53 protein-coding genes (1 of these 53 cut by a window edge) are annotated in these 55,805 nt (G+C 59.9%); 23 read left to right on the top strand and 30 right to left on the bottom strand.

All coding sequences use genetic code 11. The annotated features are described in order from the left end of the window. The 6 genes from F8N21_RS03580 to aspA all read right to left on the bottom strand — a co-directional run. On the bottom strand, positions 1 to 650 hold the 5' portion of the coding sequence (locus F8N21_RS03580) for a polyamine ABC transporter substrate-binding protein (RefSeq protein WP_150640806.1). 451 nt of this gene lie to the left of the window's left edge; 650 of the gene's 1,101 nt are visible here — the first part of the coding sequence; its start codon is at positions 648 to 650; its stop codon lies beyond the left edge, outside the window. Next, positions 647 to 1,693 carry a histone deacetylase family protein gene (locus F8N21_RS03575; protein WP_150640805.1) on the bottom strand — a complete coding sequence of 349 codons (1,047 nt, stop codon included), beginning with the start codon at positions 1,691 to 1,693 and terminating at the stop codon, positions 647 to 649. The genes F8N21_RS03580 and F8N21_RS03575 overlap by 4 nt, the downstream gene beginning before the upstream one ends. 270 nt (positions 1,694 to 1,963) lie before the next feature. Beyond that, complete coding sequence (locus F8N21_RS03570; protein ID WP_150640804.1) at positions 1,964 to 2,956, bottom strand: AraC family transcriptional regulator; 993 nt, start codon at positions 2,954 to 2,956, stop codon at positions 1,964 to 1,966. An 85-nt stretch (positions 2,957 to 3,041) separates the two neighbouring features. After that, on the bottom strand, positions 3,042 to 4,046 hold the full coding sequence (locus tag F8N21_RS03565; RefSeq protein ID WP_150640803.1) for an asparaginase: 1,005 nt from the start codon (positions 4,044 to 4,046) through the stop codon (positions 3,042 to 3,044). Positions 4,047 to 4,143: 97 nt separating this feature from the next. Then, positions 4,144 to 5,595, bottom strand: a complete 1,452-nt coding sequence (locus F8N21_RS03560) for an alanine/glycine:cation symporter family protein (RefSeq protein WP_150640802.1) — start codon at positions 5,593 to 5,595, stop codon at positions 4,144 to 4,146. 503 nt (positions 5,596 to 6,098) lie between these two features. After that, positions 6,099 to 7,523 (bottom strand): aspartate ammonia-lyase, encoded by a 1,425-nt coding sequence (gene aspA, locus F8N21_RS03555; protein ID WP_150640801.1) that lies wholly within the window; start codon positions 7,521 to 7,523, stop codon positions 6,099 to 6,101. A gap of 180 nt (positions 7,524 to 7,703) precedes the next feature. Between aspA and F8N21_RS03550 the strand changes: the two genes are divergently transcribed. From F8N21_RS03550 to F8N21_RS03530, 5 genes are all read left to right on the top strand, one after another. Continuing rightward, complete coding sequence (locus F8N21_RS03550; RefSeq protein WP_150640800.1) at positions 7,704 to 8,612, top strand: LysR substrate-binding domain-containing protein; 909 nt, start codon at positions 7,704 to 7,706, stop codon at positions 8,610 to 8,612. A 340-nt stretch (positions 8,613 to 8,952) separates the two neighbouring features. After that, positions 8,953 to 9,444, top strand: a complete 492-nt coding sequence (gene purE, locus F8N21_RS03545; protein ID WP_150640799.1) for a 5-(carboxyamino)imidazole ribonucleotide mutase — start codon at positions 8,953 to 8,955, stop codon at positions 9,442 to 9,444. Positions 9,445 to 9,455: 11 nt separating this feature from the next. Continuing rightward, the gene (locus tag F8N21_RS03540) at positions 9,456 to 10,538 is read left to right on the top strand and encodes a 5-(carboxyamino)imidazole ribonucleotide synthase (protein ID WP_150640798.1); all 1,083 of its coding nucleotides are present in this window, start codon (positions 9,456 to 9,458) and stop codon (positions 10,536 to 10,538) included. Between the two features lie 106 nt (positions 10,539 to 10,644). Next, positions 10,645 to 10,890, top strand: a complete 246-nt coding sequence (locus tag F8N21_RS03535) for a GlsB/YeaQ/YmgE family stress response membrane protein (RefSeq protein WP_150640797.1) — start codon at positions 10,645 to 10,647, stop codon at positions 10,888 to 10,890. Positions 10,891 to 11,021: 131 nt separating this feature from the next. After that, positions 11,022 to 11,558 carry a DUF3299 domain-containing protein gene (locus F8N21_RS03530; protein ID WP_150640796.1) on the top strand — a complete coding sequence of 179 codons (537 nt, stop codon included), beginning with the start codon at positions 11,022 to 11,024 and terminating at the stop codon, positions 11,556 to 11,558. A gap of 162 nt (positions 11,559 to 11,720) precedes the next feature. On the opposite strand, the gene F8N21_RS03525 is transcribed toward F8N21_RS03530, so the two are convergent. Further along, entirely contained in the window at positions 11,721 to 12,620 is a 900-nt protein-coding gene (locus F8N21_RS03525; protein WP_150640795.1) for a D-hexose-6-phosphate mutarotase, read from the bottom strand. Positions 12,621 to 12,676: 56 nt separating this feature from the next. Continuing rightward, positions 12,677 to 13,078 (bottom strand): acyl-CoA thioesterase, encoded by a 402-nt coding sequence (locus F8N21_RS03520; RefSeq protein ID WP_150640794.1) that lies wholly within the window; start codon positions 13,076 to 13,078, stop codon positions 12,677 to 12,679. A gap of 365 nt (positions 13,079 to 13,443) precedes the next feature. On the opposite strand from F8N21_RS03520, the gene F8N21_RS03515 reads away from it, so the two are divergent. The 8 genes from F8N21_RS03515 to F8N21_RS03480 all read left to right on the top strand — a co-directional run bounded on the left by F8N21_RS03515 (position 13,444) and on the right by F8N21_RS03480 (position 24,262). Continuing rightward, the gene (locus F8N21_RS03515; protein ID WP_150640793.1) at positions 13,444 to 14,742 is read left to right on the top strand and encodes an MFS transporter; all 1,299 of its coding nucleotides are present in this window, start codon (positions 13,444 to 13,446) and stop codon (positions 14,740 to 14,742) included. Between the two features lie 326 nt (positions 14,743 to 15,068). Next, positions 15,069 to 16,067: a phosphate ABC transporter substrate-binding protein PstS gene (locus F8N21_RS03510; RefSeq protein ID WP_150640792.1), complete on the top strand. Its 999-nt coding sequence runs from the start codon at positions 15,069 to 15,071 to the stop codon at positions 16,065 to 16,067. Positions 16,068 to 16,552: 485 nt separating this feature from the next. After that, positions 16,553 to 18,586, top strand: a complete 2,034-nt coding sequence (locus tag F8N21_RS03505) for an ABC transporter permease subunit (protein WP_191624179.1) — start codon at positions 16,553 to 16,555, stop codon at positions 18,584 to 18,586. A 15-nt stretch (positions 18,587 to 18,601) separates the two neighbouring features. Continuing rightward, positions 18,602 to 20,272, top strand: coding sequence for a phosphate ABC transporter permease PstA (pstA, locus tag F8N21_RS03500; RefSeq protein ID WP_150640790.1), 1,671 nt, complete (start codon positions 18,602 to 18,604; stop codon positions 20,270 to 20,272). A gap of 180 nt (positions 20,273 to 20,452) precedes the next feature. Then, positions 20,453 to 21,286: a phosphate ABC transporter ATP-binding protein PstB gene (gene pstB / locus F8N21_RS03495; protein ID WP_150640789.1), complete on the top strand. Its 834-nt coding sequence runs from the start codon at positions 20,453 to 20,455 to the stop codon at positions 21,284 to 21,286. Positions 21,287 to 21,397: 111 nt separating this feature from the next. Then, positions 21,398 to 22,159, top strand: a complete 762-nt coding sequence (phoU, locus tag F8N21_RS03490; protein ID WP_150640788.1) for a phosphate signaling complex protein PhoU — start codon at positions 21,398 to 21,400, stop codon at positions 22,157 to 22,159. A 165-nt stretch (positions 22,160 to 22,324) separates the two neighbouring features. Further along, the gene (locus F8N21_RS03485; RefSeq protein WP_150640787.1) at positions 22,325 to 23,230 is read left to right on the top strand and encodes a response regulator; all 906 of its coding nucleotides are present in this window, start codon (positions 22,325 to 22,327) and stop codon (positions 23,228 to 23,230) included. Positions 23,231 to 23,365: 135 nt separating this feature from the next. Next, positions 23,366 to 24,262 (top strand): peptidoglycan DD-metalloendopeptidase family protein, encoded by an 897-nt coding sequence (locus tag F8N21_RS03480; protein WP_150640786.1) that lies wholly within the window; start codon positions 23,366 to 23,368, stop codon positions 24,260 to 24,262. A 208-nt stretch (positions 24,263 to 24,470) separates the two neighbouring features. On the opposite strand, the gene F8N21_RS03470 is transcribed toward F8N21_RS03480, so the two are convergent. From F8N21_RS03470 to phoB, 3 genes are all read right to left on the bottom strand, one after another. After that, positions 24,471 to 25,811, bottom strand: coding sequence for a hemolysin family protein (locus F8N21_RS03470; protein ID WP_150640785.1), 1,341 nt, complete (start codon positions 25,809 to 25,811; stop codon positions 24,471 to 24,473). Between the two features lie 125 nt (positions 25,812 to 25,936). After that, positions 25,937 to 27,223: a phosphate regulon sensor histidine kinase PhoR gene (phoR, locus tag F8N21_RS03465; protein ID WP_263597292.1), complete on the bottom strand. Its 1,287-nt coding sequence runs from the start codon at positions 27,221 to 27,223 to the stop codon at positions 25,937 to 25,939. An 81-nt stretch (positions 27,224 to 27,304) separates the two neighbouring features. Further along, on the bottom strand, positions 27,305 to 27,994 hold the full coding sequence (gene phoB / locus F8N21_RS03460) for a phosphate regulon transcriptional regulator PhoB (protein WP_150640783.1): 690 nt from the start codon (positions 27,992 to 27,994) through the stop codon (positions 27,305 to 27,307). A 151-nt stretch (positions 27,995 to 28,145) separates the two neighbouring features. Between phoB and F8N21_RS03455 the strand changes: the two genes are divergently transcribed. Next, on the top strand, positions 28,146 to 28,532 hold the full coding sequence (locus tag F8N21_RS03455; RefSeq protein ID WP_150640782.1) for a hypothetical protein: 387 nt from the start codon (positions 28,146 to 28,148) through the stop codon (positions 28,530 to 28,532). A gap of 137 nt (positions 28,533 to 28,669) precedes the next feature. On the opposite strand, the gene ubiA is transcribed toward F8N21_RS03455, so the two are convergent. Together ubiA and F8N21_RS03445 are read right to left on the bottom strand one after the other, a co-directional pair. Next, positions 28,670 to 29,560 carry a 4-hydroxybenzoate octaprenyltransferase gene (gene ubiA, locus F8N21_RS03450; protein ID WP_150640781.1) on the bottom strand — a complete coding sequence of 297 codons (891 nt, stop codon included), beginning with the start codon at positions 29,558 to 29,560 and terminating at the stop codon, positions 28,670 to 28,672. Continuing rightward, a complete protein-coding gene (locus F8N21_RS03445) occupies positions 29,560 to 30,123 on the bottom strand; it encodes a chorismate--pyruvate lyase family protein (RefSeq protein ID WP_150640780.1) in 564 nt (187 codons plus the stop codon). The genes ubiA and F8N21_RS03445 overlap by 1 nt, the downstream gene beginning before the upstream one ends. A 215-nt stretch (positions 30,124 to 30,338) precedes the next feature. Here F8N21_RS03445 and F8N21_RS03440 point away from each other — a divergent pair, with 215 nt between their 5' ends. The 4 genes from F8N21_RS03440 (at position 30,339) to F8N21_RS03425 (ending at position 33,037) form a co-directional block, all read left to right on the top strand. After that, entirely contained in the window at positions 30,339 to 30,506 is a 168-nt protein-coding gene (locus F8N21_RS03440) for a rubredoxin (protein WP_150640779.1), read from the top strand. A gap of 36 nt (positions 30,507 to 30,542) precedes the next feature. Then, on the top strand, positions 30,543 to 31,691 hold the full coding sequence (locus tag F8N21_RS03435) for an NAD(P)/FAD-dependent oxidoreductase (RefSeq protein WP_150640778.1): 1,149 nt from the start codon (positions 30,543 to 30,545) through the stop codon (positions 31,689 to 31,691). Positions 31,692 to 31,879: 188 nt separating this feature from the next. Continuing rightward, the gene (locus F8N21_RS03430; protein ID WP_003195589.1) at positions 31,880 to 32,155 is read left to right on the top strand and encodes an HU family DNA-binding protein; all 276 of its coding nucleotides are present in this window, start codon (positions 31,880 to 31,882) and stop codon (positions 32,153 to 32,155) included. A gap of 597 nt (positions 32,156 to 32,752) precedes the next feature. Then, on the top strand, positions 32,753 to 33,037 hold the full coding sequence (locus F8N21_RS03425) for a fructose-bisphosphate aldolase (RefSeq protein ID WP_150640777.1): 285 nt from the start codon (positions 32,753 to 32,755) through the stop codon (positions 33,035 to 33,037). A gap of 206 nt (positions 33,038 to 33,243) precedes the next feature. Here the strand turns inward: F8N21_RS03425 and ptuB are convergent, their stop codons facing one another. The 4 genes from ptuB to F8N21_RS03405 form a co-directional block, all read right to left on the bottom strand. Beyond that, positions 33,244 to 33,762, bottom strand: coding sequence for a retron Ec78 anti-phage system effector HNH endonuclease PtuB (gene ptuB / locus F8N21_RS03420; RefSeq protein WP_224788154.1), 519 nt, complete (start codon positions 33,760 to 33,762; stop codon positions 33,244 to 33,246). A gap of 3 nt (positions 33,763 to 33,765) precedes the next feature. Further along, positions 33,766 to 35,208 (bottom strand): AAA family ATPase, encoded by a 1,443-nt coding sequence (locus F8N21_RS03415; protein ID WP_150640776.1) that lies wholly within the window; start codon positions 35,206 to 35,208, stop codon positions 33,766 to 33,768. A 311-nt stretch (positions 35,209 to 35,519) separates the two neighbouring features. Further along, positions 35,520 to 37,247 carry a gamma-glutamyltransferase gene (ggt, locus tag F8N21_RS03410; protein WP_150640775.1) on the bottom strand — a complete coding sequence of 576 codons (1,728 nt, stop codon included), beginning with the start codon at positions 37,245 to 37,247 and terminating at the stop codon, positions 35,520 to 35,522. Positions 37,248 to 37,370: 123 nt separating this feature from the next. After that, complete coding sequence (locus F8N21_RS03405) at positions 37,371 to 38,537, bottom strand: hypothetical protein (RefSeq protein ID WP_191624174.1); 1,167 nt, start codon at positions 38,535 to 38,537, stop codon at positions 37,371 to 37,373. Between the two features lie 248 nt (positions 38,538 to 38,785). On the opposite strand from F8N21_RS03405, the gene F8N21_RS03400 reads away from it, so the two are divergent. Then, positions 38,786 to 39,064: a DUF3303 domain-containing protein gene (locus F8N21_RS03400; RefSeq protein WP_150640774.1), complete on the top strand. Its 279-nt coding sequence runs from the start codon at positions 38,786 to 38,788 to the stop codon at positions 39,062 to 39,064. A gap of 139 nt (positions 39,065 to 39,203) precedes the next feature. Next, positions 39,204 to 39,689 carry an adenosine-specific kinase gene (locus F8N21_RS03395; RefSeq protein ID WP_150640773.1) on the top strand — a complete coding sequence of 162 codons (486 nt, stop codon included), beginning with the start codon at positions 39,204 to 39,206 and terminating at the stop codon, positions 39,687 to 39,689. A gap of 45 nt (positions 39,690 to 39,734) precedes the next feature. On the opposite strand, the gene F8N21_RS03390 is transcribed toward F8N21_RS03395, so the two are convergent. After that, the gene (locus tag F8N21_RS03390) at positions 39,735 to 40,520 is read right to left on the bottom strand and encodes a sulfite exporter TauE/SafE family protein (protein ID WP_150640772.1); all 786 of its coding nucleotides are present in this window, start codon (positions 40,518 to 40,520) and stop codon (positions 39,735 to 39,737) included. Positions 40,521 to 40,904: 384 nt separating this feature from the next. Between F8N21_RS03390 and F8N21_RS03385 the strand changes: the two genes are divergently transcribed. Continuing rightward, complete coding sequence (locus F8N21_RS03385; RefSeq protein ID WP_150640771.1) at positions 40,905 to 41,285, top strand: helicase; 381 nt, start codon at positions 40,905 to 40,907, stop codon at positions 41,283 to 41,285. Positions 41,286 to 41,417: 132 nt separating this feature from the next. Here the strand turns inward: F8N21_RS03385 and F8N21_RS03380 are convergent, their stop codons facing one another. The 6 genes from F8N21_RS03380 to exbB form a co-directional block, all read right to left on the bottom strand. Beyond that, positions 41,418 to 42,818: an aminoacyl-tRNA deacylase and HDOD domain-containing protein gene (locus tag F8N21_RS03380; RefSeq protein WP_150640770.1), complete on the bottom strand. Its 1,401-nt coding sequence runs from the start codon at positions 42,816 to 42,818 to the stop codon at positions 41,418 to 41,420. A 78-nt stretch (positions 42,819 to 42,896) separates the two neighbouring features. Next, complete coding sequence (recG, locus tag F8N21_RS03375) at positions 42,897 to 44,972, bottom strand: ATP-dependent DNA helicase RecG (protein WP_150640769.1); 2,076 nt, start codon at positions 44,970 to 44,972, stop codon at positions 42,897 to 42,899. 9 nt (positions 44,973 to 44,981) lie between these two features. Further along, a complete protein-coding gene (locus F8N21_RS03370; RefSeq protein ID WP_150640768.1) occupies positions 44,982 to 45,899 on the bottom strand; it encodes a hydrogen peroxide-inducible genes activator in 918 nt (305 codons plus the stop codon). Positions 45,900 to 46,202: 303 nt separating this feature from the next. Continuing rightward, positions 46,203 to 46,955, bottom strand: a complete 753-nt coding sequence (locus F8N21_RS03365; protein ID WP_150640767.1) for an energy transducer TonB — start codon at positions 46,953 to 46,955, stop codon at positions 46,203 to 46,205. Then, positions 46,952 to 47,380, bottom strand: coding sequence for a TonB system transport protein ExbD (gene exbD, locus F8N21_RS03360; RefSeq protein ID WP_150640766.1), 429 nt, complete (start codon positions 47,378 to 47,380; stop codon positions 46,952 to 46,954). The genes F8N21_RS03365 and exbD overlap by 4 nt, the downstream gene beginning before the upstream one ends. 6 nt (positions 47,381 to 47,386) lie before the next feature. After that, a complete protein-coding gene (gene exbB / locus F8N21_RS03355) occupies positions 47,387 to 48,370 on the bottom strand; it encodes a tonB-system energizer ExbB (RefSeq protein WP_150640765.1) in 984 nt (327 codons plus the stop codon). Between the two features lie 189 nt (positions 48,371 to 48,559). On the opposite strand from exbB, the gene F8N21_RS03350 reads away from it, so the two are divergent. Then, complete coding sequence (locus F8N21_RS03350) at positions 48,560 to 49,417, top strand: SDR family oxidoreductase (protein WP_150640764.1); 858 nt, start codon at positions 48,560 to 48,562, stop codon at positions 49,415 to 49,417. Between the two features lie 74 nt (positions 49,418 to 49,491). Here the strand turns inward: F8N21_RS03350 and F8N21_RS03345 are convergent, their stop codons facing one another. The 6 genes from F8N21_RS03345 to F8N21_RS03320 all read right to left on the bottom strand — a co-directional run bounded on the left by F8N21_RS03345 (position 49,492) and on the right by F8N21_RS03320 (position 54,791). Next, positions 49,492 to 50,232: a hypothetical protein gene (locus F8N21_RS03345; RefSeq protein WP_150640763.1), complete on the bottom strand. Its 741-nt coding sequence runs from the start codon at positions 50,230 to 50,232 to the stop codon at positions 49,492 to 49,494. 64 nt (positions 50,233 to 50,296) lie between these two features. Continuing rightward, positions 50,297 to 50,677 carry a RidA family protein gene (locus F8N21_RS03340; protein ID WP_003229509.1) on the bottom strand — a complete coding sequence of 127 codons (381 nt, stop codon included), beginning with the start codon at positions 50,675 to 50,677 and terminating at the stop codon, positions 50,297 to 50,299. A 24-nt stretch (positions 50,678 to 50,701) separates the two neighbouring features. Next, positions 50,702 to 52,807 (bottom strand): bifunctional GTP diphosphokinase/guanosine-3',5'-bis pyrophosphate 3'-pyrophosphohydrolase, encoded by a 2,106-nt coding sequence (gene spoT / locus F8N21_RS03335; RefSeq protein WP_150640762.1) that lies wholly within the window; start codon positions 52,805 to 52,807, stop codon positions 50,702 to 50,704. A gap of 57 nt (positions 52,808 to 52,864) precedes the next feature. Then, positions 52,865 to 53,128, bottom strand: coding sequence for a DNA-directed RNA polymerase subunit omega (gene rpoZ / locus F8N21_RS03330; protein WP_150640823.1), 264 nt, complete (start codon positions 53,126 to 53,128; stop codon positions 52,865 to 52,867). A gap of 166 nt (positions 53,129 to 53,294) precedes the next feature. Beyond that, entirely contained in the window at positions 53,295 to 53,915 is a 621-nt protein-coding gene (gene gmk / locus F8N21_RS03325) for a guanylate kinase (protein ID WP_150640761.1), read from the bottom strand. 12 nt (positions 53,916 to 53,927) lie between these two features. After that, the gene (locus tag F8N21_RS03320; protein WP_150640760.1) at positions 53,928 to 54,791 is read right to left on the bottom strand and encodes a YicC/YloC family endoribonuclease; all 864 of its coding nucleotides are present in this window, start codon (positions 54,789 to 54,791) and stop codon (positions 53,928 to 53,930) included. 280 nt (positions 54,792 to 55,071) lie between these two features. Between F8N21_RS03320 and rph the strand changes: the two genes are divergently transcribed. Next, the gene (rph, locus tag F8N21_RS03315) at positions 55,072 to 55,794 is read left to right on the top strand and encodes a ribonuclease PH (protein WP_150640759.1); all 723 of its coding nucleotides are present in this window, start codon (positions 55,072 to 55,074) and stop codon (positions 55,792 to 55,794) included. The last annotated feature ends 11 nt before the right edge of the window (positions 55,795 to 55,805 follow it).

The following is a 55,805-nucleotide window of genomic DNA, read 5'->3' as shown; positions in this document are numbered from 1 at the left end:
ATGTACGGACGGATCTTCATCAGCAGCGCTTCAGCCTTGGCGTAGTCCGCAGGCTTTTTGCTGTTGGGGTCCAGGCCGAGGTGTTGCAGGGCCAGCGGCAGAATCTCCGACGGCGAGTCGAGCAGGGCGACACCGCACTGCTTGAGCTTGCTGATGTTCTCTTCCTTGAAGATCAAGTCCCAGCTGTCCACCGGTGCGTTGTCGCCCAGGGCAGCCTTGACCTTGTCCGGGTTGAAGCCGATCAGGATGGTTCCATACATATACGGCACGGCGAATTTGTTGCCTGGATCGTTGGTTTCGAGCAGTTTCATCAGCTTGGGGTCGAGGTGGTTCCAGTTTGGCAATTTGCTGCGGTCCAGCGGCTGGAACACGCCGGCTTCGATCTGCTTGGCCAGAAACACGTTGGACGGTACCACCACGTCATAGCCGGAGTTGCCGGTGAGCAGCTTGGCCTCAAGGGCTTCGTTGGTGTCGAAGATGTCGTAGACCAGTTTCACCTGGGTATTCTCGGCCTTGAAATCTTCCAGGGCCTTGGGGGTGATGTAGTCGAACCAGTTGTAGACCCGCAACGTGCGCTCTTCAGCCTGTACCACGCCGCTGAACAGGGTGGCGCACAGCGCTGTGGCGATAAAACCCTTGAGACTGTTCATTGCGCCGATTCCTCATTGGTGCTCTGGAAACCTTCGAGAACATTCACCGCGTTGATGCCGATTTCCTCTACTGCGTAACCGCCTTCCATCACGAACAGTGTTGGCTTGCCCAGACGCGCAATGCGTTCGCCCATGCTCAGGTAATCCGGGCTGTCGAGTTTGAACTGGGAGATCGGGTCGTCCTTGAAGGTGTCGACACCGAGGGAAACCACCACGACATCGGCTCCGTAGCGTTCGATTTCTTTGCAGGCCAGTTCCAGTGCCGCGCTCCAGTTGTTCCAGCCTGAGCCTGCGGCCAGAGGGTAGTTGAAGTTGAATCCTTCGCCAGCGCCTTCGCCGCGCTCTTCTTCGTAACCGAGGAAAAAGGGAAACTCGGCTTCCGGGTGGCCGTGGATCGAGGCGAACAACACGTCGCTACGTTCGTAAAAAATCGATTGAGTGCCGTTGCCATGGTGATAGTCGACGTCGAGGATCGCGACCTTCTTATGGCCTTGATCGAGGAATGCCTGGGCGGCAATGGCGGCGTTGTTCAGGTAGCAATAACCCCCCATCAAGTCTCCGGCAGCGTGGTGTCCCGGAGGTCGGCACAGGGCGAAGGCACTGCGGGCGCCGCGCTGGATCACGGCCTGGGCGGTGAGTGCAACTTGCGCTGCGCTATAGGCCGCTTGCCAGGTACCGGCGGTGATCGGTGCGCCGCCATCGAAGCTGTAGTAGCCGAGCTGGCCATGCAGACTTTTCGGCATGACCGAGCGCAGGGTCCGCGCCGGCCAGGTGTAGGGCAGCAAGTCGCCCTCGCGACCGAACTCGGTCCAGCGCTGCCAGGCGCTTTTGAAGAACTCCAGATAATCGCGGCTGTGGATGCGCTCAATGGGCTCGAGCCCGAAATCCTGCGGTGCTTCCACCGGGCCCAGACTGCGGTCTTTGACCCGCTGCAGAACGTGATCGGCCCGCGAGGGCATTTCGAAGCAGGGCATCAGTTGCCCATCCATCAATTCACAGCGGCCGTGGTGCAGGTGGTGGTCATCCGAGTAAATCGTCAGCATTTCTTATTCTCCGCAGGCTGATTCGGTTAAATACCAGTCTTGCGGCGCAGAGTGTTTGAGAGAACGGCAGGAGTGGCCAAAAGGGGATCGATATGGCCAAAGTATTTGTCCGTAAATCGCCCCTGAACGAAGCGAGTGTGCCTCTGGATGGAGCGCGGGAGGCCAGAAAAGATCGCAGCCTGCGGCAGCTCCTACGCGACCGGATACACCCGCGAATTTGTAGGGCTACGCGAATCCCCGTATGAACTGCCGCAGGCTGCGATCTTTGCTTCAGGGCCGGAACTGGCTAGGCGCCACGCCGCTCCAGCGCACGAAGGCATGGCGGAAACTCGCTGTTTCGCTGAATCCCAAGGCTTCGGCGATCTGGTAAATCGGTAGCTGGTCCTCGCACAGCATTTGTTTGGCCCGCTCGAAACGCAGTTCGTCGAGCAGCTCCTGATAGCTGCAACCAAGAACCTTGAGGTGCCGCCGCAGGGTGCGCGCGGAACAGTTCATTTGCTCGGCCAAACCCTCAAGCCCCGGAGCCGCGTTGAGTTGCGCGGCGAGTAGTTTGCGGATTCGCCCGAGCCAGGCCTGACGCCCGGTGAACTCGATGTTCTGCTTGCGACAGCGCTCGGCCATGGCTTGATGGGTGATGGCGTCGGCCAGCGGTAGCGGCTGGTCGAGCCAGCGTTTGTCGAAGGCGAAGGCATTGGTCGCGGCATCGAACTGCAAGGGGCAGTCGAAGCGCTCGGTGTAGCGCATCTGGTAGTCCGGCGCAGGATATTCGAAGCGGGCACCGAGCAATGGCAACGGCTGACCCAGCAGGTCGTCGCAGATGACTTTCATCGAGACCAGGCAGAACTCGATGTTGAACAGTGCCAGTGCCGGATTCTCCCGATAGTCGCCGGCCGTGAGCCAGATACGTTCGCCATCCTCCTCCAGGCTCAGCTCGAAAAGTGTTCCCAGCAGCGCCGGATAGCGTAGCGCCAGGCGCAAAGCGTCACCTAAGGTGGCACTCGTGAGCAGGGCATAACCGAGCATGCCATAGGACGAAACGTGCATCCGCCGGCCCAGTTCCAGGCCGATATCGCGTTTGAGGGCGACGGCATTGGCGCAGACCTGCATCTCCTGGTTGGTGGTGATGCGCGTGTCCGCCCGGCTCAGATCCGCCGCGCTGATGCCGCTGCCGGCCAACAGTGCTTCGCTGGAAAGACCTTCGTCCTTGAAGGTCCTGAGCACCAATGAGACGGCGTTGAGGGTGGTGAGATGGGAGTGGAGCATGTTCGGTTCCAGCGTGGGGATGCTGGAGTCGAGCAAGTTATGTGCCGTTGGTTGTGGGGCGTGGATCTAAAGCCTGGCCCAAGACTCAACTCAACTCACCACACAAATCCAACTCAACCAACCGCCGAACCTCAGCCGTCTCAAGCCCGGCACCGAGCAGCGCATGCAACTTGCCGAACGCCGCCTCGCGAGTCATGCCGCCACCGGACAACACGCCAACATCACGCAAACGGCTACCCGCTTCGTAGACGTCCAGCGCCACGCCGCCTTCATGGCACTGAGTGATTGCCACGACCACCAGGCCTTTGTCCCGCGCCCGTTGCAGGCTGGCGAGGAACTCGGGGTTGTCACTCGGCCCGGTGCCGCTACCGAAACATTCAAGCACCAGTCCCTGAATGCCGCTACTGAGCAAAGCATCGAGTTGCTCTGCATCAATGCCGGGGAACAATGGCAGTACGCCGACTTTTGCCAGCTGCTTGCTTTGATGGTAATTCAGCTCGGCCGGAAGCGAAGGCGCCATGGCTGCGCCACCTTGACGCTGCAGACGGGCAAACGGATGACGACCAAAGCTGCGGATTTTCGCGCAACGGGTCGGCTCCAGCAGCTCGCCGTGGAAGTACAAATGCACGCCAGGCGCCAGGCCCTGACCCAGCGCAACCAACGCGCCGCCGAGGTTTTCCCAGGCATCGCTGTCAGTCACACCGGCCGGCAACATCGAGCCGGTAAACACCACTCGCGCATGCAGACCCAGCAGCTGGAAGCTCATGGCCGCGGCGCTGTAAGCGAGGGTGTCAGTACCGTGGAGGATCAGCACGCTGTCGCAGCCCTGGACGTCGACGGCGTCGATGACTGCTTCACGCAGGCGCTGCCAATAGGCAGGGGTCATGTTGGCGCTGTCGATCAGCGGGGCCATTTCGCGGAAGCGCCAGTGCGGCACCACCAGATCTGGCTGGCTGTGCAGGTAATCGCGCATCCGTGCTTCGAAACCGGACGCCGGCGCCAGGCCGTGGGCACTGGCTTGCATGCCGATGGTGCCGCCGGTGTAGAGCACCATGACGTGTTGCGCTGCGGGATAAGTTTCGGGGTTCATGTGGGAATCTCCTGGACGAGTACACCGTACGGGCGAGCATGACGCTGACCGCGCGGTGTGTCACGTCGGGCGCAACGGATTGCGCCCGGTTTGGCAATCAGCGTTGCGCTGCGCTCACGACTGCAGGTGTGGCCTCGATTTGAGTGACCGCTGCTGGCGGATTGGCCGGCCAGGCTTTCAGGTCCAGATCCAGGTCCGGGAACTTGCTGGAATCGAACACTGGGGTCTTGATGCCCGCGGCGCGCTGGTCGTCATAGTCACGCAGAATGCGCATGCCGACCTTGAACAGGAGGAACAGGGCGATCAGGTTGACGAAGGCCAGCAGGGTCATGGTGATGTCGGCAAAGGCGAACACCGTGCCGAGGTTTTCGATCGCACCCCAGAAGATCAGCACCAGTACCAGCGCGCGGTAACCGATCAGCACCTTGCGGTTATCGCCGATCAAAAAGCGCAGGTTGCTCTCGCCCAGGTAGTAGTTGTAGAGAATCGAGGTGAACACAAACAACGCCAGCGCGACGCTGATGAACATCCGGCCCCAGTCGCCGACTACCGCCGCCAGGGAGTTCTGGGTCAGGGCAATGCCGTCGCCTTCGAAGCCCGGGGTGTAGAAGCCCGACAGAAGAATCAGCAGCGCGGTGCAGGTGCAGATCACGAAGGTATCGAGGAACACACTGAATGCCTGCACCACACCTTGGGCCACCGGGTGCTCGACCGAGGCCACGGCGGCGACGTTCGGTGCACTGCCCAGACCCGCTTCGTTGGCGAACACGCCGCGCTTGACGCCCATGACAATGGCGCTGCCAATCAGGCCACCGAAAGCCTGGTCCAGGCCGAAAGCACTTTTGACGATGGTCATCAGCATGCCCGGGACCTGATCGAATTGCAGCACGATCACATAGATGGTCACGCCGATGTAAACCAGAGTCTTCACCGGCACCAACAGGTCCGCGACCTTGGCGATACGCTTGATCCCACCGACGAACACCAGGCCCAACAGCACGGCCAGACCGATGCCGGTATAGGTGGTGTCCAGGCCAAAGGCGTTGTTTAGCGAGTGGGTCACGGCGTGGGATTGCAAGCCATTGAAGGCAAATCCGAAGGTCACCAGCAGCAACACCGCCATGACCATGCCCAACCAGCGTTTACCCAGTCCATGCTGGATGTAATAGGACGGGCCGCCACGATACTGGCCTTCAGAGTCGCAGCGCTTGTAGAGCTGGCCCAGGGAGCATTCGAAGAAACTGCTGGACATGCCGACCAGTGCGGTCACCCACATCCAGAACACCGCACCGGGACCACCGAGGGTCACGGCAATGCCGACCCCGGCGATGTTGCCCGCACCCACCCGACCGGCGAGGCTGAGCATCAGTGCCTGGAATGAGCTGAGCTGGCCGGCGCTACTGCGCAGACTGTCGCCGAACACCGAAAACATATGGAAGAAGTGACGCAATTGAACGAAACGCGAGCGGATCGTGAAGTAGCTACCGAGCCCGACAATGAGCACGATCAGTACTTTCCCTGAGAGGAAGTCGTTAATGACTTCGAGCATGGAGTATTCCTCGCTGTTTTTTATGTAGGCAAATGCTGGCCGCTTCGAAACATCGTGTTACACCGGTTTGCGCACGGCAAAACGGGTGGGGCGAAGGTTCGTCCCGATTTCACATCGCGGGTTGTTGTTAGTTCGGGTTTCGCATGGGTTTGGGTCTCGTTACCGACGACCGCTCACGCGAAGAGGGGCGGCACTATACCTATGAGAGTGCCGTCCGTCTGCACAGTGTGGTGCGGGCGATGAAACGAGGGGCTGCAAGATCAAAAGATCGCAGCCTTCGACAGCTCCTACGGGTGTTCATCAATCTATGTAGGAGCTGCCGAAGGCTGCGATCTTGGCGGCATTTGAGACGCTGTACATGTTCGGTGGAATCCGAAAAATCTAAAAAAAAGGGCCTGGAGAATGATCTCCAAGCCCTCAAAAGGTGAGAGGTGTCTAGTCCCTCGACCTGGTGAGCGTGGCTCTTCGTGCTCTTCGTTAAAAGAGAAAGAGCCGGTGTTCGGTCAAGCCTTCAGAGGCACCAGACGCGGAGCAATCATGTTTTCCGGGCGCAGGATGTCGGCGAGCATGGCGTCGTCGAGCAAGCCTTCTTCGCGTACCAGCTCCAGCACGCCGCGGCCGCTTTCAAGGGCGATGCGGGCGATGCGGGTGGCGTTTTCATAGCCGATGTACGGGTTCAGCGCAGTGACCAGGCCGATCGAATGCTCGACCAGTTCGCGGCAGCGTTCTTCGTTGGCGGTGATGCCGACGATGCAGTGCTCGCGCAGCATGTCCATGGCGCGTTGCAGCAGGCGGATCGAGTCAAAGATCTTGAAGGCGATCAAAGGCTCCATCACGTTCAGTTGCAGCTGGCCGCCTTCGGCCGCGATGGTCAGCGCCAGGTCGTTGCCGATGATCTGGAATGCCACTTGGTTGACGGCTTCCGGGATAACCGGGTTGACCTTGCCAGGCATGATCGAGCTGCCCGGCTGACGCGCTGGCAGGTTGATTTCATTGATGCCGGTGCGTGGGCCGCTGGACAGCAGGCGCAGGTCGTTGCAAATCTTCGACAGCTTGACCGCGGTACGCTTGAGCATGCCGGAGAACAGCACGAACGCGCCCATGTCGGAAGTGGCTTCGATCAGATCGGCGGCCGGTACCAGCGGTTGACCGCTGATGATTGCCAGGCGCGATACGGCCAGGTGCTGGTAGCGCGGGTCGGCGTTGATGCCGGTACCGATCGCGGTGCCGCCCAGGTTCACTTCAGTCAGCAACTCGGGAGCGAGGGTTTTCAGGCGCGCCAGATCTTCGCTCAAGGTGGTGGCGAAGGCGCGGAACTCTTGGCCCAGGGTCATCGGCACGGCGTCTTGCAGCTGGGTACGGCCCATCTTCAGGACGTGGTTGAACTCTTGACCTTTGTCAGCGAACGCCTGGATCAGGCTGTCGAGGCTGGCGAGCAGGGCGTCGTGACCGAGCAGCAAGCCCAGGCGGATAGCCGTCGGGTAGGCGTCGTTGGTCGACTGCGCCATGTTCACGTCGTTGTTCGGGTGCAGGTATTGGTACTCGCCCTTGCTGTGGCCCATGGCCTCCAGCGCGATGTTGGCGATGACTTCGTTGGCATTCATGTTGGTTGAAGTGCCAGCGCCGCCCTGAATCATGTCCACCACGAACTCTTCGTGGAAATCGCCGCGGATCAGACGGGCACAGGCTTCGCTGATGGCAGCGTGCTTGGCTTCGCTCAGGTGACCCAGTTCGCGGTTGGCGTCAGCGGCGGCCTGTTTGACCATTGCCAAGCCGACAACCAACTTCGGGTAATGCGAAATCGGAACGCCGGAGAGACGGAAGTTGTTCACCGCTCGCAGGGTCTGGATGCCGTAATACGCTTGAGCAGGTACTTCGAGTACGCCAAGCAGGTCTTTTTCTGTGCGGAAAGATGCAGCTGAGGACATGATAGAAATCATCTCGATATGGACCCGGTCGGTGCCGGAACACTGCAAATGCTAGGCTTGTGAAGAATTTTGGGCCAATGCTGTTAAACACTAGCCTATGCACATTCGGCATAATGTCCGTGTGACGCCGCGTATGCGGCGAGCGTGTGACCTAAATTGGTGCGTGTCCGGGAGGACGTGATGAATCTGGAAAGTAAATGGCTCGAGGATTTCAGTGCCTTGGCCGCCACCCGCAGCTTCTCCCAGGCTGCCGAACGGCGCTTCGTCACCCAGCCGGCGTTCAGTCGGCGGATCCGCAGCCTCGAGGCCGCACTGGGCTTGACTCTGGTCAACCGCTCGCGCACACCGATCGAGCTGACGGCGGCGGGGCAGCTGTTTCTGGTCACCGCGCGCACTGTGGTCGAACAGCTCGGTGAAGTGCTGCGGCACTTGCATCATCTGGAAGGCGGGCAGGGCGAAGTGATGCAGGTCGCTGCCGCCCACTCCCTGGCGCTGGGATTCTTCCCGCGCTGGATCGCGCAGTTGCGTAATGAAGGTTTGAACATCGCCACGCGGTTGGTGGCGACCAACGTCGGTGATGCGGTGCATGCGCTGCGTGAAGGCGGTTGCGATCTGATGCTGGCCTTTTACGACCCGGACGCAGCGATGCAGATGGACCCGGAAATCTTTCCTTCGCTGCACCTTGGGCATACCGAAATGCTCCCGGTTTGTGCCGCCGACGCCGACGGCAAACCGTTGTTCGATCTGGAAGGCGAGGCCAGCGTGCCGTTATTGGCCTACAGCGCCGGTGCTTTTCTCGGGCGCTCGGTCAATATGCTTCTGCGTCAGCGCGCCCTGCGTTTCACCACTGTCTATGAAACCGCCATGGCCGACAGCCTGAAAAGCATGGCCCTCGAAGGGTTGGGCATCGCCTGGGTGCCGCAACTGAGCGTGCGCGCCGAACTGGCTCGTGGCGAGCTGGTGGTCTGCGGCGGCCCGCAATGGCATGTGCCGCTGGAGATTCGTCTGTACCGGTGTGCGCTGGTGCGCAAGGCGAATGTGCGCTTGCTCTGGCGCAAACTGGAGGGTGGGGCGGCGCAGGGTACGTGAATTGCCGTGCAGGCAAGATCAAAAGATCGCAGCCTGCGGCAGCTCCTACGCCGAGCCAGTGTAGCCGCACGATTGCATGTGAACGCAAATCCCGTAGGAGCTGCCGCAGGCTGCGATCTTTTGATCCTGGCTGCTGACCTGAAAGTCAATAAAGCCGGGACTTTGGCCCGTATGACAGATGGTCGTAGAAGGGGCTGTTTATCTGCCTCTTTGCGGTATACTGCGCGGCCTTTGGCCGGTTCGACCGGCCTGAATTCGTACAACAAGCCACGCCGGTTCTCCCGCGTGGCTTGTTGTTTTTTGACGCGCCTGCGGGCGCCCAGAGAGAAGAGGCACGACGATGAGTGCACTGGTTGGCGTGATCATGGGCTCCAAGTCCGATTGGTCCACCCTTAGCCACACCGCCGATATGCTGGAAAAGCTCGGCATTCCTTACGAGGTGAAGGTGGTTTCCGCCCACCGCACCCCGGACCTGCTGTTCCAGTACGCCGAAGAGGCCGAGGAACGCGGCATCGAGGTGATCATCGCTGGCGCCGGCGGCGCGGCGCATTTGCCCGGCATGTGTGCGGCCAAGACTCACCTGCCGGTACTCGGCGTGCCGGTGCAGTCGTCAATGCTTTCGGGCGTCGATTCGCTGCTGTCCATCGTGCAGATGCCCGCTGGCATTCCGGTGGCGACCCTGGCGATCGGCAAAGCCGGCGCAATCAATGCTGCGTTGTTGTCCGCGAGCATCCTCGGCGCCAAGCACCCGCAATTTCATACGGTGCTGAAAAAATTCCGTGCTGAGCAGACAGACAGCGTCCTGGAAAATCCAGACCCACGCATCGCCTGAGGTTGTTGACGATGAAGATCGGTGTAATCGGTGGCGGCCAGTTGGGTCGCATGTTGGCTCTGGCGGGTACACCGCTGGGGATGAACTTCGCTTTCCTTGACCCTGCGCCAGATGCTTGCGCAGCGGCCTTGGGCGAACATCTGCGGGCCGATTACGGCGATCAGGATCACTTGCGTCAACTGGCCGACGAAGTCGATCTGGTGACCTTCGAATTCGAAAGCGTCCCGGCTGAAACCGTGGCATTCCTGTCGCAGTTCGTGCCGGTTTACCCGAGCGCCGAAGCCCTGCGCATTGCCCGCGATCGCTGGTTCGAGAAAAGCATGTTCAAGGACCTGGGGATTCCTACTCCCGCGTTTGCCGACATTCAATCGCAAGCCGATCTGGACGCCGCCGTTGCTTCCATCGGCCTGCCTGCCGTGCTGAAAACCCGCACCCTGGGCTACGACGGCAAAGGCCAGAAAGTCCTGCGCACCCCGGCCGACGTGGTGGGTACCTTCGCCGAACTGGGCAGCGTTGCCTGTCTGCTGGAGGGCTTCGTGCCGTTCACCGGCGAAGTTTCGCTGATCGCCGTACGTGCTCGCGATGGCGAAACCAGGTTCTATCCGCTGGTTCATAACACCCACGACAGCGGGATCCTCAAGCTGTCCGTGGCCAGTACCGACCACCCGCTGCAAGCCTTGGCGCAAGACTATTCCAGCCGTGTGCTCAAGCAGCTGGAATACGTCGGCGTGATGGCATTCGAGTTCTTCGAAGTCGACGGTGGCCTCAAGGCCAACGAAATCGCCCCGCGGGTCCACAACTCCGGTCACTGGACCACCGAAGGCGCCGAATGCAGCCAGTTCGAAAACCACTTGCGGGCGGTTGCCGGTCTGCCGCTGGGATCGACCGCCAAGGTCGGCGAAAGCGCGATGATCAACTTCATCGGCAAGGTGCCGGAGACCGATAAGGTCCTGGCCATCGCCGATTGCCATCTGCACCACTATGGCAAAGCGTTCAAGATCGGTCGCAAGGTCGGTCACGCCAACTTGCGCTGCGCCGACAGGGCCACCCTTGAGCAGCAGATTCTCAGGGTCGAAGCGCTGATCGCCGAGTAACTATCCTCGTGGCCGGGGGAACCTTCGTTCCTCACCGTTCTCTGATGGCAGGATGCCAAAGTCTGTCTAGGCTTTGGCATAGCCAATTCATACAGAGGGAAATGTCATGGGAATTATCGGAACCATCTTTATCGGCTTGATCGTTGGTCTGCTGGCACGTTTCCTCAAACCCGGCGATGACAACATGGGTTGGATCATGACCATTCTGCTCGGTATCGGCGGTTCACTGGCAGCAACCTATGGCGGCCAGGCATTGGGCATCTATCAGGCGGGCCAGGGCGCGGGCTTCATCGGTGCATTGGTAGGCGCCGTGGTGTTGCTGGTGGTCTACGGCCTGGTCAGAAAGAACTGATATAGCGACAAGGCCCTCTCTGCCCCGCACGTGGAGAAGGGTGGGCCTGTCTCGAAAATGGTGTTCCGCATTTCCGAGACAGGGCACTAGAATGCTCGGCGTTCCACCGTCCCCTCCTTGCCGAGTACCTCATGCGCCGTCTTCTGTTGACTCTCCTCTTGCTGGGCAGTGGCCTGGCCCATGCCGCTGAACTGCCGGAAACCGACTGGCTCGAATTGATGCCCAAGTCGGACCAGAAAGCCCTCGAGCAAATGCCGGAAATCGACCATGACTCGCCTGAGGCCAACGGGACATTTACCGAAAACGGTGGCCTGAAGCAGAGCAAAGGCCTGCCCGCGGTGATGTATTCGAGCAAAACCGTGCCGGCGATGAACGACAAGCACATCCGTATTGGTGGCTACCCGGTGCCGCTGGAGACCGATGCCAAAGGCCGCAGCACCCTGTTCTTCCTGGTGCCTTATCCGGGCGCCTGCATCCACGTACCGCCGCCACCGCCCAATCAACTGGTGCTGGTGCGTTATCCGCAGGGGTTGAAGCTGGATGATATCTACACGCCGCTGTGGGTGACCGGCATCCTGAAGGTGGAGACGGTCACCAACGACCTGGCTGATGCGGCGTATGCGCTGGATGCGGTGAAGGTGAGGGTGGTGCAAGAGGCGGATTTGTAACGCCTGAGTTCGCCTGGCGCAGAACCTGTGGCGAGGGGGCTTGCCCCCGCTGGACTGCGCAGCAGTCCCAAAACCTGCAATCGAGTTCTGTCAGCAGGAACCTATTGGCTGGTTTTACGACCGCTTCGCGGCCGAGCGGGGACAAGCCCCCTCGCCACAGTTCTACAATGCCTTGCTGGCAACACTCACACCCAGGGTATGACTCGCCCCTGGCGCCAGCGTCACCACGTCATCCATCACATTCGCTGTCTCGATGCACAGCATGCGCTGCCAGCCGTCGTCGGCCATGTCGCCGAAGCGGGCGGCGCGCTCGATCCAGGGGTTCCAGATCACCGCCGAGCGTGAACCACGGCTGGTCAGCTGAATACGCCGCTCCCAGGCCGGGTCGACAATGCTCAGTTGTTCGGGCGTATCCAGATAGATGCGGTCGGTTTCTCCGGTAAAGCGCAGATCACCGGCCTGAGTGCAGGTTTTCCAGTCGTCCAGGGTCTCGATATAGTTCAACCCGTCCAACCCTTCGACGTGCACGTTGCGCACATCGCTGACGGCGAAATAGCTGTGCAGCGCCTGGCTGATGCTCACGCTTTCAGTGCCCGGATTGTGGCTGGTGAGGCTGATGTGCAGTTGCTCATCCAGACGAATGTTCAACTTCAACTCGACTGTATGGGGCCAGCCCGGCAAACCGTCTTCAGGCTGTGGCAGGACGAATTCGACATTCAGGTTTTCACCCTCGGCTTCGATTCCGGCCAGCTCCCAGTCTATCGCCCGTACCAAGCCGTGGGCGGTGGCGGGTTCAGTGCTCTGGCGCATGTCCTGAACGCTTTGCGGATTGCGCGCCAGATTGCCGAACCACGGCCAGCACACCGGAACCCCGGCACGAATGCTTTTGCCGGTTTTGAACACGGCCTCATCGTTGAGCCAGATCAGCGGCGGTTGCCCAGCCAGCTGATAACTGAGGATGTGCGCGCCTTGCTGGGCCACCAGCAATTCGGCCTGACCGTGACGGATGCGCCAGCAGTTCAGCTCATCCAGTTTCACGGCTTCAACGTTGGGCATAGGCATGCTGCAATCTCACTCGGGAACATTCACTGCAATGGACCCGCAAAGGGCCCAGGAGTTTAACGCCGTGGCGGCACTGAACGGGTGCGTCCGCTGCCATCGATGGCGACGAAGACAAATACGGCTTCAGTCACTTTACGCCATTCGCTGGATAGCGGATCGTCGCTCCAGACCTCGACCATCATTTGAATCGAGCTGCGGCCGATTTCCAGGGCCTGGGTGTAAAACGACAGTTGCGCGCCGACCGCGACCGGCACCAGAAAGGCCATACGGTCGATAGCAACGGTGGCTACGCGCCCACCCGCCACTTTGCTGGCCATTGCCGTGCCAGCGAGGTCCATCTGCGCCACCAGCCAGCCACCGAAAATATCGCCAAAGCCGTTGGTTTCGCGAGGAAGCGCGGTAATTTGCAGGGCCAGATCGCCTTGCGGAATTGGATCTTCTTGTTCGAGCTCTATCATGCCGGGGGTGCCTCTGACCCGTGACTCTCTCTGGTACTTCAGGTGAATAGCCGTCTTGGGAAAAACGATTCAGCCCGAACATACTACGTTCGTCGCGTTTTTCGTAAGGCGTACTAAAGGGAAACTCTGCGAAACCGGCTGAATGCTCTTCCAACTGCGTTTTCGCACAGCAACCCTTTCAAGTCGTTACAGATTGCGAGTATATCGGTCGGTAGACCCCGCGACGACCGTCCGGTTCTCATTTTGACCGCCAATTACGCACATCTATGTGCTTTTTCGAACAATTTGCTATCGTGCCGAACCTGTAAGGCCTCAATCAGCGCTGTTGCGGCTTTCAGATCCGACTAATAAGAGAAGCCCTTGCCATGACCAGTGTGCCCTCGAGCATTGCGCAGCCAGCGCAACCCGCACGTCCGTTGACCCGTAACGACTACAAGACTTTGTCGCTGTCTGCCTTGGGTGGGGCGCTGGAGTTTTACGACTTCATCATTTTCGTGTTCTTCGCCACGGTGGTCGGCAAGTTGTTCTTTCCGGCGGACATGCCGGAATGGCTGCGCCTGATGCAGACCTTCGGGATTTTCGCGGCCGGGTATCTGGCCCGGCCACTGGGCGGCATCGTCATGGCGCATTTTGGCGACCTGCTGGGGCGCAAGAAGATGTTCACCCTGAGCATCTTCATGATGGCCGTGCCCACGTTGATCATGGGGTTGCTGCCGACCTACGCGCAGATCGGCATGTGGGCGCCCATCCTCTTGCTGCTGATGCGGGTGATCCAGGGCGCGGCCATTGGCGGCGAAGTGCCTGGCGCCTGGGTATTTGTATCCGAGCATGTGCCGCAACGTCACATCGGCTACGCCTGCGGCACGCTGACCTGCGGCCTGACCGCCGGAATCCTGCTCGGCTCGCTGGTCGCCACCGCGATCAACGGCATTTACACCCCCGAGCAGGTCGCCGATTACGCCTGGCGAATCCCGTTCCTGCTGGGTGGGGTATTCGGCCTGTTCTCGGTGTACCTGCGTCGCTGGCTGCACGAAACTCCGGTGTTCGCCGAACTGCAACTGCGCAAAGCCCTGGCCGAAGAAGTGCCATTGCGCGCGGTGCTGCGCGACCATCGTGGGGCGATCGCGATCTCGATGCTGCTGACCTGGTTGCTCTCCGCAGGCGTCATTGTGGTCATTCTGATGACCCCGACGGTGCTGCAGACCATCTACCATTTCTCGCCGACCACTGCGTTGCAGGCCAACAGTCTGGCGATCGTCTTCCTGAGCCTGGGCTGCGTGGCTGCCGGCGCACTGGCTGACCGTTTTGGTGCCGGCCGGGTGTTCGTGTTTGGCAGTGGGGCGCTGTTGCTGACCTCCTGGACCTTCTACCACAGCCTGTTCAACCACCCTGACTGGTTGTTCCCGCTGTATGCGCTGACCGGCCTGTTCGTCGGCACCATCGGCGCGGTGCCGTACGTGATGGTCAAGGCCTTCCCGGCCGTCGTGCGTTTCAGCGGCTTGTCGTTTTCCTACAACCTGGCCTACGCAATCTTCGGCGGACTGACTCCGATGGTCGTCACCTGGATGCTCAAGGAAAGCCCGTTGGGCCCGGCTTACTATGTGGCGATTATTTGCAGCATGGGGTTGTTGGTGGGGCTGTATTTGTGGAAGAAGGGGCGTTGATATGAGAGTGGCGAGGCCTGAAGCGAACACATGTGGCGAGGGGGCTTGCCCCCGCTGGAGCGCGAAGCGGTCTCAAATAGCGGTACATGCGTTTTATCAGGCAGAACTCATCGGCTGAATTACGACTGCTTCCTCAGCCGAGCGGGGGCAAGCCCCCTCGCCACAGGTTCTGGGCGGCCCGCCCCTACGTTGTGCCCTCCCTCAAAGGCCAGCCTTCTAATCGAATGCTGGCCTTTCATCTAATTGTCATATTACAGTCATAGAGTGTTCACACGGCCCAAAGATACTTGGCCCGACTTAACACACCTATCTGCTAGGAGTAAGGCATGAAACTGAAGCGTTTGATGGCGGCAATGACGTTTGTCGCTGCTGGCGTTGCGACTGCCAATGCGGTTGCCGCTGTTGACCCTGCTATCCCGAGCTACACCAAGACCACCGGTGTGTCGGGCAACTTGTCCAGCGTCGGTTCCGATACCCTGGCGAACCTGATGACCCTGTGGGCCGAGAACTACAAAAAAGAATACCCGAACGTCAACATCCAGATTCAGGCTGCCGGCTCCTCCACAGCGCCACCCGCGCTGACTGAAGGCACCGCTAACCTGGGCCCGATGAGCCGTAAGATGAAGGACAACGAGCTGCAAGCCTTCGAAACCAAATACGGTTACAAGCCGACCGCTATCCCGGTCGCTGTGGATGCCCTCGCCGTGTTTGTGCACAAGGACAACCCGATCAAGCACCTGACCATGGAACAAGTCGACGCGATCTTCTCCTCGACTCGTCTGTGCGGCGCCAAAGCCGACGTGAAAACCTGGGGTGACCTGGGCGTGACCGGCGACCTGGCCAACAAGCCAGTGCAACTGTTCGGTCGTAACTCGGTATCCGGCACCTACGGCTACTTCAAAGAAGAAGCCCTGTGCAAAGGCGACTACAAGCCAAACGTCAACGAACAACCAGGTTCGGCGTCGGTTGTGCAATCGATCAGCAGCTCGCTGAACGGCGTCGGCTACTCGGGCATCGGCTACAAGACCGCCAGTGTGAAAACTGTGGCCCTGGCCAAGAAAGGCAGCACTGAGTTCGTTGAAGACACCGAAGAAAACGCCCTCAACGGCAAATACCCGCTGTCGCGTTTCCTCTACGTCTACGTCAACAAAGCCCCGAACAAGCCTCTGGCCCCGCTGGAAGCCGAGTTCGTGAAACTGATTCTGTCCAAACAGGGTCAGGAAGTGGTGGTGAAAGACGGCTACATCCCGCTGCCAGCCAAGGTTGCTGCCAAAGCACTGGCTGACCTCGGTCTGCAGGAAGGCGCTGCAGTCGTAAAAAAGTAACACCGTAGGAGCCGAGCTTGCTCGCGATGGGGTCGCCGCGTTTTTCAACTTGAAATCGGGTCGCTCCTATCGCGGGCAAGCCTCACTCCTACAAGGCTAAGGTTTGCCGCGGTGACAGCATCGCCGGCAAGCCGGCCTCTCTAATTTTCGCTCCGCTGCCAGTTCTCACGGGCGGCGGATTTGTCGCGTCACTGCACTGTCATGTTTTTGTCATAAAGGATCGCTAGGGTGTGCGAATGAATGATCTGGCCAATTCCACCATGACTACAAATCCCCCCAAGCGAATTGACTTCAATACGCCTGAGCTGCAACGCAAGCGCCGCATGCGCGCGCTTAAAGATCGCCTGACCCGCTGGTACGTGCTGATCGGTGGTCTCGCCGTCCTCGGCGCAATCACCCTGATTTTCTTCTTCCTCGGTTACGTGGTGATGCCGCTGTTCCAGGGTGCCGACCTGACCGCGAAAGACGCCATCACTCCGGCCTGGATGCAGGATGCCGGCAAGCCGCTGATGATATCCCTTGAAGAACAGAACCAGGTCGCCATGCGGGTTTCCGACAAGGGCCAGGCGTTGTTCTTCGATATCGACAGTGGCGCCGAGCTGCGCCGCGTCGATCTGCCGATCCCGGCGGGTGTCAGCGTTTCCTCCATCGGTGAAGATCAGCCGGGCAGCCCGCTAGTGATCGTCGGCCTGTCCAACGGCCAGGCTCTGGTGTTCCGTCACACGTATAAGGTGACCTACCCGGACAGCAAGAAGACCATCTCACCGGCCATCGAATACCCATACGGTGAAACGCCGATCGCGCTCGATGAACAAAGCCGTCCTCTGGAACACGTCAGCCTCAATGCCACCGATTCGGCCCTGGTGGTTGCCGGGTCTACCGGTTCGCAACTGCACGTGCTGTCGCTGACTAAAGAAGAAAACATGATGACCGGTGAAGTCACCAGTGATCAGGTGCGCATCGATTTGCCGCAAATGACCGAGCCGGTCAAAGCCATCTTCGTCGACCCGCGTCAGCAATGGCTGTACGTGCTCAATGGGCGTGCTCAGGCCGACGTGTTCAGCCTGCGCGACAAGAGCCTCAACGGTCGCTACAAGCTGCTCGACAACGGCGAAGCCGAAGTGACCGCCAGTACCCAGCTGGTGGGCGGTATCTCGCTGATCATCGGTGACTCCAAGGGTGGCCTGGCCCAATGGTTCATGGCCCGCGACCCGGATGGCGAACAGCGCCTGAAACAGATCCGGACCTTCCAGATGGGCACCACGCCGATCGTCGAAATCACTGCTGAAGAACGTCGCAAAGGCTTCATCGCCCTGGACGCCTCGGGCAAGCTCGGCGTGTTCCATAGCACCGCACACCGCACCTTGCTGGTCGATCAAGTGGTCGAGGGCACCGGGATCTTCGGTCTGTCGCCACGGGCCAACCGGGTGATCGTCGAAGAGGGCGGCAAGCTGCAACCGCTGCTGTTGGAAAACCCGCACCCGGAAGTTTCCTGGAGCGCGTTGTGGAGCAAGGTCTGGTACGAGAACTACGACGAGCCTAAATACGTCTGGCAATCGACCGCCGCCAATACCGACTTCGAACCCAAGCTGAGCCTTTCGCCGCTGACGTTCGGTACGCTGAAAGCCGCGTTCTACGCCATGCTGCTGGCCGCCCCGCTGGCCGTTGCCGCCGCGATCTACACCGCTTACTTCATGGCCCCGGGCATGCGCCGCAAGGTCAAGCCGGTGATCGAGTTGATGGAAGCGATGCCGACGGTGATCCTCGGCTTCTTCGCCGGTCTGTTCCTGGCGCCGTACGTGGAAGGGCATTTGCCAGGGATCTTCAGCCTGCTGCTGTTGATGCCAATCGGCATCCTGGTTGCCGGCTTCACCTTCAGTCGCCTGCCTGAGTCGCTGCGCCTGCGGGTACCGGATGGCTGGGAAAGCGCGATCCTGATTCCGGTGATCCTGTTCGTCGGCTGGCTCTCGCTGTACATGAGCCCGTACATGGAAACCTGGTTCTTCGGCGGCGACATGCGCATGTGGATTTCCCACGACCTGGGCATCACCTACGACCAGCGCAACGCCCTGGTGGTCGGTCTGGCCATGGGGTTTGCGGTGATCCCGAACATCTACTCGATCGCCGAAGACGCCGTGTTCAGCGTGCCGCGTGGCCTGACCCTGGGTTCCCTGGCGCTCGGCGCCACACCATGGCAGACCATGACCCGCGTGGTGATCCTCACTGCCAGCCCGGGCATCTTCTCGGCCTTGATGATCGGCATGGGCCGTGCGGTGGGCGAAACCATGATCGTGCTGATGGCCACCGGTAACACCCCGGTCATGGAAATGAACCTGTTCGAAGGCCTGCGCACTCTGGCCGCCAACGTCGCGGTGGAAATGCCCGAATCGGAAGTCGGCGGCAGCCACTACCGCGTGCTTTTCCTTTCGGCGCTGGTGCTGCTGTTGTTCACCTTCGTCATGAACACCCTCGCCGAGCTGATCCGTCAGCGTCTGCGCAAGAAATACTCGTCGCTTTAAGAAAGGTAGAAGTCTGTGAAACAGAACTCCCTGAAAGGATGGTTCAAGAGCGGCGCCCCAGGCGTCTGGATCAGCGGTGGCGCGGTGTCCATCGCGGTCATCATGACCATCGGCCTGCTGGCCGTGATTGCCGTGCGCGGCTTGGGCCACTTCTGGCCGGCGGACCTGGTGCACGCCCATTACAACGTTCCTGGCCAAGCCAATCAGCTGGTCGTCGGCGAAGTGGTGCAGAAAGAACAAGTACCCCGTGAGCGTTTGAAAAGTGCTGGCCTGCCAGTACCCGATCAAGGCCCGGAGTTCATGACCCGCGAGCTGATCAAGGTCGGCAACCGTGACCTGAACGGTACTGACTTCACCTGGATCGTCGGCGAGTGGCTGACCAACCAGACCACGCCGCCGGAACTGATGGCCATCGAACGGCGTGAGTGGGGCAACTTCTACGGCTACCTGGTCAACGTCAAACAGGACGGCAAGGTCATCGCTGAAGGCGAGGCGGCCTGGCCGGAGCTGCAAGCCCGGGTCGAGCGCGTCAACCAGCTTGCCGCACAGCTGAAAACCCTCGAGAAATCCGACATCGGCGCGATCAACGCCGGCCTCGAACGCCTGCGTTTGCAAGCCCGGAAGCTGGAACTGGCGGGCAAGCTCGACGCCGCAGCTCAAGCGGATATGGACGGCGAACGCGCCGAACTGAACAGTCGTTACAAGGCAATCGAAGCGAAACTCGATGACCTGCACGCCCAGTTCAACCGCGACAGCCTCACGGCTCGCGATGCCAACGGCAAAGAAGTGGAAATCAGCATCGGCAAAGTGGTGCACGCCTACCAGCCGAACGCTATGAGCCAGCTGACCAAAATCAGTTTCTACTTCAGCAAGGTCTGGGAATTCCTCAGCGACGATCCACGTGAAGCCAACACTGAAGGCGGGATCTTCCCGGCGATTTTCGGCACCGTGATGATGACCCTGATCATGGCGATGATCGTCACCCCGTTCGGCGTGCTGGCGGCGGTCTACTTGCGTGAGTATGCCCGTCAAGGCCCGATGACCCGGCTGATCCGTATTGCCGTGAACAACCTCGCGGGCGTTCCGGCCATCGTTTACGGGGTGTTCGGTCTGGGTTTCTTCGTCTATGTGCTGGGTGGTTCGGTGGACCGCTTGTTCTTCCCTGAAGCGCTGCCGGCGCCGACCTTCGGTACCCCGGGCCTGCTCTGGGCGTCGCTGACCCTGGCATTGCTGGCGGTGCCGGTGGTGATCGTCGCCACCGAAGAAGGCCTGGCGCGGATTCCTCGCACCGTGCGTGAAGGTTCGTTGGCGCTTGGCGCGACCAAGGCGGAAACGCTGTGGAAGATCGTCCTGCCAATGGCCAGCCCGGCGATGATGACCGGCATGATCCTCGCCGTGGCTCGCGCCGCCGGTGAAGTGGCGCCGTTGATGCTGGTGGGTGTGGTGAAACTGGCGCCGTCGCTGCCGGTGGATGGCAACTACCCGTACCTGCACCTGGACCAGAAAATCATGCACCTGGGGTTCCATATCTACGACGTCGGCTTCCAGAGCCCGAACGTCGAAGCCGCGCGGCCGCTGGTATACGCCACGGCACTGCTGCTGGTCATGGTGATCGCCACGCTCAACCTGTCGGCAGTGTGGATTCGTAACCACCTGCGCGAGAAGTACAAAGCTTTGGATAGTTAATCGCCGCCCCCTGTAGGAGCGAGCTTGCTCGCGATAGCCGCGCAGCGGCGGGGTATCAGTTGCACCGCGTCATCGTTAGCGTCCATCGCGAGCAAGCTCGCTCCTACAGAAGAGCAGAACCGCAGGCCCCGCGAGGGCGGCGGCCAACCGAAACGAATTTGTTAGCACAGGGAGCCTCCCATGCAGCACGAAGCACATAGCCACGGCATCAACATGTCCGCCCTGGGGCGCGACAAGCAAAGCCTGAGCCTGGCGCAAGAAACCGTGGCCATCGAAGTTCCGGGCCTGAGCCTGTACTACGGCGATAAACAAGCGCTGTTCGATGTCAGCCTGAACATTCCCAAGCAGCGCGTGACCGCCTTTATCGGCCCGTCCGGCTGTGGCAAGTCGACGCTGCTGCGCACGTTCAACCGGATGAACGATCTGGTTGACGGTTGCCGCGTGGAAGGCGAAATCAATCTGTACGGCAACAACATCTACCGCAAGGGCGAAGACGTCGCCGAGCTGCGTCGCCGGGTCGGGATGGTGTTCCAGAAGCCCAACCCGTTCCCGAAAACCATCTATGAAAACGTGGTCTACGGCCTGCGCATTCAAGGCATCAACAAGAAGCGTGTGCTCGACGAAGCGGTAGAGTGGGCGTTGAAGGGCGCGGCCCTGTGGGATGAGGTCAAGGACCGTCTGCACGAGTCGGCACTGGGTCTGTCCGGTGGTCAGCAGCAGCGTCTGGTGATTGCCCGCACCATCGCCGTGGAGCCGGAAGTCCTGTTGCTCGACGAACCCTGCTCGGCGCTGGACCCGATCTCGACGCTGAAGGTCGAAGAGCTGATCTACGAGTTGAAGTCCAAGTTCACCATCGTCATCGTTACTCATAACATGCAACAGGCTGCCCGGGTTTCCGACTACACCGCGTTCATGTACATGGGCAAGCTGGTGGAATTCGGCGACACCGATACCCTGTTCACCAATCCGGCCAAAAAGCAGACCGAAGACTACATTACAGGGCGCTATGGCTAGGAAGCAGCGGCAAGCCGCAAGCTTCAAGCGGCAAGTAAAAGCGGTTCAGCGTAACGACACAGATAGCTTGCAGCTTGTAGCTTGCAGCTCACAGCTTTTGCGGAGCAAATCATGATTTCGAAGGAAGGCCTTACCCACCACATCTCCCAGCAGTTCAATGCCGAGCTTGAGGAGGTGCGCAGCCACCTTCTGGCCATGGGCGGTCTGGTAGAGAAACAGGTCAATGATTCGGTGACCGCGCTGATCGAAGCCGACTCGGGTCTGGCCCAGCAAGTGCGCGAAATCGACGACCAGATCAACCAGATGGAGCGCAACATCGACGAAGAATGCCTGCGCATTCTGGCCCGTCGCCAACCGGCTGCGTCCGACCTGCGGTTGATCATCAGCATCTCCAAGTCGGTGATCGACCTGGAGCGCATTGGCGACGAAGCCACCAAAATCGCCCGGCGTGCCATCCAGTTGTGCGAAGAAGGTGAAGCCCCGCGCGGCTACGTCGAAGTCCGGCACATCGGTGACCAGGTGCGCAACATGGTCCGCGATGCGCTGGACGCGTTCGCCCGTTTCGATGCCGATCTGGCGTTGTCGGTGGCGCAGTACGACAAGATCATTGACCGCGAGTACAAGACTGCGCTGCGTGAGCTGGCCACCTACATGATGGAAGACCCGCGCTCTATCTCGCGGGTCTTGAGCATCATCTGGGTCCTGCGTTCGCTGGAACGGATCGGCGATCACGCCCGTAACATCTCGGAGCTGGTGATTTATCTGGTGCGTGGCACCGACGTGCGGCACCTGGGCCTCAAGCGCATGAAGGAAGAAGTTGAAGGCACTAGCGCCGAAAACGCTAATGTTCCGGGCAAAACTGACGATAAGTAAGATTGCCCGAGAAAGAACGCCCGGCCTTGAGGTCGGGCGTTTTTGTTTGTGGTTTTCGAATTCATAGCACCCGCGAACGAAAAGAGTCCCGGAGTGACTGAAGAGTTTTGGCAAATTGCCATCAGCGAAGCATGATGCTGACCGGGATTTTTGAAGGGGTGGTCGATGAATAAGGTGAGTGTGTTGGTGGTAGATGACGCTTCGTTCATTCGCGACCTGGTGAAGAAGTGCCTGCGCAACTACTTTCCGGGCATCAAGATCGAAGAAGCGGTCAACGGCAAAAAGGCTCAGACCTTGCTGGCGCGCGAAGCCTTTGATCTGGTCCTGTGCGACTGGGAAATGCCGGAATTGTCCGGTCTCGAACTGCTGACCTGGTGCCGTGAACAGGACCACCTCAAGACCCTGCCGTTTGTCATGGTCACCAGCCGTGGCGACAAAGAGAACGTGATCCAGGCGATTCAGGCCGGGGTTTCCGGCTACGTCAGCAAGCCCTTCACCAACGAGCAGTTGCTGACCAAGGTCAAACAGGCCCTGCACAAGGTTGGCAAACTCGAGACCTTGCTGGCCAGCGCCCCGACCAAAATGAACTCGGCGTTCGGCAACGACTCCCTCAGCGCCCTGACCGGCGGCAAGTCCGCAGTGGTCAAGCCCGTTGCGGCGCCTGCTGGACCTTCCCAAGGCCTGCTTAACTGCCCGCCAGTCAGAGCTGCGACGAGCTCGGCATCCTCGCCTGGCGGCCGTGGCCAAGGCCAATTGCGTCTGCCCAATGGCACTCAGCAATGCGCGATCAAAGCCCTGAGCCTCAAGGAGGCGCTGTTGGTGGTCCGACGCACTGAAAGCCTGCCACAGGTGCTCGACAGCGCGGTGCTCGATCTGGAGCAGGGCGACCACGCCGAAGTGGCCCGCCTCAACGGCTACCTGCACGCGGTCGTGGCCTACGAACAGAAACCGGACAGCGACTGGCTGCAACTGACCTTCCGCTTCGTCGACCAGGACGCGCAGAAGCTCGACTACATCTCACGGTTGATTGCGCGTGGTACGGTGCTGAAGCATTTTGTGCCGGGGGCATAAGCGCCGCCTTTGAAAGATCGCAGCCTGCAGCAGCTCCTACGGGTGCACGACGTGCTTTTGAAACATCTGCCGATTACGCGGGTCCATTGCACCTGCTAGTCTGCGTTCCACGCTTCACTCGACAGATTCTTGCCCATGCTCGCGCGATCACTGCTTTTCTGTGGCCTTTTCATGGTCGCCACTTCGGCCGTGGCCATGACGATTTACAAATCCACCAATGCCAATGGCGTGGTCTCCTACAGCGACCGCCCCACCAGCGGCTCCCAGGTGTTCGTGTTTCGCGATCGGATGGTCGAGCAGCTCGATCACCAGGTTCGTCTGGATATCAAGAAACAGAAGGGCGTGGACAGCGTCTTCGTGCGCAACGATTTGTATGCCCCGGTGGAGATCGAGCTGAGTTTCGCCGGGCTGGAGAATGTCAGCGGCGCGCCGAGTCGGCCGATCCGCCGGGTTTTACCGGCGCGCAGCAACTTGCGCCTGGCGCTGCTCACGGCGACACGAGCCGGCAAGCCGCTGGCCTATACCCCAAGCTTTCGTTATTCGCTGGGTGACCCTTCAGGGGCCGCACAGGCCTATCGTTATCCGCTGCCCTGGCAAGGTGGGCCATTTCGCCTGACGCAAGGCGCCAATGGCCAGTACAGCCACTTCGGAGTCAAGAGTCGGTACGCCATGGACATCGCCATGCCGGAAGGCACGCCGATCATCGCGGCCCGTGGCGGGGTGGTGGTAAAGACCGAGAACTCCCAGACCGGGCGCGGTACTGACCCCTCCGGCAACTTTGTCCGGGTGCTGCACGACGATGGCACCATGGGCGTCTACCTGCACCTCAAGCGAGGTTCTGTGAATGTCCGGGAAGGGCAGCGGGTGGCGGTGGGCAGCGCGCTGGCGCTGTCGGGCAATACCGGCAACAGCAGCGGCCCGCATCTGCACTTCGTGGTGCAGCGCAATACCGGGTTGGGGTTGGTGTCGATTCCGTACCAGTTCAATCAGCCGGTGGGCAACCTGCCGAATTTTGCGTTGGGCAAGCAATAGTCCGATACACCGCACTGAATTGTGGCGAGGGGGCTTGTTGTGGCGAGGGGGCTTGCCCCCGTTCGGCTGCGCAGCAGTCGTAGAACCTGTGAATGCGGTGTGCGTGACAATACGTGATTGCAGATTTTAGGGCCGCTTCGCAGCCCAGCGGGGGCAAGCCCCCTCGCCACAACAGCCCCCTCGCCACAGGGGATCGCATGCGACTTCATCAATCCAGCATCAACACCTTGGCCAGCACGATTTTCGGGCCTTTCATCTTTTTGATGATGATCCGCAAGCCTTCGACTTCCAGCACTTCTTCCTCTTCCGGCACCCGCTTCAGGGTTTCGTAGATCAGACCGGCGAGGGTTTCGGCTTCGATGTGGTCCAGGTCGATGCCCAACAGGCGTTCGACTTTGAACAGCGGCGTGTCGCCGCGCACCAGCAGCTTGCCCGGTTGGTAAGCGAGGATGCCGCGTTCGGCCTTGCGGTGTTCGTCCTGGATGTCGCCGACCAGCACTTCCAGCACGTCTTCCATGGTCAGGTAACCGATGATGTTGCCGTCGGCTTCTTCCACCAGGGCGAAGTGCGAACCGCCCTTGCGGAACTGCTCGAGCAACTGCGACAGCGGCATATGCCGGGACACACGCTCCAGCGGCCGGGTCAGTTCGGCGAGGTTGAACGACTCGGGAATATGGTCCAGCGCTGCCAGTTCCAGCAGCAGATCCTTGATGTGCAGCAGGCCGACGAACTCATTGTGCTCGGTGTCGTAGACCGGGTAGCGGCTGAATTTGTGGCGACGGAACTGCGCAAGAATTTCCTTGAGCGGTGCGTTGAACTCGATCGACACCAGGTCCTCACGGGAGTTGGCCCAGTCGACCACTTCCAGTTCGCCCATTTCCACGGCCGAGGCCAGTACCCGCATGCCCTGGTCGCTCGGGTCCTGGCCACGACTGGAGTGCAGGATCAGCTTCAATTCTTCGCGGCTGTAGTGATGATCGTGATGCGGGCCGGGTTCGCCTTGGCCGGCGATCCGCAGGATGGTGTTGGCGCTGGCGTTGAGCAGGTAAATGGCCGGGTACATTGCCCAATAGAACAGGTACAGCGGCACCGCGGTCCACAGCGACAGCAGCTCGGGTTTGCGAATCGCCCAGGATTTGGGGGCCAGTTCACCGACCACAATGTGCAGGTAGGAAATGATGAAGAAGGCGGTAAAGAACGACACGCCTTTGACCACTTCAGCAGACTCTACGCCCCCCGCACTGAGCAGCGGCGCCAGCAAATGCGCGAACGCGGGTTCACCGACCCAGCCCAGGCCCAGGGAGGCGAGGGTGATACCCAATTGGCAGGCGGACAGGTAGGCGTCGAGCTTGCTGTGTACGGTGCGCAGGATCTGCCCGCGCCAGCCATTTTTATGGGCAATGGCCTCGACCTTGGTCGAGCGCAGTTTGACCATGGCGAATTCGGCCGCAACGAAGAAACCGTTGAGCAAAACCAGGATAAATGCAAAAAGGATCATGCCGAAGTCGGCGAAGATTGTCGCGAGGGTGATACTCGGGGAAGGGTCCATGGTGGAGTTTTGCAGGTTCCGTATATTCGAAAAGAAAGTGGATAGCTGTTGCCTGAAAGGCAGGTCCAAGTCAGCCAATGTAGCGGCTGACAGGGCGATTGCCTAGTGGCGAGTCACTGCCGGCGCTAGTCGGTCAGGCTGCCGGCCCTGGATTTCGTGACCTGGGCGGGCGCGAAATGGCAGGTGAAGGTGCTGCCATGGCCCGGCACGCTGCTGATTTCCATCCGTGCGCGGTGGCGCAGCAGCACGTGTTTGACGATGGCCAGGCCCAGGCCGGTGCCGCCAGTGTTGGAGTTGCGGCTGGAGTCGACGCGATAGAAACGTTCGGTCAGCCGCGGCAAGTGTTTGCTGTCGATGCCGATGCCGGAGTCCTGGACACTGAGGTGCGCGCCTTGTTCGTCGCCCCACCAGCGAATGCGGATATTACCTTCGGCCGGGGTGTACTTCACCGCGTTGAACACCAGGTTGGAAAATGCACTGCGCAGTTCGACCTCGCTGCCCTTGAGCAAAATCGACGGGTCGGCTTCCAGTGTGATGCCTTGATTGCGTTGCCCGGACAAGGCCTGGGCATCGTTCTTGATCGATTGCAGCAGGCTGTCGATCGCCACTGGCTGGTTGTCCGACGGATAATCAGTGGCTTCCAGCTTGGCCAGCAGCAACAAGTCATTGAGCAGGGTCTGCATGCGTCCGCCTTGCTGCTGCATTTGCTGCAAGGCGCGGGTCCACCGCGGGTTCACCTCGTCAACGTTATCGAGCAAGGTTTCCAGATAGCCGCAAATCACTGTCAGCGGAGTACGCAGCTCATGGGACACGTTGGCGATGAAGTCTTTGCGCATCTGTTCGAGCTGATGAATACGGGTGACATCACGCACCAGCATCAAATGTTCGTTATTGCCGTAGCGGGTGATGTATAGCTGAATGCGCAGCCGATCGTTGATCGGCGAAGGGATTTCCAGCGGTTCGGCGTAGCTGTCCTGCTCGAAATATTCCTTGAAGCGCGGGTGACGTACCAGGTTGGTCACTGGTTGACCGCTGTCTTGCGGGGTTTTCAGGCCGAGCAGGGTTTCTGCGGCGCGGTTCCACCATTCCAGGTTGCCGTCGCTGTCGAGCATGATCACCGCGTCTTTGAGCGCGGCAGTGGACTCCTGGACCCGGTCGATGACGGCTTGCAGGCGTCCGCGGACCCGCTGGTCGCGGCGTTGCAGATGGTAGATGCTGTCGAACACTTCGCCCCACAGGCCATAGCCATCGGGCGGGGCTTCGTCGGATTTGTGCAGGCGTAGCCATTCATGCAGGCGTAGCAGCTGCTTGAGGGTCCAGGCCAGGTAGAGCGCCAGGCCAACGGCCAGGCTCCAGCCGTAGTAGCCGCTGATCAGCCCGACCAGCAAACAGCCGGTAACCAGGAGCAGCATGTGGCGGATCAGGGTGCCATGCCAGTTTTGGTTCACTTGAACGCGCGTCCTTGTCTACTTGTCTGGCGGGTATTGGGCGTATCAGCCTTTGGTAGAAAAGCGATAGCCGGTACCGCGCACGGTTTGTACCAGATTCTCATAAGCCTCGCCGAGGGCTTTGCGCAGCCGACGGATATGCACATCGACTGTGCGCTCCTCGACATACACGTTGCCGCCCCAGACCTGATCGAGCAGTTGCCCGCGGGTGTAGGCGCGCTCTTGGTGAGTCATGAAAAATTGCAGCAAGCGGTATTCGGTGGGGCCCATCTCGGCCGGTTTGCCGTCGATGGTCACACGGTGGCTGATCGGGTCGAGCAGCAGGCCGCCGACTTCGATCGGCGATTCGCCTTCGGTCGGGCCAGCGCGGCGCAGTACGGCCTTGAGGCGGGCGACCAGCTCACGCGGGGAAAAGGGTTTGGTGATGTAGTCATCGGCGCCGACTTCCAGGCCCTGGATCTTGTTGTCCTCTTCACCCTTGGCGGTGAGCATGATGATCGGGATATCCCCGGTCAGCTCATCGCGCTTGAGGCGTCGGGCCAATTCGATGCCCGAAGTGCCGGGGAGCATCCAGTCGAGCAGAATCAGGTCGGGCTTGCGATCGACGATGATGGCATGGGCCTGCTGGGAGTTTTCCGCCTCCATGCAGTCGTAGCCGGCCATTTCCAACGCAACGGCGATCATCTCGCGAATGGGCGCTTCGTCGTCGACTATCAGAATGCTCCTGCCAACCATGCTCAGTCCTCTTGTCATTTAACTGTCTTGCGCCGCATTAGATAACGGAATTATTGCAGTCGTGTGACAGTATTCTAGCGCCACGGCAATCAACGCGTTCCTGAACTAAGCTCTAAGTCCGAATCCTGACAACCACAAGAGGAAGGTTTCCATGTCTTACAGCACTGTTTCCTGGAAAACGCTATTGGTAACTGCCGCACTGGCCCTGCCGGGGCTGACGTTTGCCGCAGAGCCAGTAATGATGAAAGACGGCATAGCGGTCGACCATAAAGGCATGGCGGTGTACACGTTCGACAAAGACAGTGCTGGCAAGTCGATGTGTAACGATGACTGTGCCAAGAACTGGCCACCGTTGATGGCCCCGGCGGGCGCCAAAGCCGAAGGCAAGTGGACGACCATCAAGCGTGATGACGGCAAGATGCAATGGGCTTACGACGGCAAGCCGTTGTACACCTTTGTGAAGGACGAAAAACCGGGAGAGATGAAGGGCGACGGCATGAAGAACGTCTGGCACGTGATGCGCGAGTCGCAGAAGTAGCCGACTCTAGCCACCTGTGGGAGTGTGGCTTGCCCGCGACGAGCGATGCCGCGCAATGCCTGTAAAGCGCGGTATTCGCTTCGCGGGCAAGTCGGATCGCCGCTTCGCCGCTCCCACAGGGTTTTTGTCCGGCGCGGTCAGTGCACCGCGTAATCCAGCACGATCCCGACAAAGATCGCCAAACCTGCCCAATGGTTGTGCAAAAACGCCTTGAAGCAGCGCTGCGGATCCTTCCCGCGGGTGTACCAGAATTCCCAGACAAAACATGCCGCCGCCGCCAGCAGGCCGAGGTGGAACCAGCCACCCAATTCGAAACGCGCCCCCGCCAGCAACAGGCAACCCAGTGCCAGCCCCTGCAGGGTGAGGATGATCGCCCGATCCGCATCGCCGAACAGGATCGCGGTGGATTTCACGCCGATCTTCAGGTCGTCGTCGCGATCGGTCATGGCGTAATAGGTGTCGTAGCCCACGGTCCACAGCAGGTTGGCGATATACAGCAGCCACGCGGCGGCCGGCAGGTCACCGGTCTCGGCGGTAAACGCCATCGGCATACCCCAGGAGAACGCCGCACCCAGCACCACCTGCGGGTAGTAGGTATAACGCTTCATGAAGGGGTAGCAGGACGCCAGCGCCAGCCCGCCGAACGACAGCCAGATAGTCGTCGAATTGGTGCACAACACCAGCAAAAAGCTCAGGCTCATCAGCACGGCAAAGAACACCAGCGCCTCTTTGGAGCCGATCCTGCCGCTGACCAGCGGACGCTGCGCAGTGCGTTTGACGTGGCCGTCGACCTTGCGATCGGCCCAATCATTGATCACGCAACCACCGGCACGCGTCAGCACTACGCCAAGGACGAAGATCACCACGTTGCTCAGCGATGGCGAACCCTTGCCGGCAATCCATAGCGCCCAGAGGGTCGGCCACAGCAGTAGATAAATGCCGATCGGCTTGTCCATGCGGGTCAGTTGAATGAAGTCCCAGGCCCGTGGGTTCAGGCGATTCAGTGATTTGAGCAGGCTCAGGTACATCAACAGTTCTCCGGATGGGCGCTCGCGGCGCGCCAAAGGGTCGGGAGGAATATCTCGGCTACCAATACGCTCAAGGCACCCCGGTCAAAACGCGAGCGCCGCCCCCAAAGTCCGGGAACCTGGGACTCTGCCGGCAGCCATTGCATGGGGTAATGACAGACTTCGATGGCGCGGCGCTGGAACGCCTGATCGCAGAACAACAGTTCGCCCAGCGAGCGGCTGCCGAGTTCATCCATGTTCAACCCGCCATCCTGCAAGGCACTGCGCGCCGCCACGCTACGGGCAAAAACCCAGGCTTGGCCATGGCCGCGTAAATACACCTCGCGGACCCAGCCCTCACTCTTCTCGGGCAGGTCCAGCGCGGCGCATTCGTCGTCACGCAAGGTTTGCCAGCCCTCGAACAGCGGAGTGACACTGAAGCCGTCATTCGACAACCGGGTCAGACGGCGGGTCAGTGAACCTTCATCGAACAACCAGTCGAGGGTTCGCGCGTCGGGGAGGGGCGACAGCCGGCGTTGAGGCAACCAGACGGGGGCAGCGGGGAGGGGCGTAGAGTGCGGCACAGTGAGTCATTATTGGCAGCAAATGAGGCGGCGAGCTTACCATGTCGACAGGCGATTTAGCCTGATCGGCTGCGGCCCATGCGTCGAACGAGCTTGCATCTGTCGATCCCGATCAGTACAAAACGCCCTGAGCCGGACGGCAACCCAAGTGTCATCGGTAATGACCCATCGACTGTCCGCGCCAGCGATAGCCTGAGAACCTGAGGAAACATGTAATGAAGAAGTGGCAATGTGTGGTCTGTGGCCTGATCTACAACGAGGCTGACGGCTGGCCAGACGACGGCATCGCACCCGGCACCCTGTGGCAAGACGTCCCGGCAGACTGGCTGTGCCCGGACTGCGGTGTAGGTAAAATGGATTTCGAAATGATCGAAATCGGTTAATTGCAGCTTTCGAATCACTATAAAAAGGACAAAGGCATGAACGCACCTGTGGTGATCGTCGGCACTGGGCTGGCTGGCTACAACCTGGCCCGGGAGTTTCGCAAACTCGATGGCGAAACCCCGCTGCTGCTGATTACTGCAGATGATGGTCGTTCCTACTCCAAGCCGATGCTGTCCACCGGCTTTGGCAAAAACAAGGACGCCGACGGCCTGAGTATGGCCGAACCCGGCGCCATGGCCGAGCAGCTCAAGGCCGAGATCCGCACCCATACCCGCATCAGCGGCATTGATCCGGGCCACAAGCGCCTGTGGATCGGTGAAGAGGCGGTGGCCTATCGTGACCTGGTCCTGGCCTGGGGCGCGGAGACCGTGCGAGTGCCGGTGCAAGGCGATGCGCCTGAGGCGATCTTCCCGATCAACGACCTCGAAGACTATGCCCGCTTTCGCGCAGCGACTGTCGGCAAGCATCGGGTGCTGCTGCTCGGCGCCGGGCTGATCGGCTGTGAGTTCGCCAACGACCTGATTCTCGGCGGCTATGAAGTGCAACTGGTGGCACCCTGCGAGCAGGTGATGCCAACCTTGCTGCATCCGGCTGCCGCTGCGGCGGTCCAGGCCGGCCTGGAAAGTATCGGTGCGCGCTTCCACCTCGGGCCGGTGCTCAATAGCTTGCAGCGCACCGCGGACGGGCTTGAGGCTCACCTCTCCGACGGTCAGGTCCTCCCCTGCGATGTTGTCGTGTCAGCCATCGGCCTGCGCCCGCGCATCGATCTGGCGGCGGCAGCTGGCCTGGTGGTCAATCGCGGCGTAGTGGTCGATCGTCATCTGCAGACCTCCCACGCCAATATCTACGCCTTGGGCGACTGCGCCGAAGTCGACGGGCTGAACCTGCTGTACGTCATGCCGTTGATGAGCTGCGCCCGTGCGCTGGCCCAGACCCTGGCCGGCAACCCGACAATCGTCAACTATGGCCCCATGCCGATTACCGTGAAAACACCGGTCTGCCCTCTGGTGGTTTCGCCACCGCCGCGGGGCTCGGAGGGTACCTGGACGGTCGAAGGCGAGGGCGTCAATATCAAGGCGCTGTGCCGTGACGCTAGCGGCAAACTGCTGGGTTATGCCCTGACCGGCAGTGCCGTTATGGAAAAACTCGCTCTAAACAGGGAGCTTCCGGCACTGCTGGCATAAATGCCGGTCGTTCTGTCGGATACACCACGCTTTTGCCCCTACAAAGGTCGCGGGGAGACTGGCGCCACTGCTGTCGGCGTGCCATCCTCACTCCCGTCTGCCGCAGAGTAGAGCCTGCGGCGCTTTGGGCGCTGTTCCGGAAGAACAGCACGGACATAACAACAAAAAACCGTCAAAGAGGCTTCACTATGCGTAAACCAGATCTCGCAGCCGCCATTGCTGAAAAAGCTGATCTCACCAAAGAACAGGCCAATCGCGTTCTCAACGCCGTTCTCGAAGAAATCACCGGCGCTCTGCACCGTAAAGACAGCGTCACCCTGGTGGGCTTCGGCACCTTCCTGCAACGCCACCGTGGCGCCCGTACTGGCAAAAACCCGCAAACCGGCGAACCCGTGAAAATCAAGGCAAGCAACACCGTTGCCTTCAAACCGGGAAAATCGCTGAAAGATAGCGTCAATCCGTAACAGATACGGACTCCCCGAATAGTGGGGAAAGCGGTATCCAAGATGGGCGCGCCAACCAGGTTGGGTGCCCATTTTTTGTGGGGGCGGTTTTTGCTGACGGAGTTTCTGACTCCGCATATTTCCCCGTAGGGTCTGCAATACCTGTGGGAATGATGCTTTCTGTGGCGAGGGAGCTTGCTCCCGCTCGGCTGCGAAGCAGTCGTAAAACTTGCGACGGTGAGCTGCCTGACACAATGAAGTAGCCCTATTGCGACCGCTGCGCGCTCGAGCGGGAGCAAGCTCCCTCGCCACAGGGAATAGCGCACCCGCCTAGTGCCTGGTTGCACACACCAAAGCCTGCCGCTTATAGTTCGCCCGTCTGCTGACTCCGGTCAGCGACAGGGTTTCGCAGCCCATACAGAAATGTTTTACCAGCACCGTCAAAAGACAACATGGGCAGATTGCGCCTGCGTTTCGTTTTATGGCGGCTGTGCGTGGGAGACCTTCGGGTCTGCCGGGTTTATTCATTTCCTCGGTCTGCGAACCCGCGCACAGCTGCCACCCATTTGTTTCGCAGCGAAAGGTGGCATTTCTTTAATTTGAAATGAGTTTTCACCTATGACAACCCAAACTCCGCCCGACCGCTTCATCCCCTTCACCAACATCGTCACCGACGAACCCGTCCTGATGATCGACAGCCAAGCCCCGCTAAGCGACCTGCACGCCTGCGTCAGCGAACGCCTGCACACCGTCCTCAACTACCTGACCCTGATGGTCTGCACCAATATCCCTGACTACGCTGAACGCGACATCAGCACCGTCGTCAATGTCGCTCGCCTGATGATTCAGGACGTCACAGATGTGTTCGGAGTGATTGAGAGGCGAGGGATGGGAGGAAACTGATATCGCTTCTAGTGAACATGAATAGAGAAAACCCGCAGTGATGCGGGTTTTTAGTAGTTCTCAGCTAGCTCAGAGACCGGGTTCAATTACCTCCAGTTCCCTACCAGCACATGCCTGATGGCGGTCGAGAACGGATGATGTGCAGTGGCGCTCACTTCCTCCATCACAATCTGCAACCATTCGTCTTCACTTGTTTGCTCGGCCAATTAGGCCAATATTTCTGCCGTATCCAGGTATTGCCTGACCGCCTCTCGTCGCATGTGTCGCAATCTGCCGTTTCGGGCGTCAAGATTGAAGATGCGTAGGCTTTCCTCGGCACGACTTTGTTGCGGCGTGCTCAGATCTGCACGCGGCCTGATTGTGCCATCGCTCACGAACACCCAGTAATCGTCTGGATCGTCACAATCCGGTTTGATCAGTACGAGGGGGGCGTAGGCGCAGCGGTCTTTGTGCTTGCCGCAGGACTCATGACGATTGCACGAGCCAAACAGGTTTTCCCATTCGAACGTCACTCTGGGATCGCGGCCCTTCTGTCGGAAGTGCTCGATATGACGATCGCTTTCATTGATGGGCGCTTCGCAGTATGCGCAACGACCGCCCTGCATTGTGTTCAGGTCTCGCCAAATTTCGGCCCTGTGTTCGGATGTCACGCAACCCCAGTTGTGTCTCCCGTGCTGATAGAGCGACAAACAACCTGGTCCGCTACCCCGTTGCAGTTTACGCATGGCTCAGCCCCGAGGATCTGGAGTTCGCGGCGAGCGCGCAGGCAGCTTGCTCTTGAGCGTTTGCAAGCGAATTAACCGCTGGCATTCGAGCATTTGCGGATGGCTTCCCCCAAAATGCCTTTCAAGCGCAGCACACAGTTGCAGGCCCTGAACCGTGTCCTTGCGCCCCTGCTCGATCAGCGCCCTATAGGTGCTCAATTGCTGCGCGGATTCCAGATCCGGCACAGGATCGGTGCCCATCACTTCGGCCATCACATCGGAACTTGCTATACCTTGCGTCTGCTGAGTGATTCGGCGAACGACGGTTCGACTCAACCCTGTTTCTTCATCCTCCTCGGACGCCAGAACCCTGATGCATTCGGCTGGAACCGTGGTCAACACCTGAGGGCTGTGGGTCGTAACGATAAACTGGACGCAGGGGAACGCTTCACTCAACTGCCCGAGCACCTTCTGCTGCCAACTGGGGTGCAGGTGCATGTCCACCTCATCAATCAATACTACCCCGGACGTTTCCCTGGCCGCATTTAGACCCAGGTGGGGATTGAGCTTGATGCAGCGATAGGCGATGTCCCCGACCATTGCAAGCACGCTGCGAATGCCATCGCTTAGTAGATCGACGTCCAGAATGCCGTGCTGTTCATGGTGAAGGATCAAGGATTTTTGCTGGCTGACGCTGTACTCCAGCGAAGACCAGCCCGTGGTCGGCTCTAAGAAACAATCAATGGCCTGCTGAACCACTTCTACCCGCTGCCTGGCGATATCCAGGTCTTGCTGAGCGCCGTGATTCTCGAGCTGTTTGATTTGCTGCTCTCGATAGCTTTCGAATGCCCAGATAAACCATTCCTTGAAATGCTTGTACGAAGACGCGGGGTCGAGGCAATTAGCGTAGGCAAAGGTGCGCACGTAAAAATCCGCGGCCTGGGTGTCGTCCTTGCCTTTTTGCGTCTCCATCAGACGTTTTTGCGACCACAGACGACCTGTGCCGTAGTAACCGAACACAGGCAGGCTGGTGGGTGGACGGCCAGGTTTGCGCACTTCATCCTGTAAAGAAGCCGCATAGCGCTTTAAAAGGACCGCGCTGGCCTCGTCCTTGGTTTTGGTGGACTTGGTCTCGCTGTCGCGATAACGGGCCCATATCGTTTCGGGGCCAACACCGTAGTCGCCCATCATCGAGACCCGAGACGGCAACTGACGGGCCATGTCACCGCTGCCCAGCTTCAATAACCGCACGTCGTCGATTGCGATGCCATTGCCGGGGTCATTGAAGGTATTGCGGGCCAAGTCAAAGCTGCTGACAAATGGCCACAGAGCAATACGAATAGCATCGAGCAGGGTCGATTTCCCCTGTCCGTTTTCGGCCACTAATACGGTGACGGAGGGATGCAGTTCAACCTCGATCTGATCGAAGCAGCGGAAATTCTGCAAAGTCAATGTTTCGAGCTTCATGCATGTGCCTTTAGCTGGATGAGCCGCTGCTATGCCCGTTGAGAAGGATTGCGATTCTACGGGCATTCAAGTGGGCAAGAAAGGCGCGACTGTTCGTCGTTTTGCTCAGGCAACAATTTAGTAGCGAGGGAACAGTTTTGTTTTCTGCCACTCAACCAAATGCCACCATTGGGTCAAATGATTGTGCTCGGGATTTATTAGCTGCGAGGAAAGAGGGCCAATTGTCATACGCAGGGTTTGGGCTTTTGTTGAGCGGCGCAGTTTCAACCTGCGCCGCTCAACAAAAGCCCTGAATCAGGACTTCACCTCTCTCAATACCCCAGCGACAACCCCGACCCACGCCGCGGATCGTTCGCCCCGTAGAAGCGGTTCTTGCCGACCGGTTTACCACCGAGCGACGGTGCTCCGACCAGAATCGCCGCGAGGTGGTTGGCGTCTTGTGGGCCGGTGAATTTCTGGCCCCAGCTTTCGAGGATTTTCTGGGTGTCGGGGCTGACGGCGAAGGTTTCGAGATTGGTTTCTTCCGGCATCCACTGTTGATGAAATCGCGGTGCATCGACGGCTTCCTGGATGTTCATGCCGTAGTCGATGACGTTGAGGATCGTCAGCAAGGTCGCGGTGATGATCCGGCTGCCGCCTGGGGTGCCGACAACCATCACGGTTTTGCCGTCCTTGGTGACGATGGTCGGGCTCATTGAGGACAGTGGGGCTTTGCCTGGGGCGATGGCGTTCGCTTCCCCTTGCACCAGCCCGTACATGTTGGGTACGCCGACCTTGGCGGTGAAGTCGTCCATTTCGTCGTTGAGGATGACGCCGGTCTTGCTGGCCATGACCCCGGCACCAAACCAATCGTTCAGGGTGTAGGTCACCGACACCGCATTGCCCCATTTGTCGACGATCGAGTAGTGCGTGGTGTTACTGCCCTCGTGAGGCGCGACCCCGGGTTTGATTGCTTGGGAAACTCCGGCTTTTTGCGGGTCGATGGCCGCGCGCAGCTTGGCCGCATAGTCCTTGTCCAGCAGGTGCGCTAACGGGTTTTTGACGAAGTCGGGGTCACCCAGGTAGCTGTTGCGGTCGACATAGGCATGGCGCATGGCTTCGATCTGATAGTGCAGGCCCTGAGCCGAGTGATAGCCCAGGCTTGGCATCGGATAGCCTTCGAGGATGTTCATGATCTCGCAAATAATCACCCCACCCGAGCTCGGCGGCGGCGCAGAAATGACGTGGTAGCCGCGGTAGTCGCACTCGATGGGCGCGAGCTCGCGGGTCTGATACTTGTCCAGGTCGGCCTGCGTGATGAGGCCCTTGCCGGCCTGGCTCGAGGCGACGATGGCCTCGGCCACCCAACCCTTGTAGAAACCGTCAGCACCTTTGCTGGCAATTTCCCGCAATGTCTTGGCCAGGTCTTTTTGCACCAGCTTCTGGCCGACCTGGAGCGGCTCGCCGTTGCTCAGGAAGATCGAGCCCGAATCGTTCATGTCTTTCTTGAACACGTCAGTCGCGGTTGCGAGCAGGTCGACGTCGCCCTGGTCGAGCACGAAGCCGTCCTCGGCATACTTGATGGCCGGCATGATGACGTCACCACGTTTCATCGTGCCGTATTTCTCCAGCGCCAGCTCCATGCCGGACACGGTCCCCGGAACGCCGACAGCCAGGTGCCCTTTGGTGCTCAGGTCCGGGACGACATTGCCATCCTTGTCGAGGTACATGTTCGGTGTGGCCGCCAGAGGCGCCTTCTCGCGGAAGTCGAGGAAGGTCTTGCGGCCATCGGCCAACTGGATCGTCATGAAGCCGCCGCCACCAAGGTTGCCTGCCGCAGGGTAGACCACCGCCAGTGCATAGCCGACCGCCACGGCGGCATCGACCGCGTTGCCGCCATCCTTGAGGATATCGACACCGATACGGCTAGCAATATGTTGTGCGGTGACCACCATGCCGTTTTCGGCAGCGACCGGGGCTTGTGAAGCAGCCTGGACAGAGGTGAAACCAAGGGCGAATACCGTCGCAATAAGAGATTTGGCGAAGGGCTCGAAGGTCATGAGTCGATTCTCTTGTTTTAAGGTCGGGGGGCGAGTCGTGTCAGATAGTCGATAGCCAATAAACTGTAGGACAGATTTCCCTTGCCCGATCCGTTAAAACACAGCCCGCAGGCGGCTCACTCATCATTCGTCCACTGAGGGATCTGCGCTGCCAGCGCCCATGTCGGGTTGTTCAGCCGCGTCCCCATCGTCGGCAGGAACTTGCTCCTCAGTTCTTTCGTCCTGCACTGACTCCTGGCCTGGCAGAGGAACTTCTCGGGGTACCGGTCCGAATCGAACCGGCATTTCAATGGCTTTGCTGAGACTTCCTTCGATTTGCCCGGCCAGGTAAAGAACCGATGCCATGACCCCGGTGGTGGGACTCTTGACCAGCTTGAGCCACGCCTGGTCAAAGGCGGTGCCGAGATTTTGCCGAACCTGTGCTTCCATTTCCGGCCGGTCGCTCTCGTGGGCCATGGCGCGAATACCTGCCGCGCCCATGGAAATCATCATGCCTGCCACCCGTCCGGCCGCCGCTGCGGCGACACTGGCGATACCTCTGCTGGCAAATTGGGCCTCGAGTCTTTCGCTGGTGCTTTTCGCCACCGTCGATATAGCCGCGTCCGATGTACTGGCGCCGGTTTTAGCCGCGACGGTGTGGATCTGATCGGTCAGGGCCACGTAGGCTGGCAGCGTGGCGATCGGTTCGGTGTGGAGCACCTGGTAGAGCGAAGCGTTGTTGGCGGGCGGGGGTGCCAGGGTAATCGCCGGAATGTCCTGAAGCCGGCGATTGAGTTGTTCCGCGGGGACACCATAGCGCCGGGCTATAGCTTGAAGTTGTGTGCTCAGGAGTTGAACGTAGAATTCCGTCGCCTGCCCCATGATCGCATCGGGATCGATCTCCACGGCGACGGGGGCGAGCACTCGATCGTGGTATTGCTCCTGCAGGTAGGCCGCCAATCGTTTTGTCGAACGGTCTTTCTCTTCTTTTGCAGCGCTTATGTTGTACCAGGTCACCTTCATGGACAGCCATTCCTGGGTCCAGTAGTTGCTGAACCACGGAATGAAGTCTTCCTCGGTGCGCTGGTAGATGCGCAGTCTCCAGTGATCCATGGAGCCGCGGGTGTAGAGCTTGGCCTGGCCTGTGGCGTCTTTGGAGGCGGCGACTATGTCCTGATCGACCTGCCGCCAGGTGTTTTCCGAGATCAGCACCTGCGGCTTCAGCTCGGGGGGGCGTTCTTTTGTGGCGCACCCGGTCAACGCCACCATTAAGGCGACGAGCAGGGCAAGGATCAGGGAGCGCAGATTCAAGATCGCAGTCCCCCAAAAAATACCGAATGGAACGTCTGGCGCGTCCGACGACGCTGTCTTGAGTATAGGAGGGGAAAACGTGATCAGCGGTCATACGCAGACGTTGGGAGGCTGCTATTCCTTCCCATGGGTGAAGTCGTTTGCGGCCGGCCAGCAGGCGAGCCGGAAACAGACGCGTGGCCATGGCCGCGGCGCCAGCCAGGTGCGCGAACAGAACAACAGGTGCCCATTCCTCTGGGAGGTGGCAGATGTTATTCATTGTCAGTTGGTCAATCAGTCCCGAACGGCGTAATAGCGCGATCGAGCGCTTTCTCAAAACCGGTGGAACTCCACCAGCAGGTGTGAAGATGCTGGGACGCTGGCATGCGGTAGGACGCATCAGCGGCTTTGGTGTCGCCGAGGCCAGTGATGTGGCACTGATCCAGAAATGGGTGCTCGACTGGAGTGACCTCATGAGCATGGAGATTCACCCGGCGATGACCGATGAGCAGATAGCGCCGCTACTGGCAGGCGCGGTCGGCAAGTAAAAGTCGGCGCCCGAAAAAGCATTGAGGAAAAGGGGCAGACTTATTCTCGCTGAATAATTCTGCTTCTTTTCAAGACGCCAGGCCGGGAAAACGCCGACTGACTCCGCACCGTCAAGCAACTTCGGGAAAGGAGAGTGAGATGCAACTGTTCACTGTGAAAATCGATAAGCCGCTAGAGACGAACTTCATTTTCGGTCAGACGCACTTCATCAAATCCGTCGAGGACATCCATGAAGCCTTGGTCGGTGCCGTGCCCGGTATCAAGTTTGGCGTGGCCTTTTGCGAAGCCTCTGGCAAATGCCTGGTGCGCTGGTCTGGCACCGATACCGCCATGATCGAACTGGCCCAGAAAAATGCCAAAGCCATTGGCGCCGGCCATAGCTTCATCATTTTTCTCGGGGACGGTTTTTATCCGTTGAACCTGCTGAACACCGTCAAAATGGTTCCAGAAGTCTGCCGGATCTTTTGTGCAACAGCCAACCCCACTGAAGTGATTCTGGCTGAGACCGCGCAGGGGCGGGCGGTGCTTGGCGTGGTGGATGGCTCGTGTGCCACTGATATTGAAGGCGACGAAGATATTCTGTGGCGCAAGAATTTCTTGCGACAGATCGGCTACAAGTTATGAATGAAGAGCAGGCGCTTGGGCGATGTCAGGCGTATTAAAGTTGGATCAAAACGCCAACCTGGAACCAATGAAAATCAGCATTACGGCCAGGCAAGGACGCAATATTTCGTCAGAAATGCGGCCAGATAAATGACTGCCGATGTAAATTCCCGGCAGTGATCCTATCAGCAAGTAGCCTAATAAATGCCAATCCATATTGCCCATGCTCGCATGGCCCAAACCGGCGACTAATGTCAGGGGCACTGCGTGGGCGATTTCTGTCCCCACTAAACGTTTGGTCGCAAGAAAAGGGTACAAGATAAAAAGCGCCACAGTCCCCAATGCGCCGGCACCGATGGAGGTGAGTGCCACCATTGTGCCGAGTATCACGCCAGTGACTACAGTCAGCATGTTCAGGCTCGAATCACTGAGCTTATAGTGGTCGCCCGCATGCTTTTGGGCAAATGCCAGCAGTTGCTTCTTGAAGAAAATGGCCAGTGCGGTCAGTAGCAAAACGAAGCCCAATGCCTGTTTGATAACTGAATTCATCGCTTGCGGGTCAGTATCCAGACTTCTTAAAAACCACAGTGTAAGCAGTACCGCCGGCACACTGCCCAGTGTCAGCCAGCCAGTAATTTTCCAGTCAATGTTGTCGTTTTTTTTATGAACTAATACACCGCCAGATTTGGTGATTGCTGCATAAAGCAAGTCTGTCCCGACGGCAGTGGCTGGATTAATGCCAAACCATAGAAGAATGGGCGTCATTAAAGAACCACCCCCTATGCCGGTCATGCCGACAATAAATCCGACAATCAAGCCTGCAACGACAAAACCCAAATTACCGAAATCCATTATCAAAACCTGCAAATCAAGCGTGACCACACAAATATCAGGCCGGCAGCATAACGATTTTTTTTATAACCACTTATATCGATGTGGTCTGACTTTATAACTTTTTGTGCGCGATGCTCTGGCAGCGGCCCACCGAAGGTTCGATGCGCTGGGCGTTTTTCGAAAAGGGCACTACATCGACCACGGAGCGGCCGGCACGCGCTACACCTAGGCGGTGATCCGGACGCTGGCCCGAATGCCTGAGCGTCACGTGGTTTGTAGCAATTTGTAGCTATAAGCAGTAAAAACCTGGCGATCTCCTCCTAACGAAGGAGATCGGTGGCGTTCTACCGTTAAATCGTTAAACTCCCACGGCCATTCAATAACTCCACTGAGGCTGTGTGCATGAAATTTCGTTTTCTTCTCTGGATGCTGGGTCTGTTAATGGGCAAAGCCAGTCGTAACAACCTGGCGTTTCAGCAGCAGCTGGCGGATAAAGAACTGGTGTTCCAGTTGCAGACCCTCGACGGCAAGGTTGCCCGTCATTTCTTCGTCAAGGACCAGCGCATTACCAGCCGTTCGGGTGTTTACCCAACGCCGGCATTTGCCATTGCCTTTAAAGATGCTGCGTACGGCTTTGCCACGATGCAGGCGAAGAACAAGCAGTTGGCATTCATGACGGGGATTCAGGACAAATCGATCCAGATCAAGGGCAACCCGGCGCTGGTGATCTGGTTCCAGGGGCTGACCAAGTATTTGAAGCCGAAGAAAAAGCCGAAGGTTTGAGGCGAGTCGGTTCAACCGGGTTGATCCCATCGCGAGCAAGCCCGCTCCCACATCGCAGTCGTACACAAATTTAGTGTTCACTGAAAATCTAATGTGGGGCTTGCTCGCGATAGCGGTATTCCAGGCGCCGCATCAATGCCGGCTGAACTGCGAAGCCAGTTCCCGCAGCATGACTTCGGCTTCGAGCACTTTGCTGACCACGTCTTCGGCCTTGTCGCGGGTCACGCCCAGGCGTTCGAGCAGGGCGTCGGGGATTTCTTCGTCGGGGCCGGAACCGATGCCGCGGCTGCGCAGCAGGCGCACGGCCAGGCACACCAGGTTCGGGTACGCGGCGTAGTCACCGTCGTAGCCCGGGTCGTGCTGGAAGCGCAGGGCGGTGGACAGTTCTTCCGGCATGTCCCAATAACGCATCAGCCAGGCACCGATCTGTTCACGGCTGATGCCCAGCAGGTGTTGCTCGACATAGCTGTGGCACAGATGCGGATTGACCTCCAGGTGGCGGCAGATCAGCGAGAAGTGCGGCGGGAAGACGTGGGCCAGCAACAGATAGCCAAAGTTGTGCAGCAGGCCTGCCAGGTAGGTCAGGCCGGCTTCCGGGCGCTGGGCGCGGGGCATGGCGCGGGTCAGGCCTTCGATGACCGCGGCGGTGTAGATCGATTGCTGCCAGTAGGGCGTGGTGTGTTGCGGATGGTCCTTGGGCAGGCTCAGGGTTTTGCCCAGGGCCAGGCCCAGCGCCAGGTTGATCACCAGATCGAAACCAAGTACGCGAACGATCGCATCTTCCACTGAACGAATCTTGCCCGGCGCGGCGTAGTACGGCGATGCCGCCCAGCTCACCACTTGCGCGGCCAGGGCCGGATCGGTTTCCACCACGCCAGTGATGTCGTCGATGGTGGCGTTGGGGTCGACTCGCAGCTTGATGATTTTTTGCGCGGTTTCGGCCAGCGGCGGGATCTCGATGGTTTCTTCGAGGCGTTGCTGAATCCGTCTGGCGGTAAAGGCCTGCACCGCCTGGGTGATTTCCTCGCGGTCATCGTGGGGGCGATCGAGGTTCGGCCGGATTGCCTGCAGGGCCTCGCCGAAGTTCGCGGCGCTGGCCTTGTTCAGCATGCTTTTGAAGGCTTCCCTGGAAACTTCCAGCAGCAACTCCGGCTCGCCGGAGTTGATCAGTAAACTCGGTTCGCCCAGCAGGCTTTCTTCATAGAGACAGGGTGAGCTGGTGAGGCTCGGCAGGCCGGGTAACAGGCTCAGATTGTTTTTGCCCAGCATGCGCTCCAGGCGCTCCACCGGCACGGCTGTCAGGCGGCGACCGGTCAGTTCGGCGAGACGGTTGAGATCGAGCAATTGGCTTTGGGGAAACAGCACCATCAGGGTGCCGACGGCGTCGTCCAGCAGAACCGCCTGAACCTTGCGCGCGGCGGGTAGGCCAGGATGGTCGAGCACTTCGTTGTAGCTGATGGCCAGCTTGCCGAGCAGCAACCGGATAACAGACGGAGTGTGCGGGGTTGCTGGAGCGAGGGCAACTTCAATCATGGCCTGTATCCGTTTTCGAACAAGTTCAAGAGTATAGCCAGCTTGGTCAGGCCATTGGTTCAAATACCGGGACGCTGCTCACACTTGGCCGTATTGCTGTCCATGGCGTAGCCAGCGTTCCAGCAGCGGGCTTACATGTTGCGGCCAGCGCTCGAGCAAGGCTTGCGCCGCGTCGCGCACTGCAGGAAGCAGGTCGGCATCGCGCATCAGATCGGCGACCTTGAACTGCAACAGACCGGTTTGCCGGGTGCCGAGCATCTCGCCGGGACCGCGCAGTTCGAGGTCTTTTTCGGCGATGACGAAGCCGTCGTTGGTCTCGCGCATGATGCCCAGGCGTTGGCGACCGATCTGCGACAGTGGCGGATGGTAGAGCAGCACGCAGTGACTGGCGGCGCTGCCGCGACCGACTCGCCCGCGCAACTGGTGCAGCTGGGCGAGACCCAGGCGCTCGGGGTTTTCAATGATCATCAGGCTGGCGTTGGGCACGTCGACGCCCACTTCGATCACCGTGGTCGCCACCAGCAATTGCAGGGCGCCGGCCTTGAACTCGGCCATGACCGCAGCCTTCTCGACGGGCTTCATGCGCCCGTGAATCAGTCCGACCCGCAATTCGCCAAGGGCGCTGGTCAGGTCTTCATAGGTGGTTTCGGCGGCCTGGCAGGTAAGCTCTTCGGATTCTTCGATCAGCGTGCACACCCAATACGCCTGACGACCCTCGGCGCAGGCAGCGCGCACGCGTTCGATGACTTCGATGCGCCGGGTGTCGGTGATCAGCACGGTGTTCACCGGAGTCCGGCCGGGCGGCAGTTCGTCGAGGATCGAGGTGTCGAGGTCGGCGTAGGCGCTCATGGCCAGGGTGCGCGGAATCGGCGTGGCGGTCATGATCAGTTGATGCGGGCACATCCGCCCGCCGACGCCTTTCTGGCGCAGGGCCAGACGCTGCTGCACGCCGAAGCGGTGCTGCTCGTCGATGATCGCCAGCGCCAGGTTCTTGAACTGCACTTCGTCCTGGAACAGCGCATGGGTGCCGACCACCATTGGAATGCCGTTGGCGATCTGCTCCAGCGCCGCTACGCGGTTTTTGCCTTTGAGCTTGCCGGCCAGCCAGGCAGTTTCAATACCCAGCGGCTCGAGCCAGCGCGTGAAGTTGATGAAGTGCTGTTCGGCGAGAATCTCGGTCGGCGCCATCAGTGCGACCTGAAAGCCAGCCTCCAGCGCCTGCAAGGCAGCGAGGGCGGCGACCACGGTCTTGCCGGCGCCGACATCACCCTGGATCAGGCGCAGCATCGGCTCGGGCTGACTGAGGTCGTAGGCGATTTCGTTGCCGACCCGTTGCTGCGCGCCGGTTGGCGGGAAGCCCAGGTTGGCCAGGTATTTCGCTGGGAGTACCTTGGCTTTCGGCAAGGCCGGCGCACGTTGGGAGCGCAGGCTCTCACGCAAGCGCTGCTGGGATAATTGATGGGTCAACAGCTCTTCGAACGCCAGGCGGTGCTGCGCCCAGTGATGACCCAGGGCGAGCTCGTCGACGTCGGCGTCCGCCGGTGGATGGTGCAGGTAACGAATGGCGTCATCCAGCGGAGCCAGCTGATAGTCCCGCGCCAGTTCTTCCGGCAGCCAGTCGGGCAAGCTGCGGGGACCAAGCAGGGCCAGGGTTTGCTGGCACAGCTGGCGCAGCCGCTGCTGGGTCAGGCCTTCGGTAAGCGGGTAGATCGGCGTCAGGGTTTGATCCACCGGTGGTGGTTCGTCGCCGCTGATGGCGCGGTATTCCGGGTGGTAGATTTCCAGCCCTGACGCGCCGGGCCGGGCCTCGCCATAACAGCGCACGCGGGTGCCGCGTTTGAGGCCTTCCTTTTGCGCGTTGCTGAAATGGTAGAAGCGCAGGCTGAGCCCGCCGGTACCGTCCTGCAGGCGTACCAGCAAGCTGCGACGCTTGCCCATGACCACGTCGGCGCCGCTGACGGTACCTTCGATCACAGCATCCTGACCCGGCCGCAGTTGACCGATCGGCACCACGCGGGTGCGGTCCTGATAGCGCAATGGCAGGTGAAACAGGACGTCCTGGAGATTCTCCAGGCCGACCTTGGCCAGTTTCTCGGCCATGGCCTCACCGACGCCCTTGAGCGCAGTGACCGGCACCTTCGACAGCTCAGTCATTGCGCCTGCTCAGGCCGCTGCTGGTGGCTTGGCCACCGAGCACAGGCGGATCGAGTCAGCGAGGATTTCGATGGCTTTCGGCCGTGGGAAGCTGGCGCGCCAGGCGATCGCCACCGTACGGAAGGGCACCGGCGGTGTCAGTGGACGGACTTCGATCACCCCGGGGGCGTAGTGATGGCTGTCCACCGCCGAGAGCGGCAGGATCGAAATGCCGAGGCCGGATGCGACCATGTGCCGGATGGTTTCCAGGGAGCTGGACTCGACCGTGGTGTGCTTGGCGCCTTCGCTGCCCTTCAGGGTCGGGCAGGCCTCGAGGACTTGATCGCGGAAGCAGTGACCTTCGCCGAGCAGTAGCAGGCTCTTGTCGTTGAGCAGGCTGGCGTCGATGGTCTTCTTCTGGGTCCAGGGGTGCCCGCTTGGCATCAGCACGTAGAACGGCTCGTCGTACAGTTGCAGGGTCAACACGTCCGCTTCGTTGAACGGCAGGGCGATGATGATCGCGTCCAGCTCGCCGTTGCGCAGTTTGTCGCGCAGTACGTGGGTAAAGTTTTCTTCGATGTACAACGGCATCTGCGGGGCGACCCGGTGCAGTTGCGGAATCAGGTGCGGGAACAGGTAGGGGCCGACCGTATAGATCGCGCCGACTTTCAGCGGCGCGGTCAGCTGGTTTTTCCCGGCTTGGGCCAGTTCACGGATGCCTTGGGCTTGTTCAAGAACCTTCTGCGCCTGGGCGACGATGCCTTCGCCCACCGGCGTCAGGCGCACTGCGCTTTTGCTGCGCTCGAAAATCAGCACACCGAGTTCGTCTTCAAGCTTCTTCACGCCGACCGACAGGGTCGGCTGGCTGACATGGCAACGCTCCGCCGCATGGCCGAAGTGCTGCTCTTGGGCGAGGGTAACGATGTAGCGTAATTCTGTGAGAGTCATAGTGGCGTCCATGAGGTTGCGAGCCAAGCATACCGGCTGCAATCGATAGACGCACGTTATCAGAGAGAAGGCGCAGAGCGACACTCTGCAATGCATGTTTGGCGGTGACTGACATGCAAAAGGCACCTTTTGGTGCCTTTTGTTATGACCGCTGTCCCCTGTGGCGAGGGGGCTTGCCCCCGTTGGGCTGCGTAGCGGCCCCAAACCCGGCGACCGCGACCCATCAGGAGTACCGCGGTCGCTGATTTTACGACTGCTGCGCAGCCGAGCGGGGGCAAGCCCCCTCGCCACAAGGGTTCTGTCTTAGCGTCGGCGTTTTTCCAGGGAATAAACGAACGGCGCAACGATTTCGATCGAACCATTGCTCAGCATGTCGGCCGGCGGCTTGGGCAGGGGCTGGGCGCGGCGAATCATTTCCAGGGTGGCCCGGTCCAGATCGGCATTGCCTGAACGTCCTACCAGCTCAAAGGACAGCACATTGCCTTCAGCGTCGACCACGAAGCGCAGACGGTTCAAACCTTCCTTGCCGCGTGCTTGAGCTCCAGCCGGGTACTTTTTGTACTTTTGCAGGTGCGCCAACAGCGTGCCTTGCCAGCTTTCCTTGGCGGCCTTTTGCGCCGCGGTAGGGCCGGGTGCAGGCGCCGCGGATTTTTCCGTCGGTGCAGGCGTCGGTGGAGCGTCGCTAGGTTTTTCCTCGGAAGGTTTTTCCTTTGGCAGCTCCGGCTTTTTCTCCACCGGCTTGGGGGGTTGTGGCTTTGGCTTGGGTTTGACCGGCTTGGGCACGGAGATGGTCGGTTTCGGCGCTTCCGCGAGTTTTGGCAATGGCAGTTCTTCCACCGGTGCCGGTGGTTGCGGCGGCGTCACGACCTTGGGTGGGGCAGGTGGCGGTGGTGCCGGAAGCTGCGCCAGTTCTACCACCATCGCCAGCGGTGGCAGTTCGACCGGCTGTGGCGACGACGACCAGTTGAGCGCGAGGAGAATCGCGACCGCATGGACGCCCAGCACCACGGCCAGGCTACCGCTGTAACGCGTCAGCTTTTGGCGCGTCGTGATCATTTCTTGGCTGCCGTCTCAAGTCCGACCAGGCCGACTTTGAGGTAGCCGGCTGCCCGCAGGGCATCCATCACGCTCATCAAGTCACCGTAGTCCACGCCTTTATCGGCCTGGAAGAAGATCGTCGTGTCTTTCTTGCCCTGGGTTTTGGCGTCGAGGGTCGCGCCAAGGGTTTCGGCTTTGACTTCGTCCTCACCGAGGAACAGGCGCTGATCCGCCTTGACGCTGAGGAACACCGGCTTCTCTGGTCGCGGCGCCGGTTTGGCGGACGAGGCGGGCAGGTCGACTTTGATGTCGACAGTCGCCAGCGGTGCGGCGACCATGAAGATGATCAGCAGCACCAGCATCACGTCGATAAACGGCGTGACATTGATTTCGTGGTTCTCGGCGAGATCGTCGTCAGCGCCTTCTCTCAAATGCAGGCCCATGGCCGATTACCCCATTTTCACCATGTGCGGTTGCGAGCTGCGCTCGGTAGGCAGGTGGTCGAGGTCGCGGCTGACCAGCAACAGGACTTCGGCCGAAGCATCGGAAACCTGAGCCTTGTAACCGGCGATGGAGCGGGCGAAGACGTTGTAGATCACCACCGCCGGGATTGCCGCGACCAGGCCCAGTGCCGTTGCCAGCAGGGCTTCGGCGATGCCGGGAGCAACCACGGCGAGGTTGGTGGTCTGGGTCTTGGCGATGCCGATGAAGCTGTTCATGATGCCCCACACGGTACCGAACAGACCGACGAAGGGCGCGGTGGAACCGATGGTTGCCAACACGCCGGTGCCGCTGCTCATGTTTCGCCCGCAGGCTGCAACGAGACGCTCGAGGCGGAAGGCGACGCGTTCTTTGATGCCTTCTTTTTCACGGCTGTTGACCGACAGGCGCATTTCTTCCAGTGCATCGTGGACCAGCAGGTTGGCGAGGGTGCCTGCCTTGGTGGCAGTGACGCTGGCTTCTTTAAGGGTCATGGCTTTTTTCAGGTGGACGATTTCAGCGCGCAGACGACGCTTGGCGCCCAGCAGCTCAAAGCCCTTGGCGATCCAGATGGTCCAGGTGATGATCGAGGCGATGGCCAGACCGATCATCACGACTTTCACGATGATGTCGGCATTCTGGTACATGCCCCAAGGCGACAGATCGTGGGCCATGCCCAGCGAGTGATCCGCCTCAAGTGCTTCAGGCAGGTCTTCGGCAGGTGTGCCTTCAGCGGCCAGGGCCGGGTCGGCGGCGACCGGAGTCACAGCCGCAGCGGCAGGCTCGGCACTGCCCTGAACGGCGGCCGCAGGCGGGGTGGCTGGCACAGGCTCATCGGCGAAAGCGGCGGTAGGCGCCAGCAGCAGGCTGAACAGCAGCGCTGTTACCATGCGCCATGCGCCTGACGGGTTCGCAAGTTTGGTTGGCGAAGCGGGGAGTCGATTGCTTGTCATGCTGGCCGGACCTGAGAGAAAAAGAGGGTGGATGTCCTTCCAGGCCTCGCAGGGCCGAGAACAAAATAGGCAGGCATTATTGCAAGTAATTCTTGTTAACAAAAGTAATACAGTATCTTTTTTTCTTCGATTGCTAGCCGCCGGTCTGTTCTCGACGCCAGGCAATGTGCTTCTGAAAGGAGTTTTGTGATGCCCATCCCTTCTGTTTTAATCGCCGGCTGCGGTGATGTCGGTAGCCGTCTGGCCACGCAACTGTTGGTCGACAATTGGCGGGTTTACGGGTTGCGGCGCAACATTTCAGGCTTGCCGAGCGGTGTCGAAGGCGTGGCGGGCGATCTGTTCAGCGAGCAGTGCCCGGCTGACTGGCCGACTGCATCGGTGGACTATCTGGTGTATTGCGCCGCGGCCACGGTGCACGATGAGGCGGGCTATCGCGCTGCCTATGTCGAAGGCCTGCAGCATGTGCTGGGGTGGTTGAAGCAGCATGGGCAGCAGCCCAAGCGCCTGTTGTTTGTCTCCAGCAGTAGTGTCTATGGCCAGCAGACCGGCGAATGGGTCGATGAAAATTCGCCAACCGAGGCCACTGGTTACTCCGGGCGCTTGATGCTCGAGGCTGAGCAAGTGGCTTTGCACAGCGGCATACCGGCGAGTCTGGTGCGCTTGACCGGTATTTACGGGCCGGGTCGAGAGTGGCTGTTGACCCAAGTGCGCCAAGGCTATCGCGTGGCGATCGACCCACCGCTGTATGGCAACCGGATTCACGTCGATGACGCTGCAGGTCTGCTGGCGTTCCTGCTCCAGGCGGAGTATCGGGGGGCGGCGCTGCAGGACTGTTACATCGGAGTCGACGATGCGCCTGTGCCGCTGGCGGAAGTGCTCGACTGGTTGCGCGAGTATCTGGGGGTCACTGAATGGGCCGCCGATGCCAGTGTCCGCCGCAACGGCAGCAAGCGCTGCAGTAATGCCCGGGCCCGGGCGTTGGGCTGGGTACCGCGCTATCCGAGTTTTCGTGAGGGGTATGCGGCGATTCTTGAGGGGCGTTGCTGACGGTCAATCACCGCGATACAAATGTGGGAGCGACGGTGCGGCGATCCCACATTGGATTTTTATTGCAGCTAGGATCACTGTTTTTCCAATAACCACTGTCGAGTGCCAGGAGAGAGCGATGGCACTTCATCGGCCCGGGCCCCGTTGACTGCCTGGAAGATTTCCAGTTGATTGCCCTTGCGGGTGAAAATCCACGGGTTGCCCCGGTCGCCTTGCTGCAGCCAGAGATTGTCATAACCGCCGCTCATGGATGCGCAATCGCCGGCGAGGCACAACGCGTAGCGATCAGCGCCTGGCAGCCCTTCTATCCGGCCGTCGGCCTGGAACTGAACGGTGCTGCCTTCGCCTGGGCCGCTAAGCACTTTCCAGCCGCCACCCATGTAAGCGGAGTACAAGGCTCGTTCAAAGCTGGCGCCGACCGGTGCGCCTTCGGGAACCGTGCCTTGTGCGCGGTGGAAAACCTGTTCCGGTTCGGAGTCGGTTGCCGCTTGTTGCAGCTGTTTGCCGTCGCGACTGAGTTCGCTGGCGGAGCTGCCATAGAAGTCGATCTTCCAGGCTCCGGATTCTTCACCCAGCAGCTTGCCATCGACATTCTCGAAACCGTTGGTGTATCGCGCCTGACCGGCTCTGGTATTGATGTCCCATTCCAGGTTCGGACCATAGGCCTGGAGGGCTTCACGCAAGGGACCGCCTTTGGCGGCAGCATCGATTGCCGCCTGGTTGATCCAGGTGCCGCCGATGTCGCGGTCGGCGGGATCGCTGGCACAACCACCGAGAAAAACGGCAAGCAGCGAGAGAGCAAGCGCTTTGCGCATGAGGGAATCCTTTCAAAACGAAAATGGCGCAGCACCATGGCTGCGCCAGAACTTGTGGCCCGAATTACTCGATGACGAGAATGGCGTCCATCTCGACCTGCGAGCCTTTTGGCAGTGCCGCAACGCCGATAGCGGCGCGAGCAGGGTAAGGCTGGTCGAAGTATTTGCCCATGATTTCGTTGACCTTGGCGAAGTGGCTCAGGTCGGTGAGGAAGATGTTCAGTTTGACGATGTCCTTGAACGAACCACCGGCGGCTTCAGCCACGGCCTTGAGGTTCTCGAACACCTGAACGGTCTGGGCTTCGAAGCCTTCGACCAGCTCCATGGTTTTCGGGTCCAGCGGGATCTGGCCGGACATGTAGACAGTATTGCCAGCCTTGATTGCCTGGGAATAAGTGCCGATGGCAGCAGGTGCCTTGTCGCTGGTGATAACGGTTTTGGTCATGAATGACTCCTTGTAATGGGCAGGCTACGCACGCATGCGAGTGATGCGGGTGACCCCGGTCAGGGCACGCAGTTTCTTGATCACGCGGGCCAGGTGCACGCGGTCGTGCACGCTGACCACCAGTTGGACCACGCTGATGCGACCATCGCGTTCGTCCATGCTGATTTTTTCGATATTGCCGTCGGCGGCATTGACGCTGCTGGCCAGCAGGGCGATCAGGCCGCGCTGGTGTTCCAGTTCGACGCGCAGTTCGACGTTGAATTCGCCGGTGACATCCTTGGCCCAGGAAAGCTGGATGCATTTTTCCGGGTTATGGCGGATTTCACTGATGTTGCGGCAGTTGTCCAGGTGCACCACCATCCCTTTGCCTGCGGACAGGTGGCCGACGATCGGGTCGCCAGGGATCGGTGTGCAACATTTGGCGTAGCTCAGGACCAGGCCTTCGGTACCGCGAATCGCCAGCGGGCCTTCGGCGCTTGGCAGCTGTTCGCCTTCGCCGAGCAGGCGGCGAGCGACGACATAGGCCATGCGATTGCCCAGGCCGATGTCTTCCAGCAGGTCTTCGATCAGCTCCAGGCGATATTCATGGAGCATCAACTGGATGCGCTCGGCCGGAACTCTTTCCAGCGAACTGTTGAACCCGTTGAGCACCTTGTTCAGCAAGCGTTCGCCGAGGCTGATGGACTCGGAGCGGCGTTGCAGTTTCAGGGCGTGACGAATATGCGTGCGGGCCTTGCCGGTGACCACGAAGTTGAGCCACGCAGGGTTTGGCCGCGCGCCCGGAGCGCTGACGATTTCCACGGTCGAGCCGCTTTGCAGCGGTTCGGACAGCGGTGCCAGGCGACGGTTGATCCGACAGGCGATGCAGCTGTTGCCGACGTCGGTGTGGACCGCGTAGGCGAAATCGACCGCCGTGGAGCCTTTGGGCAGCTCCATGATCCGGCCTTTGGGCGTGAAGACGTAGACCTCGTCAGGGAACAGGTCGATCTTCACGCTTTCGATGAATTCCAGGGAGTTGCCGGCGCGCTGCTGCATTTCCAGCACGCCTTTGACCCACTGGCGGGCGCGGGCATGGGTGCCTTTGGGTTGCTCGTCACCGGTGGATTTGTACAGCCAATGGGCGGCGATGCCGTTGTTGGCCATCTCTTCCATTTCACGGGTGCGGATCTGGATCTCGATCGGTACGCCGTGCATGCCGAACAGCGTGGTATGCAGTGACTGATAGCCGTTGGCTTTGGGGATCGCGATGTAATCCTTGAAGCGCCCCGGCAGCGGTTTATATAAGTTATGTACAGCACCGAGCACCCGGTAGCAGGTATCGACCTTGTCGACGATGATCCGGAACGCGTAGACGTCCATGATCTCGTTGAACGCCCGACGCTTGCCGCGCATCTTCTTGTAGATGCCGTAGATGTGTTTCTGCCGACCGCTGACCTCGCCCTGTATGCCGTCGATGGCCAGGCAGTGGCTGAGGGATTCTTCGATCTTGTTGACGATTTCCTTGCGGTTGCCCCGGGCGCGCTTGACCGCCTGGTAGATTCGCGCGGAACGCATCGGGTGCATGGCCTTGAAGCCGAGGTCTTCGAATTCTACGCGGATACTGTGCATGCCCAGGCGGTTGGCGATCGGCGCATAGATCTCCAGGGTTTCCTTGGCGATCCGCCGGCGTTTCTCGCCGGACAACACTTCCAGGGTCCGCATGTTGTGCAGGCGGTCGGCCAGCTTGACCAGGATCACGCGAATATCGCGGGCCATGGCCATGGCCATTTTCTGGAAGTTTTCGGCTTGGGCTTCGGCCTTGGTCTCGAAGTTCATCTGGGTCAGTTTGCTGACCCCGTCGACCAGTTCGGCCACGGTTTCACCGAACTGCGCCGAGAGCGCTTCCTTGGCAATGCCGGTGTCTTCGATCACGTCATGCAGCATGGCCGCCATCAGGCTCTGATGGTCCATATGCATGTCGGCAAGAATATTCGCCACCGCCAGCGGGTGCGTGACGTAGGCTTCACCGCTACGACGGCGTTGGCCGTCGTGGGCTTGTTCGGCGTAGAAGTACGCTCGGCGAACCAGGTTGACCTGGTCCGTGCCGAGATAGGTCGATAAGCGATCGGCGAGGGCGTCTATGCTCGGCATGATGACTCCTGCCGATGGCTGTGACCCTGCGCCGTGCTACGTCGACCAGGCATAGGCTTAGACGGCCTCGTTGGACTCGTCCTCGAACGCCGCGAACAGCGGTTCGTCTTCAACGATTTCAGCTTCAGCGATAACTTCATAGCTCATCAGGCCAGCCGCGATTTCGCGCAACGCCATGACTGTAGGCTTATCGTTTTCCCAAGCCAGCTTTGGCTCTTTGCCGCCGGTCGCCAATTGACGAGCACGTTTGGTAGAGAGCATGACCAGCTCAAAGCGGTTAGCCACGTGATCTAGGCAGTCTTCAACGGTTACGCGGGCCATGGTATTCCTCGTAGCAAATGCAATATGCGCGCTGCCCGGATGGGCGAGCGGACTGAACAGTTTAAAAAAACACCAGCGTTTAGGGAAGCGCTGATTTTTCAACTGACTCTCCAACACGCTACAAGGGCCAATGTAAAGCCCTTGCAGCGGTTTAGGGAAGTGCTCTTTAGCCCAATAGTTCAGCCAGTAATTTGCCGAAACGCTGCTGCTGGCGTTTTTGATGGAGCTGGTTGGTGCGGAAAATCGCTTTCAGATCCTCCAGGGCAGTCGCAAAATCATCGTTGATGATCAGGTAGTCATAGTCGACGTAATGACTCATCTCGCTGACCGCTTCACGCATCCGGCCTTCGATGATTTCATCGCTGTCCTGGCCGCGATTGGTCAGGCGCTGACGCAAAGCCTGCTGGGACGGCGGCAGAATAAAGATCGAGCGGGCCTGGGGCATCAACTTGCGTACTTGCTCGGCGCCTTGCCAGTCAATTTCCAGGATCAGGTCGTGGCCTTCATCCAGGGTCTGCTGCAAATGGCTTTGCGAGGTGCCATAGAGGTTGCCGAAAACTTCGGCGCGCTCGAGGAAATCACCGTGTTCGATCATTCGCACGAACTCGGCGCGCTCGACGAAGTTGTAATTCACGCCATCGACTTCACCCGGGCGCATGGCGCGGGTGGTGTGGGAAACCGATACGCGGATTTGCGGCTGCGCGTCGATCAGGGCCTTGACCAGGCTGGTCTTGCCCGCGCCCGAAGGCGCGGAAATGATGTAGAGGGTGCCGGTGCTGTGGGTCATGTCGGGATAGCCTTACTCAATATTCTGCACTTGTTCGCGCATCTGCTCGATCAACACTTTGAGGTTGACCGCAGCCTGGGTGCTACGCGGGTCGAAGGCTTTGGAGCCCAGTGTGTTGGCTTCACGGTTGAGCTCCTGCATCAGGAAGTCCAGGCGCCGACCGGCAGCGCCACCGGACTTGAGCACGCGGCGAACTTCAATGATGTGGGTGCTCAACCGGTCCAGTTCTTCGGCCACGTCGCTTTTTTGCGCGAGCATGACCATTTCCTGTTCCAGGCGCTGCGGGTCCAGTTCGGCCTTCATGTCGGCGAAGCGGTCGAGGACTTTCTGGCGCTGGGTCGCGAGCATCTGCGGGACCAGTTCACGCAGGGTTACCACGTCTTCTTCGATGGAGCTCAGGCGGTCGCTGATCAGTCGGGCCAGCTCCGCGCCTTCGCGCTCGCGGCCACTCTTGAGCTCTTTCAAGCCCTGGTTGAACAGGGTCAAGGCTTCAGCGTTCAGCGCTTGCGGGTCGCTCGCGTCGGCCACCAGCACGCCCGGCCAGGCCAGGACTTCCAGCGGGTTCAAGGCTGCCGGGTGCTTGATCAGGCTGGCCACGGTCTCCGCCGCGGCAACCAGCTGCGCGGCGCGTTCGCGATCAACCTGCAATGGCTTGCCAGTGGTTTCTTCGGTAAAGCGCAGGGTGCATTCGAGTTTTCCGCGGGACAAACCCTGGCGCAGCGCTTCGCGAACAGCGCCCTCAAGGTCACGAAAAGACTCCGGCAGACGCAGGTGCGGTTCCAGGTAGCGGCTGTTGACCGAGCGCAACTCCCAACTCAGGGTGCCTTGGGCGCCGGCTTTTTCGACGCGGGCGAAGGCGGTCATGCTGTGCACCATGGAGGTACCTCGCGATTCGGGCCCACTACCAACCTTGAAGGGTTTGCGCGGGCCTGATGGATAAATTAAAGCCGACAGGCTGTAAAGGCGCAGGATTGTAACGCAGTGCAGCGAATGCCCCCAAACCCGGCGTGTGACAAAGCGCTGCGGGCGCCCGGCGGTCGGCCTCAAGCCCTTGTTCAGAGCCTTCGGTCGCGACGCAGGTTTTTTAGAAGTGCCCAGTCGGTGCTGCGGGCTCTATAATGCTCGGCAGATTTCCGTCCTCGTACAGGTATTCCCTATGAAACGTCCAAGTGGTCGCGCTGCCGATCAGCTCCGCTCGATCCGCATCACCCGCAACTACACCAAACACGCCGAGGGATCTGTACTGGTCGAGTTCGGTGACACCAAGGTGATTTGCACGGTCAGCGTCGAAAATGGCGTGCCGCGCTTCCTCAAGGGTCAGGGCCAGGGCTGGTTGACTGCTGAATACGGCATGCTGCCGCGCGCCACTGGCGAGCGTAACCAGCGTGAAGCGAGCCGTGGCAAACAAGGTGGTCGCACTCTGGAGATCCAGCGTTTGATCGGCCGTTCCCTGCGCGCCGCACTGGACATGTCCAAGCTGGGCGATGTCACCCTGTACGTCGATTGCGATGTGATCCAGGCTGATGGCGGCACTCGCACCGCGTCGATCACCGGGGCCATGGTTGCCCTTATCGATGCCTTGAAAGTGATCAAGAAGCGTGGCGGCCTGAAAGGCGGTGACCCGCTCAAGCAAATGATCGCGGCTGTTTCGGTGGGTATGTACCAGGGCGAGCCTGTGCTTGATCTGGATTACCTGGAAGACTCGGCTGCCGAGACTGACCTCAACGTCGTGATGACCAGCACCGGTGGCTTCATTGAGGTTCAGGGCACTGCCGAAGGCGTACCGTTCCAGCCTGAAGAGCTGAACGCGATGCTGGCGTTGGCGAAGAAAGGCATGAACGAGATTTTCGAGTTGCAGAAAGCGGCTCTGGCTGACTGATTGACCCGATT

Source organism: Pseudomonas fluorescens (assembly GCF_902497895.1).
In the GTDB taxonomy this organism is placed as follows: Bacteria; Pseudomonadota; Gammaproteobacteria; order Pseudomonadales; family Pseudomonadaceae; genus Aquipseudomonas; species Aquipseudomonas fluorescens_BP.
Note: the sequence above shows the minus strand (reverse complement) of the source record. Positions and strands in the feature narration are given on the sequence as shown.

Excerpts from the sequence above, each read along its gene's own strand:
- F8N21_RS03575 (WP_150640805.1), bottom strand. The coding sequence starts at position 1,693 with ATGCTGACGATTTACTCGGATGACCACCACCTGCACCACGGCCGCTGT.
- F8N21_RS03570 (WP_150640804.1), bottom strand. The coding sequence starts at position 2,956 with ATGCTCCACTCCCATCTCACCACCCTCAACGCCGTCTCATTGGTGCTC.
- F8N21_RS03565 (WP_150640803.1), bottom strand. The coding sequence starts at position 4,046 with ATGAACCCCGAAACTTATCCCGCAGCGCAACACGTCATGGTGCTCTAC.
- F8N21_RS03560 (WP_150640802.1), bottom strand. The coding sequence starts at position 5,595 with ATGCTCGAAGTCATTAACGACTTCCTCTCAGGGAAAGTACTGATCGTG.
- aspA (WP_150640801.1), bottom strand. The coding sequence starts at position 7,523 with ATGTCCTCAGCTGCATCTTTCCGCACAGAAAAAGACCTGCTTGGCGTA.
- F8N21_RS03550 (WP_150640800.1), top strand. The coding sequence starts at position 7,704 with ATGAATCTGGAAAGTAAATGGCTCGAGGATTTCAGTGCCTTGGCCGCC.
- purE (WP_150640799.1), top strand. The coding sequence starts at position 8,953 with ATGAGTGCACTGGTTGGCGTGATCATGGGCTCCAAGTCCGATTGGTCC.
- F8N21_RS03540 (WP_150640798.1), top strand. The coding sequence starts at position 9,456 with ATGAAGATCGGTGTAATCGGTGGCGGCCAGTTGGGTCGCATGTTGGCT.
- F8N21_RS03535 (WP_150640797.1), top strand. The coding sequence starts at position 10,645 with ATGGGAATTATCGGAACCATCTTTATCGGCTTGATCGTTGGTCTGCTG.
- F8N21_RS03530 (WP_150640796.1), top strand. The coding sequence starts at position 11,022 with ATGCGCCGTCTTCTGTTGACTCTCCTCTTGCTGGGCAGTGGCCTGGCC.
- F8N21_RS03525 (WP_150640795.1), bottom strand. The coding sequence starts at position 12,620 with ATGCCTATGCCCAACGTTGAAGCCGTGAAACTGGATGAGCTGAACTGC.
- F8N21_RS03520 (WP_150640794.1), bottom strand. The coding sequence starts at position 13,078 with ATGATAGAGCTCGAACAAGAAGATCCAATTCCGCAAGGCGATCTGGCC.
- F8N21_RS03515 (WP_150640793.1), top strand. The coding sequence starts at position 13,444 with ATGACCAGTGTGCCCTCGAGCATTGCGCAGCCAGCGCAACCCGCACGT.
- F8N21_RS03510 (WP_150640792.1), top strand. The coding sequence starts at position 15,069 with ATGAAACTGAAGCGTTTGATGGCGGCAATGACGTTTGTCGCTGCTGGC.
- F8N21_RS03505 (WP_191624179.1), top strand. The coding sequence starts at position 16,553 with ATGCAGGATGCCGGCAAGCCGCTGATGATATCCCTTGAAGAACAGAAC.
- pstB (WP_150640789.1), top strand. The coding sequence starts at position 20,453 with ATGCAGCACGAAGCACATAGCCACGGCATCAACATGTCCGCCCTGGGG.
- phoU (WP_150640788.1), top strand. The coding sequence starts at position 21,398 with ATGATTTCGAAGGAAGGCCTTACCCACCACATCTCCCAGCAGTTCAAT.
- F8N21_RS03485 (WP_150640787.1), top strand. The coding sequence starts at position 22,325 with ATGAATAAGGTGAGTGTGTTGGTGGTAGATGACGCTTCGTTCATTCGC.
- F8N21_RS03480 (WP_150640786.1), top strand. The coding sequence starts at position 23,366 with ATGCTCGCGCGATCACTGCTTTTCTGTGGCCTTTTCATGGTCGCCACT.
- F8N21_RS03470 (WP_150640785.1), bottom strand. The coding sequence starts at position 25,811 with ATGGACCCTTCCCCGAGTATCACCCTCGCGACAATCTTCGCCGACTTC.
- phoR (WP_263597292.1), bottom strand. The coding sequence starts at position 27,223 with ATGCTGCTCCTGGTTACCGGCTGTTTGCTGGTCGGGCTGATCAGCGGC.
- phoB (WP_150640783.1), bottom strand. The coding sequence starts at position 27,994 with ATGGTTGGCAGGAGCATTCTGATAGTCGACGACGAAGCGCCCATTCGC.
- F8N21_RS03455 (WP_150640782.1), top strand. The coding sequence starts at position 28,146 with ATGTCTTACAGCACTGTTTCCTGGAAAACGCTATTGGTAACTGCCGCA.
- ubiA (WP_150640781.1), bottom strand. The coding sequence starts at position 29,560 with ATGTACCTGAGCCTGCTCAAATCACTGAATCGCCTGAACCCACGGGCC.
- F8N21_RS03440 (WP_150640779.1), top strand. The coding sequence starts at position 30,339 with ATGAAGAAGTGGCAATGTGTGGTCTGTGGCCTGATCTACAACGAGGCT.
- F8N21_RS03435 (WP_150640778.1), top strand. The coding sequence starts at position 30,543 with ATGAACGCACCTGTGGTGATCGTCGGCACTGGGCTGGCTGGCTACAAC.
- F8N21_RS03430 (WP_003195589.1), top strand. The coding sequence starts at position 31,880 with ATGCGTAAACCAGATCTCGCAGCCGCCATTGCTGAAAAAGCTGATCTC.
- F8N21_RS03425 (WP_150640777.1), top strand. The coding sequence starts at position 32,753 with ATGACAACCCAAACTCCGCCCGACCGCTTCATCCCCTTCACCAACATC.
- ptuB (WP_224788154.1), bottom strand. The coding sequence starts at position 33,762 with ATGCGTAAACTGCAACGGGGTAGCGGACCAGGTTGTTTGTCGCTCTAT.
- F8N21_RS03415 (WP_150640776.1), bottom strand. The coding sequence starts at position 35,208 with ATGAAGCTCGAAACATTGACTTTGCAGAATTTCCGCTGCTTCGATCAG.
- ggt (WP_150640775.1), bottom strand. The coding sequence starts at position 37,247 with ATGACCTTCGAGCCCTTCGCCAAATCTCTTATTGCGACGGTATTCGCC.
- F8N21_RS03400 (WP_150640774.1), top strand. The coding sequence starts at position 38,786 with ATGTTATTCATTGTCAGTTGGTCAATCAGTCCCGAACGGCGTAATAGC.
- F8N21_RS03395 (WP_150640773.1), top strand. The coding sequence starts at position 39,204 with ATGCAACTGTTCACTGTGAAAATCGATAAGCCGCTAGAGACGAACTTC.
- F8N21_RS03390 (WP_150640772.1), bottom strand. The coding sequence starts at position 40,520 with ATGGATTTCGGTAATTTGGGTTTTGTCGTTGCAGGCTTGATTGTCGGA.
- F8N21_RS03385 (WP_150640771.1), top strand. The coding sequence starts at position 40,905 with ATGAAATTTCGTTTTCTTCTCTGGATGCTGGGTCTGTTAATGGGCAAA.
- F8N21_RS03380 (WP_150640770.1), bottom strand. The coding sequence starts at position 42,818 with ATGATTGAAGTTGCCCTCGCTCCAGCAACCCCGCACACTCCGTCTGTT.
- recG (WP_150640769.1), bottom strand. The coding sequence starts at position 44,972 with ATGACTGAGCTGTCGAAGGTGCCGGTCACTGCGCTCAAGGGCGTCGGT.
- F8N21_RS03370 (WP_150640768.1), bottom strand. The coding sequence starts at position 45,899 with ATGACTCTCACAGAATTACGCTACATCGTTACCCTCGCCCAAGAGCAG.
- F8N21_RS03365 (WP_150640767.1), bottom strand. The coding sequence starts at position 46,955 with ATGATCACGACGCGCCAAAAGCTGACGCGTTACAGCGGTAGCCTGGCC.
- exbD (WP_150640766.1), bottom strand. The coding sequence starts at position 47,380 with ATGGGCCTGCATTTGAGAGAAGGCGCTGACGACGATCTCGCCGAGAAC.
- exbB (WP_150640765.1), bottom strand. The coding sequence starts at position 48,370 with ATGACAAGCAATCGACTCCCCGCTTCGCCAACCAAACTTGCGAACCCG.
- F8N21_RS03350 (WP_150640764.1), top strand. The coding sequence starts at position 48,560 with ATGCCCATCCCTTCTGTTTTAATCGCCGGCTGCGGTGATGTCGGTAGC.
- F8N21_RS03345 (WP_150640763.1), bottom strand. The coding sequence starts at position 50,232 with ATGCGCAAAGCGCTTGCTCTCTCGCTGCTTGCCGTTTTTCTCGGTGGT.
- F8N21_RS03340 (WP_003229509.1), bottom strand. The coding sequence starts at position 50,677 with ATGACCAAAACCGTTATCACCAGCGACAAGGCACCTGCTGCCATCGGC.
- spoT (WP_150640762.1), bottom strand. The coding sequence starts at position 52,807 with ATGCCGAGCATAGACGCCCTCGCCGATCGCTTATCGACCTATCTCGGC.
- rpoZ (WP_150640823.1), bottom strand. The coding sequence starts at position 53,128 with ATGGCCCGCGTAACCGTTGAAGACTGCCTAGATCACGTGGCTAACCGC.
- gmk (WP_150640761.1), bottom strand. The coding sequence starts at position 53,915 with ATGACCCACAGCACCGGCACCCTCTACATCATTTCCGCGCCTTCGGGC.
- F8N21_RS03320 (WP_150640760.1), bottom strand. The coding sequence starts at position 54,791 with ATGGTGCACAGCATGACCGCCTTCGCCCGCGTCGAAAAAGCCGGCGCC.
- rph (WP_150640759.1), top strand. The coding sequence starts at position 55,072 with ATGAAACGTCCAAGTGGTCGCGCTGCCGATCAGCTCCGCTCGATCCGC.